This is a genomic window from Eggerthia catenaformis OT 569 = DSM 20559, from assembly GCF_000340375.1.
Taxonomy (GTDB): domain Bacteria; phylum Bacillota_I; class Bacilli_A; order Erysipelotrichales; family Coprobacillaceae; genus Eggerthia; species Eggerthia catenaformis.
The window spans coordinates 20,163-77,833 of record NZ_KB446650.1 but is presented as its reverse complement, the minus strand read 5'-3'; the positions used below and the strand labels follow the sequence as shown (position 1 = coordinate 77,833).

The following is a 57,671-nucleotide window of genomic DNA, read 5'->3' as shown; positions in this document are numbered from 1 at the left end:
ATGTGCATGGATATTGTTATTTTCTTCATCACTCTCATCATGAATGGCAAGGTCTGCTATCATTCCTTTTGATACAAAATTTTCCTGTATAAAGTCGGTAATGAGTTTCTTGTTTTCTTCAAAAGATAATTCTTTCGGTAAGGCTATAATAAAGTTTCTTGCAAGCTGTGCGTTGCTTGCTTTCTCATTTAGTTCAACGCTATTCCATAAAGTAGTTCTATCTTTTAATGCTATAGGGACATTCTCCGGCAAGAAGATTTCTGAATGTAAAAGTCCTTTTTTATTATGATAGTCATGAACTTCTCCATCCCATTCATTTTTGATTTTCTCACAAGAGATATATGCTGCACTTGCAACTGCCGATTTACTTTTCCCTCTGCTTATCATGGAAATATTAAAGTGAAATGTTTCTGCCACTTTTAAGCTCCTTTCATTTTTTTGTTTGTTTTCAGGTAAAGGAAAAAGCAGACAGGCTATTTTTTGTATCTTTTCCTATCTGCTTTATCCGTATGTTTTTATAAAGTTTTGGATTTTCAAAGACTTGCTAAAATCCCTTAGTTTACTAAGGGCGCAATTATACACCCTAAAGGGTGCTTTGCGTCCTGCGGAGCTTTTTGCCCTTGCAGGGAGCTTCTGAAAAAACTAAGTTTTTTTATTCTGTCTACTCGATGATTGTTTCATCTTCCATATCTTTCCCATTTATCATTTCTTCATAGGCTTGTCTGTATTCTTCTGTGTGAGTAACAACTTTAAGTAATTCTTCTATCTCCTCATTGGTAAATATTAGAGGATTTTTAATGACCCTTTCTACCATCAATCCCCTTTGTATGAGCCTGTGATTTCTTCTTTTTCGTTCCTTTTCATTTGCCAGCTTTTCTAATTTCTTGCCTTGATTTTGTAATTGTTTCAGCTTTACATCGCACTTTTCTCTTTCTTCCTGTAGTTCAGAAATTTGTTCCTGTACTTCCTGTAATGTGTTTTCTTTCTTCATTTTTCATTCCTCCGTTTCAATTTTTCTCAAATAAAAAACAGTAAACTGTTCCTTTCAATTTACTGTTTTTATATTAGTTGTTATTTAATTGTTAGTTATATAAGCTGTGATTTGCCTATCGCAGTGTGTACTTCTTGATGACAATCATGATGGTAACATCACACCTTCTCAAATATCAATATTTTCTGTGATAGTTTGTGAGCAATCGGCAACCAGTTAATAAGCTTAAGCACAGGAAATAAAGCAGACATCCCCCTTGTAATATCATCATCCTTTACACTACGGAAACCTCTTGCAATATCCGTAATATCATCAAAGGAATCCGCTCCAAATATGAATTTTGCTCCGGTTTTTTGTATGGACTTTTCAACATTTTCTTTCGCTACCCACCTTTTTGACAGGCACTCCATAAGAACATACGCATTGTCAAAATTCTCTCGAATAATTCGGAGCATTTGGGCGTTGTCTTCCCGTGTCAAGTACATTGACAATCCCTCAATGATAAACAGAATGTTCCCATCTGCTTTTATTTCTTTTGCCCACGCCGAATTCGTTGCTGAAATACCGATGTTTGAAACTCTGCCGGATTCTGCAAAAATCTGATTTCTTACTTCAATGGTTTCAGGCAGATCCACATTGTACCATGTGATTTGTCCGTTATCCATTCGATAAAATCTCGTGTCAAGTCCACAAGCAATATTTACGACTGTACAGGTTGGATTTTCGTCAATAAACTCTTTTACCAGTTCATCAAATACAAGCGTTCTTGCAATCACGCCATAACTCATAAGGGAATCATTTGTGGCGACAGTAAAATCGTAATCAATTTTTTCAACCAATTCCACCGCTTTGGCATCATAAAATTTATGTCTTTTGCTCTTGGAATATTGTGCTCTTGCATAAAAACTCTGAAGCATCGTTTCCGCAGCACCATTCAAAATGGGTTTTATTTTTTCTTGCATTTCTATTTCTTTCAAGTATAAACACCTCCTACTAATTTTAATTTAGTTTTTAAAATAATGTACATATCCATGCAATGACTAACGATCCGATAATCATAAATAACACTTGAATAATGTGTTCCTTTTTGTTATATCCAAAGAGTTTAGGACTAAGCTTATCTACCACTTCCGGATAATAATGTTCAAAAAAACTAAAACCTCGATTGCACAAAAGTATCCAATCAAAAAATACAATATCAAAGGCTTTCAGCAAAAGAAGTATCATCAGAAATCTAATGAAAAACTGAATGTAAGTAAAGTTATTTTGAACACCATCCACTGCACCAACGATAATTGAACTCCCCATGAATAGTATTGCAATAATAGCTAATATCCATCCAACTAAACTCTGACCACGAAAGCGTTTTTCCTTTTGCTCAATAACATCAAACACTTCTTTAGGACACGAAGAAAAGAAGTCTTTGTTTTGAATAAATCCAACTCCTGCCCACAGCAATAAGAACAATCCAATCATCATAATAACTGCAAGCAGTATCGTCATATACATAATTATCAATCACCCCACAATATCCACTTTTCTTCTGAAAGCTACCTGTAGAATATTACAAGAGAAAGCTATCATCTTTATCTCCTCGTATTACGGCATATATGTTGCTTCTTACTTCCTTTGCCTCAGGTAAAAATCCTGCCGCCGCCCAAGTATGCATCATTCTCTCTCCTATATATGTTTTCATAACCACGCCATCCATTTTAGCTTTTTCTTTTGCCTCCGGCAGCTCTGCTATCAACACTTCATAAGAACCATAAATGATATACATGTCAGGTAGCCCTTTCCATGAGTACTCAATTGGCGATTTCATATATTCCACATTATTTAAATTTATTCTTTGCATTACTTGATCTTGTTCTTTCATGTAGCAAGCCGGAATAATGCAATCAAACTTATCAAGTCTCTCCATCTCTTTCATCTGTTCTTTAGTCGGAGGAATACGAAAGGTTGGCGAGTGCATAATCAATCTTTTTGGCATTGATAATCTCATGTCGTTTTCAAGAATATGCAAACATATATTTTGTGCAAGGCTTGCTCCACTTGATAAACCAAAAAATATAATATCATCTGCATTAAACACCTTAAGTGCCTCGCTATAAACGTTTAGACCTGCTTCAATAATTTGCAAGCCGGTTGCTTTTGGAAAAAGTGGATACCATACAAGCCACACTTCAGCCTGACTTTGATTAGCCATATCTTGGGCAAACTCAAAATCACCGGAATCTCCCGGAATGGTATATCCTCCACCAAAGAAATATAACACAAGCCTATTTGCCACTTTACCTTCTGGTTTGACGGCATAATACAAAGTTCCGCTTGTACACTTTTCTTCAAAATCATAAGATTTATGAAGTTTTTCAAGAGGGAGTTTAGATTTCTGTTTCTTTTCTTGTTTAGCAAAATATTCATCCGGATTTTTTATTGCTTTTTTCATCATAGGTTTTACAGTATGACGAAATAAAAATTCCGTTAATTTATATTTAACACTCACAATGCATACCTCCTTAATTCCAAAAATGACAAATTATTTTATTTCTTAACTTCCATTAAATCTCTGAATTGATTAGCCATTTTCACAGGATAAAGACTTGCCATGCTGCCATGACCCATGTTTTCAAATTTAATAAACTCAGTATTTGGAAAATAAGTTTTCATATATTTGATATCCCATGCACGGGCTTTAGACTCTTTATCACCATACCAATATTGAATACGACCGCTATGTTCTGACACGTTCTTTGGCATAACATAGTTGTTGCAAGATTCAAATGTTCTCCATATCGTTTTATAACTAATAAAATTAAGGACTTTAGCAACATACTTCAATTCCTCTTCGCTGTATTCATCTGTAGAAAATGATTTTTCAAGAAGCTTTAGTCCTCCAATTTTACCTATAGAAATCATAAGAAAATCTCTTATGGCAATCATTCTTGTAACAATCCAAGGAAGCTGATATGGTGTTATTGCTCCATCGCAAATAATGTTCCTTATTTTAATTCCGTGATTGGAGAACATTTTTAAAGCGATAGAACCGCCCATAGAGCAACCATACAAAAGATCAACTTTCTCAATTTTATGTTCTTTCAGCCATCCTAATAAATTATCTGCAATTTCTTCTACACTTGTAAAATTTTCGTTTGGATTTTCCTCATCATATCCGGGAAGTGCAGGAACAATAATATGATACTCTTCTTTAAGTATAGATAAAATGTATTCAAAATAGTCCCACATGACTAATGAAGGATGAATCAACACAATTATTTTATTTTTATCAGCTCCAAACTCATGTATGTTCACTAACTCTCCTCCAAAATCCCAATTTTAATATTACTTTTTATAAGCAATCATAACGCCGATGGGTGCAAGCCCTCCATGTATCAAATTCATTTCAACTACTGAAAATCCATGCTTCTCAATAAAATCTTTAAATTGTTTTTTATTCCATTCTTGATACATCTTAAATCCCACAACGGACATTATCCATTTTTTGAATTTACTTTGGGTCCCTTCTTTCCATAGAAAAGTAGGAGCAGACAAAATGCCATTAGGTTTTAATACTCTGTATATTTCTCTCATTGCCTCATCCGGCTCCGGCATAATATGAAGTGCATTAGCAATTACAACGCAATTAAATTCACCATCAGAAAAAGATAATGAGGTTGCGTCAGCTACCTCAAAGGTAAGGTTTTCGTTTTCTCCACGCTTCCTTGCTTCTAAAATCATCTGTTCCGAAAAATCTGTCCCAATCCAATTTTTAGCATATTTTGAAAGATTAAATGATAACTGACCTGAACCGCAAGCAAGTTCAAGTACGTTCATATTTCTATTCAAGTAAGGACGAATATACTCACAAACATTATCATAAACTCCTTTATCCTTCTTCATAAAAGGAGCGTACAGCTTGGCGAATTTATTCCAAAACTTTTTATTGCTTTTATCATTCACTGCTAACACCCTCTTTTCAACAATATGTTTTAATCAATCTCAGCTTTTATCATTTTGCAATACCCTTCTACATTCGTTGTTATCTTTGTACAATGGTTTTGTCCCTTCCATATTCTTAACGCTGCATATGGATATTCTTTTGAAATAACTCTCTTTGCATATTTTAAATTAACTTCTTTAGATCCATAACAGAATATGCACCTCTTTTGTTCTGCTTCTGATAACTTGGGAAGATCTACAAATGCACAATCATGGCAGATATTTTTAATGCTTTGTTTATCTATTCTGATTAGATTTTCAGCCATCATTCGTCCCATTGTTTCTCCATATATGCTTATAATTTTTCTATTAGCTGAGTCACTATTTTTAATAGCTTTTTTTCGTTCATATAGAACAATATTTCTTATGATAAACTCTAAAACACTCGCATTTTGACATAAACTACAGCCCTCAAATAAGGCTTTAACTATCTTTATATCCTTGTATTTTAACAATTCTAGTAACACTACACCGCCTATTGATGCTCCAAAGGCTAAAGAAATTTCTCTAATGTCATTCTCTTTAAGATAATTATGTAAATTTTCACTTTCTTGTCTTGCAGATAAATACTTTTTATCAATCAATCTACCATGAGCAGACAAATTTGGAATAATGTATCTATACTCATTTCCAATGTTATCGGCAATTAACTTTTTCATTCCCTCAGCAGAAGCAAGCATTGGATGTATGAGCAAAACCATTCTTTTCTTGTCTTTATTTATATCAATATACTCCATTTTGGACACCTCACAAGCATGAGTTAGTCTATATTAACTAATAATATTTTATCATTTTCACACCATTTTTTCTATATCGGTTTTTTGTGTTACATAACAGTATTTTACAAAGAAAGGTTAAGCACCTTTTTTGATACTTAACCTTTCCAAATTTTTTTAGATTTTATCTTCTAAAATCTTTCTCAGTTTTTCTAAAATCCTATCCCTCCTCCCGCTGATTGCTTGATGTGTAACTTTCTCTCTTCTGCTGATTGACCTTAGACTTTCTTCTTTGTAGAAGATGGCTTCCATTAACTCTCGTTCTTCTTTTGTGAGAGTATTTAATGCTTTATGAAGTTCTTCAATTTGCATTTTTACTTCTACAATTTTTTCTAAGTCTATTTTTTCATCTATGATGTTATCTACAAAATGTCCGTCATGATCCAGTGCTGAAAATGACATAACATTATGCTTCCAATCTTTTCTTTGGAGATACTTTTCATGCTCTGTTATCTTCCAGTAGGCTTTGTAGACTTTTTCACTTACAAGTACGGATTTGCCTTTTACATAAAGGTAATATTCTTTCTTATCCATCGTGTTATCCTCCTTTTTAAGTTCTCTGTTTTGTTTTTGAGAATAAAAAAGGAGGACTTCTACACTTTGGCGTAAAAAGTCCTCCAAAAAGAAATGAATCTATCTTTTCCTTAGATATATTTAGTTGCTTGAGATAATAAGAAACTATAAAGCGAGAAGATTTTTTTGTTATTTCTTTCTTCTATATGAAAAAGATTTTTCATCTTACTCCCCCATTTCTTACATCTAACTAATATTCATATATCAAACCTTTCTAATAGTTTATTTTCACCTTTGGATAATAAGATACTTAACAATTTATCGCTTCTTCTTTTCCCATTTTTCTAATTCTGCTAAGCATAAAAAACAAGCCGAGCAAAATCATACTAAAATCTACAATAGGTTCAGCCCACCAAACTGCTAATCCTCCAAATACCTTTGGCAATAGCAATATCGCCGGAATAAATAAAATCAGTTGTCTAAGCATTACAATCATGCTCGCTTTTTTCCCATCTCCAATAGATTGGAAAAATGTAAGAGTCATAATCATAATTCCATACAAGATGAAAGTAGAGTAGAACAATTTAAAGTTCATAACTCCAGCTTCAATTATTTCACTTCTCACATTAAACAATGACAATAATTTTTCAGAGAAAAACATGGATGGTATCCAAGAAATAGCAGCAAGTATTGTTGCCCCATACATGAAAATCTTCATAGTATCTTTTACTCTTTGATATTGTTTTGCTCCAAAATTAGCTCCTATAACAGGCTGTAAACCTTGACTCATTCCCCACAATGGAATAAATGAGAACATATAAAGTCTCATTGTGGCAGACATTAGAATTCCCCAATTATCTCCACCATAAGCGAAAGCCTGTTTGAACAAAAATGTTTGTTGTACTGCAAATAAAATTTGCATCATCATAGCCGAACTTCCTATACTAAACATTTCACTGTAAATTGCCTTGCTCTTTTGAATTTTATGGATACCAACAAAAGCACTTTTCTTTGAAAAGTAGTGAAATGTTAATATCGCCTGTACAATTTGAGATATTACAGTTGCAATAGCTGCCCCCTCAATTGCATACTCTCCCATTAACTTCATAAAAATAGGATCTAAAATAATATTTAATAAAGCACCTACTCCCATAATCATCATAGATTGCTTCAATGCACCTTCACCACGCATTGTCATATTACCTGCTTGAGCAAAATTCACAAATATTGAACCAAAGAAAACTACTCTTAAATATCTAACTCCCAGTTCTTTAATATTCCCTTTTGCTCCTACCAAGTCAAGAAAATTAGGTGCAAATACCAAGCCTAATACGGTGATTACTATAGAGAATAAAATTACCCAATAACAAAAATTTCCAAATATTTTATCCGTTGTTTCTTTATCTCCCTTTCCAATAGCCCTTGATAATATTGACGCACTACCAACTCCAATAAGTGCTGATATACCACCATTTATTATTGTTAAAGACATTGATATACTAATGGCAGACATAGCATAATCCCCTATAATCCACCCAGCAAATATTCCATCCATAAATGGATAAAGTCCTATAACAACCATTCCTATAATTCCCGGAATAGCTAATTGAAACAACAAGTCTTTAGGACTTTTTGTTAAAAGTTGTGTTTTCATATCTTCTTTCATCGTATTGCTCTCCTTTACTTATATTTATTTTGTAAATTCATATATTGCACCATCGCACTGTTTTATAAATTCAAAATCATGCGTGATTATAATAATAGTTTTTCCTTGCTCTACCATTTGGTTTAAAAATCCAATCAAAATATCCATTTGCATTTTGCAAAGTCCACTCGTTGGCTCATCAAACACTATGATTGGTTTTCGACTTACCATAGACATAGCAAGCAACAATCTCTGTTTTTCTCCACCCGATAACGAACTTGGGTGCATTTCTTTTTTATTAAATAAATGTACCTTTCTTAAGGCTTCATTTTTCAAATCATCCTGTTTTGTAACTGTTCCAAGTTCCTGCCATACAGATTCTGTGAAAAGTTGATAATTAACATCTTGCATGACTGCAAAGATATTCTCGTACCGTTTTTTGAGCTTTTCTCCCTTATAAAAAACTTCTCCCTTGCCTTTCATAGTTCCCATAAGTAAATTGATAAAAGTACTTTTCCCAACACCGTTTTGTCCAATAATGAAATTTATCCCGGTATTAAAAGAAACACTAAAATCAAAAATTGTATTCTTATCATATGTTTTTTTGAAATGTAGACATGTTATTGACCTATTAGCAAAGTTTGATGGAGTATTTTTTTGTAACATATCTACTTTTTCATATTGTCTATTTAAGAAATCACTCTTGAAAATTTCATTAAAATTTCTCAAATTATGTTTTTCTGAAACTCTTTCAAAAAAATCATCACTAAAATATTCTTTCGTGTATTCTTTAAAAGTTTTGTTTTCTATTACACACAGCTTGTCTACAATGTCTTTCAAATAAAATAATCTATGCTCGACAAGGATTATGATTTTATTTCTTTTTTTTAGCTCAATAATAGCTCTTTTTAAGTTCTTAATTGATTCATAATCCAAAGATGAGGACGGTTCATCTAAAAGAATAATTTCATTTTCTGAAATTCCACTGGCAGTTATAGCAATTAGCTGCTTTTCTCCACCGGATAGTTCAAAAATATTCTTGTCCAACAAATCTTTACTACCTAAAACATCTGAATAATAGTGTATTTTATCTAAAATTAAATTTCTTTCTATACACCTATTTTCTAATTGAAAAGCTAATTCATCTGTAGAATTGATACAATAAAATTGTGTTTTAGGATTTTGAAACACTGTAGATATAAACTTGGATCGTTCTAATATACTCATCCCTAATAAAGATTTGTCCTTGTATAAAACATCTCCTTTTACATCTCCACAATCATATTCGGGAATAATGCCGTTTATTACTTTTAACAAACTACTTTTCCCCGTACCTGAGTGTCCCGTTATAACAGTTACCTCTCCGGGTTTGAAATTTAGATTTATATTTTCTAATATGCTTTCTCCATCAAACTTTAATACTAAATTTTGTAAACTAAGCATACTTACCCCTTATATATAAATAGATTGCCCATACCATTATCACAAAAAATATGCAATCAATGCCACCAATGCGAGATTCACTAATACTTGTTCGCTTTTGATTAACAGCTAACCCTTTTGTCATTGCGGATACTGTTAAATCATCTGCCGTCTTAGACAAACACATCAATAGTGGCACTAATCTATATTCAAATAATAGAATTGGATTTTTTATTAACTTTTTAAGCGTTAGTCCTCTCAAACGCATGGCTTTTTTTATCTGGCTATAATCAATCCTTGCGGCATAAAAGAAACGAACCATCACAGTCAATGGTATTGCTATTTCATCGGGACATTTCATTTTTTTCAATGAATAAATACTTTCCCCTACATTTGATGTGAGTATGGTATATTTCCCCATTAAAAATGCGGGAAGTATTTTCTTAACAACCATTACTAATATCAGTAAAATCGCTACCAAGGGACTGTATTCTAATTTCATTAAAAATCTATCAGCACCATAAACGAACACAAGAGTAGCCATCCCAATAATAGCTACTCTTGTATGTTTTGTATTTATTAAAAGCACTATCGGAATTACGGATATTATAAGGGCTTGCAAGAAATACTTTACTTGAATATTGCCCAAAACCATCACATATGAAAGAACTATTGTCATAAAAAGTTTTGTACGAAAATCAAGTTTGATTGTCATCCTTAACTCCTTATGAATCCTTATTTTTCCATACCAGCCTTTTTAAAATGTTTTTTCAGGAAAGCCATTCCTATACTACAACCAATATATGCTCCTATAATTCCACCTATTGCCATTACGACAATAATCCAATTCGGCATTACACTAAGCATCTTATCAATAAATTCTTGATTATATCCTTGCTCTAACATCTGCTTGACATATTCATTTCTTGATATAAAAATTGGCAACCAATTTCCTATTGTGCAAAGTGGAGCAATAGAAAATGCTAATCTTGCCTTATTAACATCCGTATATTCTCCTGATTTCAAAATAACTTCAGCAATAACACCTGCAATAACAGCAGTTAATAATGCCCAAGGTCCATGTCCCATAGCAACATATACTAATGCAATAAGTAATGATTGAATAAATACCATTCCTCTTTTCTTAATTTTAGTAGAATACAACATATTTACCGGTCCTACCAAAATACCTTGTGCCAATGGAACAACCGGCATTAAAACTGGAACCATTGCTAAAAATGATCCTATCATCATAAATACAAAACCTAATACGGAAAATAATCCTATATTGATTAAATCCTTTACTTCTAATCGTTTACTCATTTTAAACCTCCCTATCTCTTGTCAATATCAACAATGTAATTTACCATTGTTTCTTTTATGTATTTTTTATGTTGTGAAAAAGAATTTCTTGCACAGAGAACTTCAGAACTTAATATCAATCCATTGATATAATTCACTAAAAAACCGTCACCAAATATATCCGCCTTAATTCCAAGCTGCTTGGCGATTAAACTTAGCTCATTAGTCGTATTAAGTTTCAATTCTTGATACAATTTTTCCAAATCCTGATTATATTTTTTTGCTTGTAAAAGGAGTGTATACAATCTCATCAATTCTGTATCAGCCAGCGACTTATCAACCAAAATATCACCCATTTGCTGATATTTATCTTTTCCTCGATTGTTTTTTAAATACTCATTTATCAAGTTGTTTCTATAATCATTACCATCAAGCATTAAGTCTTTAAGCATTTCATTTGTACTTGCATAATGATGATAAACACCCCCTCTACTCATTCCTACCTCTGTGATAACATCTTCCATTGTTGTAAGTTGAAACCCTTTATTTAGAAAGCATTTCTTTGCAGCTTCTCGAATCTCTTTTTTTCTAATTTGTCCAACTTTTTGTTTTTCTTCTTTCAAAATAAAGACCTCTTTTCATATCGTAATAAAAACCGACACTACTGTCGAATTTTATTATACTCCTCTTGTTAGTTAATGTCAACTAACTTCATGATAATAACTACCGTCTTAATATGAATACTATTTCATATAATTTTTCATCGGTATTCCCACTCTTTTTAAAACCTTTAATTTTTCCTGTTTCTTCTGCTCCCTTCTTGCCTTATATTTATCTTCATACTCTTTCTGTTTTCCGCTTGCTTTTCGTTTCAGGTAATTTTGATGTAGCTTGTCTTTTCTTTCCTTGATTTTTCTTTCTTCTTCCTCAAGTTTTTGTTTTTCTTCCTCGCTTAACTCCGCCTGTGGAAGTTCGTAATTACCTATGAAATTAAAGTAAACTTCTATCTTTTGCTTTGATGTTTGACTTCCTTTTCTATCTCTTTCATGTACGATAATTTTTTCTACAAACTCATTTATCATTGTGGTTGTAAGTTCATCAAAGTTTTCATAACGACTGATAAGAGATATAAATTTTTTAGCTCTGTCTGTTTCTTTTTCATATCTTGATATTGTCTGCTCCAAATCCTTAATTTCTTTACTTAAAGTTATCTGCTCCGTTTCATATTGATTATTTAGTATCTCATATCTGCTATTTGGTATTTTGTTAAGGATCATATCTTCATAGATACGACACATCAGTCTTTCTAATTCCTGTAATCGCCCTTTGCTGTCAATAAGCCTTGTGCGTTTCTTTTCTATCTCTATTTTTTCCTTTTCTTCCATTTCATTTTGAATGGAACGGATAAAGGCTTCGTTATCTTCATCAAGATATTTTTTAATATCTTTTAATGTTTCCTGTATTAGATTTAAGACTACTTCTGCTTTTATTCTGTGTGCTGATGGGCAAAGTGTCCCACAAGGTGTTTTGGTATAGGCACTGCAAGTATAATATGGAATATTTTTATAGTTGCTTGTTCTATGAACATACATTTTGCTTCCACAATCTGCACAATACATCAGTCCTGTGAGTGGGTGATATTCTCCCCAACCGTCAGGATACCTTTTTACATTTCCTCTTATCCTTTGCACATTGTCAAAGGTTTCTTGGTCTATGATTGGTTCATGCGTGTTTTCAAAAATAAGCCAGTTATCTTCCGATACATATTTACTTTTCTTGTCCTTGAAATGCTTTCTTGTCTTGAAATTGACTGTATGCCCCAAGTATTCTTGTTTCTTTAAAATGCTTGCTATGGTTGAGCTGCACCAACGATAGGGATGTTCAAAGTTTTTGCTTTGATATAGCCCATAGCCTAATTTCTGTTGATGATAGGCGGGTATATCTACTTTTTCACTCTCCAATATCTTTGCTATTCGATACGGACCATTGCCTTGCATGGTCATATTGAATATGCGTCTTACTACTTCGGCTGCTTTTTCATCTACTATCCATTTGTTTTTATCTTTTTCATCTTTGATATAGCCATAAGGCGGTGTGCTTGCAGTATGTTTCCCACTTTCACCTTTTGACCTGAAAGTCGATTGGATTTTTCTTGATGTATCTCTTGCATACCATTCATTCATGATATTTCTAAAGGGAGTAAAATCATCTTCTCTGTAAAAACTATCTACATTATCATTGATAGCGATTAGTCTTACGCCCTTTTGTCTTAGTATCTCCATACATTGACCGACTTTGAGATAATCTCTGCCAAGTCTGCTCATATCTTTTACAATGATACAACCGATATTGCCTTGATTGACTCCGTTCATCATTGCCATAAATCCCGGTCTGTCAAACTGTGTTCCGCTGATTCCATCATCTGTAAAGTGAATGATGTTTGACAAATTATTTTTGCTTGCGTATTCTTCCAATATTTTTTTCTGATTGATGATAGAGTTACTCTCTCCTTGCAGTTCATCATCACGACTTAATCTCTCATAGAGTGCTGTTATCTTTTCAAAATTCCTCATTTTTACCCCCTTTCTCTTAATTTTTCAATAAAAAAAGAATTAAGAAGTACATATTTCACTAAAATAGTGATTAAGTGTTCTCCTTAATTCTATTACTCCAGCAGCCAATTTGTATTTTTTATATTGCTTCACTGCAAAGTGTGTAGGCTCTTTCCTTTCCAGTGCTTCAAAGAGTCTGTCTATCGGATTCATATAGGTTTCATCATCTTCTCTAACTTCTGAAGCGTCTATCATATCGAGAAGTGTTGCAAAGTTCTTTTCTTCTTTTGGAGCTTCATAGAAGATGTAGCCGATAAGGGCTGTATAGTAGAGCTTTTCAGCTTTGACCCAAAAATCTTCACCTGCTTTTTCGCCCTCTCCCTTGGTGTTTGCGATGATTGTCTGTACTAATTTGAGTATATCTTTTTCACTTCTGAGATAAGCGAATGGATTGTACTTCATGCTCTTTTTGAAGTTAATTGTATTTAAGATTTTTATCTCATATCCGTTATCTTCAAGCATCTTACCGCACTCAAGGACTATCGTTCCTTTAGGATCGGTTACACAATATGACGAGTGCATCTGCATAAGATTCGGTTTTACATAAAATCTCGTTTTTCCACTTCCTGATCCACCGATGACAAGAACATTCTTATTTCTTGCATACTTAGGATTAGATGGTCTACCATTCATTGTTAATCGCTCAGTTTGAGTAAGCAAAATATTATTTTGAAACTTTTCATCCATATATGGCTCTATATCTTTTTTCGTTCCCCATCTTGCTGAGCCATACTCTTTCCCCTGTCTAAACTTTTTAGCATTTTTCCCTTTGGTATATACGATAATTTTGATTAAAACAGCTACTACCACGCCCATTATAATATCCGTAGGATGAAGGCTTGGAAGAAAGCTCATCGTATTAATCTCTAATATCCCTTGAAAAATTTTGTCAATAATATCGCCACCTATATAGGCTCTTACATGATGTGAAAAGATATTACCTATATAGAAAAATGCAAGATAGGGAATGTTCTGCTTTAGAAACTTTACCTTATCTTGCACCTTAAATAAGCCTTTGATGTCCTTTAATATCTTATCTATCATAGGCTCTGCTCCTTCTGTTTATTCTTAACTTTATCCTTAGAAACAGAGTTCTTTGCCATTTCCTTGAACTTTTCAATATTCTTATGAATGGACTCCTTTCTTTCCGTTTTCTTTTCTGATTCGGAAAGAGCGTGCTTAAATGCTTTGTCCATTACTTTCATATCTTTGGCTTGGAAAAATACTGAGAATTTACCCGTTTCCTTATCTTTTATCACCGAAAACTTAACACCGTATCTATTTAGCTCTTTTTTCAGTTCTTTCAGCTCCGTTTCTTCAACCGGAATTTCTTCAAGCTGTCCTTTTTTTACCATATCTTTTAGCTTTACTTCATTTCCGTTGCTATTTACAAGTTTTTCAAGTCCTCCAAGCTTTTCTGCTTCTTTCATCAGTTTCTTTAATAAGTTCAGAATTAGCTTTCCTGTTACTTTAGCAGCTCTTACTTCCATATTCAGCGTTTTTCTTGCTATTTCTTCATTGATCAAGTTCTCTCACCTCCGTTCAGTAACCTCTCTTTATTACGAGCCAGCTTATCCTTTTGAATAGCCTTTCTAAAATCTTCTCCTACAACCATAACAGGAATACACATCTCTATAATTCGTGAATAAATCCTCTGATACTCCACACTTTCTGTACAATTTACAATTGTGTCGTAAGAAAGGTTTGTGGTGAAAATAGTCGGTTTTTGTTTTAAGTACCTGTTATTAACAATGTTATATACCTGCTCTTTAGCATAGCTTGTATCTCTTTCAATTCCTAAATCATCCAAGATAAGAACGGAAATATTTACAAGAGATTCAATATATGCGTTCTTGTCAAAATCAAATCCTCCCTTTTGCAGCTCATTGATAATCTGTGCAAAATTTCTTATCTTAACCCCTACCTGATATTGTTCAATTAGAGCATTGGCGATAGAACAAGCAAGGTATGTCTTTCCACTACCTACCGAACCATAAAACAAAATTCCTATATTTTCCTTTTTCATTTCCTCATAGTCTTTTACAAAGTTCTTTGCAATGATAAGGCTTTGATTTTCTTCTCCCTGATAATTTTCAAATGTGTATGACCACTGAATAATAGAGTTAAAGCAGCTACTCTTTAATCGTTCAATCTCCAGCTGCTTTTGTCTTTCTTTTTCTTTTGCTTCTCTATTTCTATCGCATTTACAAGCAGTCTTAAATATCATCTTGTTATCAAAGAACTCCATCACTTTTCCGTCTTTTCTTTCATGACAAACTTTACAAAATGCGTGTCCATTCTTGATATATTCTTTTTCAGGATCGTAAGAATACTCTACATCTTCTATCATTACTTTTTCTAATTCTTTCATCATAGGTGTTCTCCTTTATCATATTCTTCCCATGTCGGGATATTTGATGTTTTCACTTCTTTACTTCTTCCCTGATCTTTATAAAACCAAGAAAGGATTGTCGCTTTATGGTCTTTATAGGTCTTTCCGGTGCTTTTGATATATGCAGATAGCCTTTCAATGTAATTATCAAGCTGTGAGTTCATTATGATTTGTAAATCGGATATATCTTCAGCAGCTAAAAATACATTTTGAAATGTTCCAAGTCCGTTTACACCAAAACTATATTCTCTCTTACTATACTTACTCTTATTATTCTCTATATAGTTACGGTCAACATTTTTAACCTCTTGAAGTTCATTTTCTTTACTTCTGAGGTCAACATCTTTTACTTCTGAAGTAAAGTTTTTTAACTTCTGAAAGTCATTTTCTTTTACCTGAAATACACTCATGAAATCTTTGACATATATGATATTCGGTTTACCAAGTCCAAGCCTTACTCTTTCAATCAGTCCTATCCCTTTTTTGCTATCTAACTCATCTAATGTTTTTATGGCAGTAGGCTTTGAAATATTTCTTCTTTTCATAATTTCCTCGACTGTGAAATAGATAAATACTCTACCTTCCTTGTCTATCCAGTTATTCTTAAAGGACATTCCTGTTCGTTTCAAAAGCATGGAATAAAGGATAATTGCTTCGGCAGATAATCCCTTAAATTCTTCTCCATCAACCAATATCTCCGGAACTTTTAAGAAATTAAATCTTTCCGCTTCTCTGTTATAGAAATAGTCAAAGTCCATCGCTTCACCTCCTTTCCTTAAAATTTTACAAAGAAAAAGACGATAGTTTTTTTCTCTATCGTCTTTGGTAACCATTTTTATGAAATTTTTCAAATTGATTTTATTACTTCGTTTATACCTTTAAGAAAGGCTATAACGGTTGCTCCGACCATGGGTATTCCATATGGACTTAACAAAAATCCTAATACCAACGCCTCAATTCCAAGTGATATATCTTTTTGTATAAATGATCCTATTGCAGCAACGATACACATCAGCATCAAGAAATATAGAATAGTTGTTCCTATGCCGAGCAGGAATGTCAGAAATGCAGTGAGGATACTTAACAGCAATCTAATTGGAAATAAGATTATTTTTAATATCCATCTCATAAATACCCTCCATTTCTATTAAATCATCTTAAAATGCCTTAACGCATCCATGATAGCTTCCTCTTTTTCCGGTGTGCATTGTGGAATAACCTGTTTCTCTTTTTTTGATTTATTATAATGCTCCCTCAGTACAATTCCACATTTCTTTTTAATCTGTGCAATATAGAGTGTCGAAACCTTTAAATCAAACTTTTCCAATATATATTTCTTGATTTGTGCATAAGTCGCTTTACTTTCAGCACTTGTCAAATCAAGCTCATCAAGCTTAATTTCAACATCTATATGTTTATCGACATCAAGTTTGGACAATAACGCTACCGTCTCATTTTGATATGCCTGATGCATTAGATCAAAGAGGATCATGGTCAAATAGAGAATCAGTAGATTGGTTTGTAAACTTTGCAAAAGTTATGTTTGAAAATTTTGGCGATAGAGTTAAATACTGGCTGACTATTAATGAACAGAATATGCTGACATTAGTAGGACCGTTGATTGGAACCTTAAGAATACCGGAAGGAACGACTAATATTCTTAAGGAGACATATCAGCAGAATCATCATATGCTTCTTGCTCAGGCAAAAGCTATGGTAATGCTTCATGAAATGTATCCGGAGTCAAAAATTGGACCGGCTCCAAATATTTCTCTCGTTTATCCGGCAAGCTGTAAGCCGGAAGATCAGCTGGCAGCACAGGAATATAATGCGATTAGAAACTGGTTCTATTTAGATATGGCAGTCTATGGTGTTTATAATAATCTGGTATGGAGATATTTAGAAGAACATGATGCAACACCTGATATCTTAGAAGGAGATATGGATATCATGAAAGCCGCTCATCCTGATTTTATTGGTTTCAATTATTATAGTACTGCCACAGTACAGGCATCAGCTCCTAGTGATGATGTCGATCCGGGTGCAGATCAGCAGACTGCCAGAGGAGAAGCCGGTTACTATAAAGGATATGATAATCCAAACTTAGTGAAAACAGAATTTGGCTGGGAAATTGATCCATTAGGATTTAGAGCTACTATGAGAGAAATGTATTCTAGATATAGATTACCGATGATAGTCACTGAAAATGGATTAGGCGCTTATGATACACTAACAGAAGATGGAAAGATTCATGATGATTATAGAATAGCTTATTTAAAAACTCATATTGAACAATTAAAGCTTGCTGTCAGTGATGGTGTAGAAATGATGGGATATTGTCCTTGGTCAGCTATTGACTTAGTATCAACACATGAAGGTATTAGAAAGAGATATGGCTTTATTTATGTTGATACTACAGACGAAAAAACAGGAACACTTAACAGATATAGAAAAGATTCATTCTATTGGTATAAGAAAGTTATAAAAACAAATGGCGAAGATTTAGATTAAACTAAAAGAGCTTCTCAAATTGAGAAGTTCTTTTTACTATTTAACTAATGTGCTGCTTTTAAGATGATTTTTGTAAAATTTATTCTTTGTATTACAAAATATTGAAAATAATAATTTATATGATATGTATTACTTTTATTATTAGGGATAAGAAATGGGAATTTATTAATCAATAACATAAATTATTCATAAAGAGGGTACATATCATATATATTCCTCTTTAAATTTGATTGAATAAATAAATATACAAGTAAAATAATAAATAGAATACTCATAGTGCATTGTTCCATGATATTTATCAACAATATTTTTAATAGTTTTTATACCATAGCCATGGCTATCTTTATCTTGTTTTGTAGATTGTAATGAAATGTTGCTAATTAGAGGATCCGTAATACAAGTATTTTTAATCATAATATGTAATAGACAATCTTCTTATAATAGCTTCTCATGATTACTTGGAAGATATTCATTTTACAAGTCAATATACATTAAGTGATGGACATTTAATCAAAGATGAAATGGTATAAGAGTATTCTGTTTTTTTATAATAGGGTTATTTATCTGCTTGTTTGTTTTTGAGATTAATTATGAAGATGCCATTAAAATACTCTATACATTTCCTAAAAGAGTAATATATATATTTATAAGTTTATTTTTAAATTATTTAAACCTAAAAGTAAGTTATCTGATGATTAGTCAGTATTTTGAAATACAGGAACAAGTTATTTTAAGAAAAGACTATTCATATTTTTATAAACTTATATTTATGAAATCAATAATATTTATATGTATCTTTACACTAATACATATTCTATTATTCTTATTATTATTTTCATAAGATATATTTGCTAGGTTTAATAATTCTATCATGTATAGAATTATTATCAGGATATATTTTTGTGTTTTTAGAAAAGTATTTACAAAACTATACTCTGATAAGTTTATTTATATTTCAAATCATATTAAGAATATTCCTTTCATGTTTTAGTGTATACTAAGATTAAAGAGAGGTATATACAATGGGATTATTTAGTTTATTTAAAAGATATGATATTAATCAAGGGGTAGAAGAGTATCAGCATACTCAAGATGCTTTACTCATTGATGTCAGAGAAAAGGATGAACATCAAGAAGGACATATACCTGATAGTATTAATATACCGTTATCTGTATTTAATCAAATGATTTTTAAGGAAGTAAAAGATAAAGATAAGCCTTTATATATTTATTGCTTAGGTGGAGGAAGAAGTCAAAGAGCCTGTTTTTATTTAAAAAAGAATGGCTATAGTCATGTTAAAAACATAGGAGGTATTTCTAAATATAAAGGAAAAATAATCTAAACATATTGTAAGTACATATTAAGTGAAAAAGCAGTGATTTTTTATCAGAAATTTATGATAGCCTTATTAAAGGCTATCATTTTGTTTTATAGAGCTGAATGAAAAATCATAGAAAGTTAGTTATAACTTTCTTATTAAAAAGAATAAGTATATAATAAACTATATAGATTTAAGCCTGTTAATATATTAAGGAGTATTAATGAATATAGAGAAAAAAAGAAAAAGAGAGATTAGGGTTGTTGAAGAAATGATCAAACTCTATTGTCGGAGACATGATGATTATTGTTATGGAGTAATGTCTGAGGAATATCGTTTACTATTTGAATATGCAAAAGAACGTATTGAACATTGTCCTTTTATGGAAACCAAAACATTTTGCAGTCAATGTCAGGTACATTGTTATCAAATGAAACAAAAAGAAATGATCAGAAAGGTAATGAGATATTCAGGACCAAGACTGTTGTTTTATCATCCGTTGATGACAATAAATCATGGATTTGTCACGATATTAGGAAAGAGGAGGAGAAAATGATTAAGATAAGACTGATTAGATTATTGAGTGATTCTAAAAAATATATTATTTATCAGATAGCGGAGCAATGGCTGTCTTTATTATGTCAGATAGTTATCATTTATAGTGCCTCTGTCTTAATCTCTCAGGCAGTTATAAAGACACTTACATTATCAGATACTTTATTATATGGATTACTTGTTTTAGGCGGTATTTTATTAAGATATGGATTGGATATTTTATATGCTAAATCAAGCTTTAAAGCAAGCAGTGATGTTAAAAGAGTATTAAGAAATAAAATTTATAGTAAATTGTTAAGACTGGGAACATCGTATAGAGAAAAAATAAAGTCTTCAGAAGTTATGCAGATGGCAGGAGAAGGGGTAGAACAGTTAGAAGTTTATTTTGGTAGATATCTCAGTCAGTTCTTTTATGCATTATTGGCTCCGTTAACTCTATTTATTTGTTTATTGAGAGTAGATTTTAAAGCAAGCCTTATTTTACTGGCGGCTGTTCCATTAATTCCTATTGTGATTATGATTGTTATGAAAGTAGCTAAAAAACTGCTGGATAAGTATTTTACTATTTATTATGGATTAGGAGACACTTTTTTAGAAAAACTTCATGGTATGACAACATTAAAGATTTATGGAGCAGATGAGCAGGCAGCATTAGAAATGGATCAGGAATCTGAACAATTTAGAAAGATTACAATGAAAGTTCTTATGATGCAGTTAAATAGTACAGCTGTTATGGATATTGTTGCTTATGGAGGAGCTGCTGTGGGAATGGCAGTAGCTTTAATGGAGTATTATCATGGAGCTGTTAGTCTTAAAGGAACGATTCTTATTATTCTTTTAGCGGCAGAATTCTTCCTGCCAATGCGTTTATTAGGTTCATTCTTCCATATTGGTATGAATGGGATAAAAGCCAGTGATCGTATTTTTGCCTTTTTGGATCTGCCGGAAGCAAATCGTGGAGATTTAGAGTTAGATGATCAGGAATTATCCATTGATATTAGTCATATGTCTTTCTCTTATAATAAGAAAACAGAGGTATTAAAAAATATTTCTATGAATATTAAGCCTCAAACATTTGTTTCTATTGTCGGAGTCAGTGGCAGTGGTAAAAGTACGATTGCTAAGATATTAATAGGACAAAATAAAACATATCAGGGGGATATTAAAATTAATGATATTTCTTTATTAAATATTAAAGAAGAATCATTATTAAAACATATAACGATGGTTTCTTTTGCAAGTTATTTATTTAAAGGCACTATTAGAGATAATCTTTTAATGGGAAATCCTGAGGCTACTGATTCACAGATGATGGAAGCTTTAAAGCAAGTAAATCTTTATGATTTTATCTGTTCTCAGGATTCTCTTGATACTAAGCTTCTTGCTGATGCAAGTAATTTATCAGGAGGTCAAAGACAAAGACTTGCCCTTGCAAGAGCTTTATTACATGATTCGGAGATTTATTTGTTTGATGAAGCTACATCAAATATAGATATGGAATCTGAAGAGATGATTATGCATGTTATTAGAGAACTTGCTAAAAAGAAAACAGTGATTCTGATATCACATAGATTAGCTAATGTAGTTAATAGTGATTATATTTATATGTTAAAAGATGGCGTTATTTATGAAGAAGGAACACATGAACAGCTGATGAATCATAAGAGTGCCTACTATGCATTATATAGTGAGCAGAAAGAATTAGAAAGCTATAGTAAGAAAGGAGAAAATCATGGAGAATAGACGCTCAGGATTAACCATCATGAAACAATTGATCGGATTAATCAAGCCATTGGTACCTATCATGCTTTTAGCTATATTTTTTGGAGTTATTGGTTTTCTCTGTGCTATCTTTTTAACTATTCTGGCCGGAAAGTCAATTGTCATGATATTATCACACCAAACATCCGGTTTGACTATGATGATAACTATGATGATTGTGATAGCTTTATCTAGAGGGATACTTCATTATTTTGAACAGTATTGTAATCATTATATTGCTTTTAGATTATTAGCAATGATTAGACATAAAGTATTTGCAGCTTTAAGAAAATTATGTCCGGCTAAATTAGAAGGCAAGGATAAAGGTAATCTTATTTCTATTATTACCAGCGATATAGAACTATTAGAAGTGTTTTATGCTCATACTATTTCACCAATTGCGATTGCTGTTATTGTATCATTGATTATGATTATTTATATTGCTTCATTAAATATAATTGCCGGAATTATTGCTTTTATTGCTTATTTATGTATTGGTGTTATGATTCCTTTATGGAATGGAAAACGTACCGGTAAAGCAGGTATGGAGTTTAGAAATGAGTTGGGGAATCTCAACAGCTTTATTTTAGATTCTATGTATGGTCTAGATGAGATTATGCAATATGATAAAGGAATAGAAAGAGCAAAGCAGATAAACAGACACTCATTGGATTTATCAAAGCTTCAGCTTAATCTTTATTACTATGAAGGGACTCAGAGAGCAGCTACAAATCTTGCGATTCAGTTCTTTTCATGGTTAATGATATTTGTTATGTTAATGCAATATAGTATGCATACTATATTATTTGAAAATATGATTTTATGTATTATTGCTATGATGGGATCATTTGGTCCGGTTGTGGCGTTATCTTCATTATCTAATAATCTTCATCAGACACTGGCAAGTGGTGAAAGAGTTTTATCTATCTTAGAAGAAAGACCTGTAGTAGATGAAATAGAAGAAGGGAAACAGGTAAAGTTTGATGATGTACTATTGAATGATGTGACATTCTCTTATGATCATCAGAATATTCTTGAAGATTTTTCTATGTCTTTTTCTAAAGGAAAAACAATTGGTATTCATGGACCTAGCGGTTCCGGGAAATCAACAATCTTAAAATTATTAATGAGATTCTGGGATGTTAATAGTGGGAGTATTACTATATCAGATACCGATATCAAAGAGATTCAGACTAGAAATCTAAGAGCAATGGAAGCTTATGTTACTCAAGAAACATGGCTTTTCCATGATACAATTGCTAAAAATATTCAGGTTGGAAATCTAAAAGCAACTCAGGAAGAAATAGAAGAAGCTGCCAAGAAAGCGAATATTCATGATTTTATTATGTCTCTTCCACAAGGATATTCAACCAATGTTGGTGAACTAGGAGATACTCTTTCAGGCGGAGAAAGACAGAGAATAGGAATAGCTCGTGCTTTCTTACATCAATCAGATTTACTTCTTCTAGATGAACCGACATCTAATCTTGATTCATTAAATGAAGGTATTATTTTAAAAACATTAAAAGAAGAAACAGTTTCTCGTACTGTAATTTTAGTATCACATAGAAATTCTACTATGAGTATTGCTGATAAAGTAGTAAAAATGAATACTGACCGTGTTTCTTGATTAATAGATTGCTTTTTAAAGAAATGCATGTTATTATGTTTGAGCAAGTTTACTTGCCTGTCCTTAATAGGACCGTATAGACCAAAGGAGGTAAAAAGAATGAATAAGTATGAAATTATGATGATTTTCAAACCTGATTTAGAAGAAAACACTAGAAATGAAGTCTTAGAAGGCTTAAAAGGTATTTTAACTTCTAATGGCGGCATCATTGATAACGTTTCTGAAGAAATGGGTATGAGAGATTTAGCTTATGAAATCAAAGATTATACTAAAGGTTATTATGTAGTGCTTGATGTTCATGTAAACCCTGATGAAATTGCTGAATTTGAACGTTTATCAAGAATTAATGCTAATGTATTACGTCATTTAACTCTTCGTAGAGATTAAGAGGCAGATACAATGATTAATCGTGTCGTTTTAGTGGGTCGTATGACAAGAGACCCGGAATTAAGAAGAACCGGTTCAGGGAAAGCAGTAACCAGTTTTTCATTAGCACTTGATCGTGGCTTTACTACACAGGATGGTCAGTCAGCTGATTTTATTCCTGTTGTTGTATGGAATAAAGCTGCTGAATCAGTTGCTCAATACTGTCAGAAAGGTTCACTTGTAGGAGTGGATGGAAGCCTTCGTTCTAGAAGCTATGACAACAATCAAGGACAAAGAGTTTTCGTGGTTGAAGTATTAGCCGATAGAGTCAGATTTTTAGAAAGCAAAAATGCAAGACTCGGAAGTGCTCCATCACAGCCACAGATGCAGCCTGGACAGCAAGATAATTTCTATGATATGAAATCGGTAGATTTAGAAAATGATTTTGATGAATCTGTTAATACATTTGATATCATGGAAGATGATCTTCAATTCTAATTTAGGAGGAAATTATTATGGCATTCAGAAAACAGAGAATGGGCAGAAAGAAAGTCTGCTATTTTACAAAGAACCATATTGACTATATCGATTATAAGGATATAGAGTTATTAAAGAGATTTGTTTCAGCTAATGGTAAGATTATTCCAAGACGTGTTACCGGCACTTCAGCAAAATACCAGAGACAGCTTGCCAGAGCTATCAAGAGAGCTAGACAAATGGCTTTATTACCATATGTCGGTGAATAGTAGATGATGAAAACCTTGATTATTCAGGGTTTTTTCTTTTTGATTATTAGATAATTTATTTATGATATTAAAGGATTTATTAAATGAATAAATAGCGATAAAGTATCGGCTATAATAAGAAAAAATATTAGATTAAAAGTCTGATTACAGTATAAAAGATTAATATTTAGAAAATGGATTATTAAATTCGCTTTTTAATATCTTGTTGACTTTTAATAATGTTTCTCAAATAATGAATAATATGGAGTAAGAATATGAATACAAAAAAACTGGTCCAGGGAGCAATGATTGTAGCTTTATTTGGGGTTATGGGAATACTCAATGTAATGACAGGAACTTTCTTTGATTCATTAATAGGCTATGTTATGGTTATACCGCTAACATGGTATGGTTATCAGTATGGCCTTAAGAATAATATGATAGTTTCTTTTGCATCGGCAGCTATTACTCTTATGCAGGGAATGCCTTATTTTTTTACTATTGTAGTCTATTCATGTATCTTAGGATGTTTTATTGGAGAAGCATTAAAGGAAGAATCGGCTAAAACAAAAATAATATTGGGATCTTTTATTATCTCTATTATTTATAATATTTTATTATTTGAATTATTAGGTGTTTTATTAGGAATATCATGGAATCAGGATATAACTGAATTATTAAAATTAAAATCTTTATTAGTAAATATTCCTTATGCAGGTATGATATATCAATCAATAGATTTATTATCTTTCTTTGTAGTTTTTATATCTTTTTTTGAAAGTTATCTTATCTTATTAATGATTCAGTTTATCTTTACGAGATTAAAGATTCCATTTCATAAGAATTATCATATAAGTACATTTTATTTGGATAAAAAGATCGGATATATAACCATTGGAATATTCATAATATCTTTTATCTTAGAGCATTATTTTAATTACCGGATTATTCACTATATCTTATCATTAAGTATCTTTATATTAATGATTAATGGTATATCCTTAATATCTTTATACTTTATTTATATTTCTAAGCCTCATCTTAATAGTACGGGGCTTGTATTAATGGCAGTACCTGTTATCAATATTGGACTTATAGGATTAGGGATAATAGACATTATCAGTGATTTAAGAAGAAAAATAATGTATAATAAATACCGAGGTACAAGTTATGACTAGAAAACTGACACAATTAAGAAATCTTGTAATATTATTATTAATATTAGAACCTATTATTATTGCGGTTATATATTTATTTTTTCCTTTAGTAAGGATATTTTCCGTTCTTATCTATGCATCTATTAAGAATATTATATTAGTGGTTGCTTTAATATATCTTTCTTACATCTTGGATAATAATGCTTTAAGTGTCGCAGATGCATTAGATGAAGATGCGAAGAACTCACTTATATATGGCGGAATAGCCTTATTACAATATGATGATAATAGAAATATTACCTGGGTGTCAGATTTATTTATTGCGAATAAGGTTAAGATTATTGGCTTAAAGGTATTGGACTGGCAACCGACATTAGCGGGATTATTTGAAAATGAAGAGGTTAAACTGATTGATATAAAAGGAAAGAAGTTTGAAGCATATAATAACGAAGATACGCATATGCTCTATTTAAAAGATGTCAGTGAATATATATCATTACAACAGGATTATGAAGATCAGCAGATATGTGTAGCTTATATTACGGTAGATAACTTTGATGAAACATTAGAAAACTTAAATGAATCAACAGCTGCTAAGGTTCAGTCAATAGCCAGACAGACTATTATAGACTGGGCAGTAGAAAATGGCATGATTATTAGACGATATAAAACCGGCGGATATGTAGCTGTTTTTAATGAACGTATTTATCGCAAACAGGTGGAAAATAAGTTTGGAATTCTTGATTCATTTAAAAAGAAATGCTTAGAATTAGATGAAGTTCTGACTTTAAGCATAGGTATTGGAAGGGGAACAAGAGTCTTAAGAGAATTAGAAGAATTGGCTGCTTCCGCTTTACAGCTTACTTATTCTCGAGGAGGAGATCAGGTTGTTATTAAGAGCGGTAAAGATAATGTCAGGTTTTTTGGCGGAACAACGGATGTCTTTGAGAAATCATCTAAGGTTAGAGCACGTGTTATTGCTCAAAGTATGGCAGGTATTATTAAGAGAAGCTCAAATGTTTTTATCATGGGACATAAGTTTTCAGATTTAGATTCTCTGGGTGCTTCAGTAGCTATGGCACGTATTGTTCAGGCTTATAATGTGCGATGTAATATTATTCTTGATTTTAATTCCTTAGAAGAAAAAACTGCCAATGTAGCTCAGATAATGGTTAAGGATAAACGATATGACGGTCTTATCTGTAGTGCCGTTGAAGCTATGGAAAGGGTCGGTAGAGATACATTGTTAATTGTGGTTGATAATCATAAGCCTTCATTAGCAATTTCTAATGGATTATTAGAAACAGTGAAGAATAAGATTATCATTGATCACCATAGACGAGGTGAAGAATTTATTGATACGCCAATATTAACTTATTTGGAACCATCCGCTTCTTCTACAGTAGAATTAATAGTAGAACTTTATAATTATCAGAATGTAGATGTTGAATATAATGATTTAGATGCGACTATTATGTATGCGGGTATTCTTGTAGATACTAATTCATTTAAGCAAAGAGTTGGAGTAAGAACATTCCAGAGTGCAGCTACATTAAAAGAATTGAATGCGGATGTTGTTAAGGCCTATGAATTATTAGAAGATTCCTATGAAAAAACAATTGAAATTACCAACATTACTAAAACAGCGCAGCCTTATCGTGAACATATACTTATTGCTGTATGTGATAATAGTTATGAAGTATCATCAACATCACTGGCTAAATCATCAAATAAATTGCTGGAAGTATCAGATGTTATGGCAAGTTTTTCAATAGGAAAAATATCTAAAAATCTGACCGCTATCAGTGCTAGAAGTTCAAGAGATATTAATGTACAGATGATTATGGAAAAGATGGGTGGTGGCGGTCATTTTACAATGGCTGCCTGTCAGATAGAAAATAAAGAACCGGAAGAAGTTTCTGTATTATTAAAAGAAGCTATTGATCAGTATTTCTTAGAAAGAGGAGATTAATATGAAAGTTATATTATTAGAAGATGTTAAAAAAGTAGGTAAAAAAGGAGAAATAGTTACTGTTGCAGATGGCTATGGACAGAATTTCTTAATTAAGAATCAGAAAGCTGTTATGGCGAATGCTCATGAAAGAAAAATATTAGCCAAGCAGAATGAAGAAAAAGCGAAAGAGCTTGAACTGGAAAAACAGAATGCTATAGAATTGTCTAAAAGACTGGAAACGATAATCTTAAAATTTGTTTCACCGGTAGGAAAAGATGGGTTGGCAACATCACAGGTTTCTACTAAACAGATTGTTAAAGAATTAAGAGAGAAATATGATATTAGGGTGGATAAAAGGAAGTTTGTGAATCCGCATTCTATTGGAGCCTTTGGTGATACAAAAATGGAAATAGAATTATTTAAAGGAGTTATGGCTTCAATTAATATACATTTATCACCAAAACAAGGATAATTATGGATAATGTAAGAGAACTTCCTCATGATTTAGGAGCTGAAAGAGCATTGCTGGGGGCAATGCTGATAGATAAAGATGCTTGTAGTGAAGTTATCAACATAGCAATTCCTCAGGATTTTTATTATGATAATCATAAGATGATCTTTGAAGGTATGGTATTTCTTCATAAATCAAGAAAGCCGGTGGATGTAACAACACTTACAACCTATTTATTAGATAAGAAATTGTTAGATAAAGCCGGTGGAGTAGAATATCTATTAACGCTTAGTGAATCAGTACCGACAACGGCACATACACAATATTATCTTTCTATATTAAATGAAAAGTCATTATTAAGAAGACTGATTCAGCAGTCTACAGAAATTGTTAGAAAATCCTATGATGAAATAGGAGATATGAATGATTTTATCAATAATATAGAAAAAGACTTTTTAAATGTGACTAGAGATAGGAATGCCGGCGAATTTAAAACAATAGAAGATGTTGTTGCCAGTGTTACAAATAGATTATCAATACTGCAAAAAAATGGCGGATTAGTATCAGGTGTTAAAACAGGATACAGAGATCTGGATAGACTGACATCAGGATTTCAAAAAGGAGATCTTGTTATTCTTGCTGCCAGACCATCAGTTGGTAAAACAGCCTTTGCCTTAAATGTAGCATATAATTCTTCTCTTAATAGTGAAAAAGAAGCTGTTGCTGTCTTTTCTTTAGAAATGCCGGCAGAACAGCTTGTTACAAGACTCATATGTTGTGCAGGATCTATTAATAATGATGCATTAAAAACAGGCTTCATCTTAAAAGAAAATAGTAATAAGTATTATGCTGCTGCTGATCGTGTCTCACAATGTAATCTTTACATTGATGATACACCGGGTATAAAAATAGGAGAAATAGCTGCTAAGTGCAGACGCTTAAAACAAGAAGCCGGATTAAAACTTGTGATTATTGACTATTTACAGCTTATTAGCGGACCCACAAATTCTAGAGAATCAAGACAACAGGAAGTATCAGATATCTCAAGACAGTTAAAAGCGATGGCAAGAGAATTAGAATGTCCTGTTATTGCATTATCTCAGCTTTCAAGACAAGTTGAACAAAGAAAAGGTAAGCCGATGCTTTCCGATTTAAGAGAATCAGGAGCGATTGAACAGGATGCTGATATTGTTGCATTCTTACATCGAGAAGATTATCAGAACAAAGAAAAAGAAGCTGAAATTAACGGATTAACAGAAATCATAGTAGCTAAGCATAGAAATGGTGCAACAGCTGATTTACAGGTAGTCTTTGAGAAACAGTATTCACGTTTCTCTGACTATACAACAGAAGAAATGCCAACACCGGGTATGGGAATAAGAGATATTAGAGTATAAAGTTTATATTCATTAGATGTTATTTTTCTATTTATGTTTTCTTGATTGATTTATATATTACCCTAAAGGAGAATAAATTTGGGATGGGAAACCATCCTATTTTCATGTATAATAAAGAATGCATGAAAGGTGGTTAACTATGTATAATCAATATAATGAGGGATGGCTGGAAGTTATTTGTGGGTGCATGTTTGCCGGTAAGACTGAAGAATTAATCAGAAGAATAAATGTTTTAACATTCGCAAAAAAGAATATTATTGTCTTTAAACCTAAGGTAGATGATCGTTATTCAACTACAGAAATTGTATCTCATGCAGGAGCTAAAGTTTCCTGTGTTGTGGTTGAAAAATCATCAGATATCTTAAATAGAATAAAAGTAGATACAGATGTTGTTGCGATTGATGAAGTACAATTTTTTGATAAAGATATTGTAGATGTCTGTGAATATCTTGCCGATAGCGGCTTAAGAGTCATGGTTGCAGGATTAGATAAAGATTTCCGAGGAGAACCGTTTGGCGTTCTTCCGGATCTTCTAACAAGAGCAGAATTTGTAACTAAGCTAACAGCAGTATGTGCTAAATGTGGTGCACCTGCAACACGTACACAAAGAATGGTTAATGGAAAACCGGCTTCATTTACAGATCCTGTAGTCTTAGTAGGAGCAAAAGAAGCTTATGAACCAAGATGCAGACACTGCCATGAAGTAGGAGATAAACCAAATAAATTTAAAAAAATAAAAATAAGTTAATGTAGAGTTCACATAACTCTATTATAGTAACTATTGTCGTAAGACAAATATCATAAATGAAGAGATCCCCCCAAACAGTCTCTTCAATATTCCCCTTCTTAAAAAGAGATTCTCCCCAAGAATCTCTTTTGCTTTCTATAAATTTTTAAAAACATAAATAGTTAATATTGAATTCATAAAACACAGTTATATTAATGATGTAGACTTAAAATAATATATTTCATAATTTCCCTTCCCTTTAAAATATGAAAAAAATCTACAAGAAAAGAACCGTAACCCGGTTCTTTTACTTTGTATTATAATAATCGATATTTTTTTGAAAATATAAATAAGATTTTATATTTTTGATAGAAAACATAGTATTTTTTCTTATAACCATAAAAATAATTATGTTATTAAGTAATTCATATTGTTTTTTATTGTTGCAAAGGCTATAATATATATAAATAGAACATTTTGTAATACGAATAATTTATAGTATTTGCTTTATTATCATAATTATAGGAAATAATAATATAATTAAAATTAAATAGGTGATGATACCCATGTACATTTTTTAGTGTATTATGCAAAGAGTAATAGAAATTATGTATTTTACATTCGGACTGTTTCAGATGTCTAATAGTTTTGCATATGGAATGTTGTTTGTTTTAGCTTACTTGACTTTGTTTTTAAGCTCTTTCATAGCTGAATTTATGATGGACAGGAGGAAACAATTATGAAGAGATTAAAAAATATTAGCATATTATTAATGCTTATTTCTATCTGGTTTAATACTATGGCATATCAAGAGAAAACAGTTGCTGTTACTTTATTTTCAGATTTATGTTTCTTAGTGGGGAGTATTGGTCTTTTTCTTGTGATTATAAAAGATAAATAAATTTATTAATTGCACATATTATTAAATATGATAACGAATAGGAGAATAATGAGAAATAACCTTAAATATATCGGTGTATTACTGGTATTGATTTCATTATGGATTAATACAACGAAATGGGATAAATTAAATGAAGCTAATTTATCAGCAGCATTTTTGCTAATAGGTATTATTATTTTTGTAATAGGATTAAAGAAAGACAAGAAATAGTATTAAAATATTTTATTTGTTAATATTGAATTCATAAAATATGGTTATATTATTAGCGTAGACTTAAGATAATATATTTCATAATTTTCCTTCCCTTTAAAATATGAAAAAATCTACAAGAAAAGAACTGGGTTATCCGGTTCTTTTACTTTGTATTAAGATCTTTAATAATAGGTATAACATTTTCTAAATTATCTAGAATTTTATAAGTCATTTGCTGATATTGTTTTTCCGGATATTTCATATCCGGTATACAGATAACTTTAATATGAGCATTATAAGAAGCAGTAATACCTGATTCACTATCTTCTAAGACAATAGCCTGATCGGGAGAAACATTGAGCTTCTGACATGATTTTAAGAATACTTCAGGATCCGGTTTGCCATGAGAGACTTCATCACCACAAATTGAATCATCAAAATATTGAGTGATCCCGGCCTGTTTTAAAATAATATCTACTCTATCTCGATTAGAGCTGGTTGCAACAATAGTTTTATAATTATTCTTTTTTAAATAATATAAGAGTTCTTTTAATCCTTTTTTGATGGGAACGCCATATGTTTCAAATCTTTTAGCCATAACATTATGACATTCCCTAATAACATCTTCAATAGGAAAATCTTTTCCATAGACATCATAAAATCTTTCAAATATACCTTTAACAGGTTTGCCAAGAAGAGTTACATAGAATTCTTCACTCATTGTGAGTCCCATAGGTTTTAAGACTTCCTGATAACTTTCAAAGGTTACTCTTTCACTATCAATCATTAATCCATCCATATCAAATATAACTGCTTTAATCATTTTATATGCCTCCCGGATAAAAGTAGTATATCATATATTAAAAATAAATAAGAAAAAACAATGTAAAAAGCATAATCTTTTTGCCTTAAACAATGTTCTATATTATAATAGAGGCGGTTTGGAGGACAAATATGAATAGTTTATTACAAAGATTAGAAACAGTAGAAAAAAGATATGATGAATTAACTCAGATTCTTATGGATCCATCTATTGCGAATGATATAAAGAAAATGACAGAAGCATCTAAAGAGCAGGCTTCTTTAGAAAAGGCTTATCGCTTATATCAGGAGTATAGAAATTTACTTGAAGGTATTAAAGAAGCGGAAGAATTAATGAAAGAAGATGATCCTGAAATAAAAGAGATGGCAAAATTAGAATATGAAGAATTAACTAAAAAACAGCCTCTTATGGAAAGAGATATACAGCTTGAATTAATTCCAAAAGATCCTAATGATGACAAGAATGTTATTATGGAAATTAGAGGTGCTGCCGGCGGTGATGAAGGAAATATCTTTGCGGGTGATTTATTTAGAATGTATTCTAAGTATGCTGAAAGTCAAGGATGGAAGATTGATATTGAAGAAGCACAGGATAGTGAAGCCGGTGGCTATTCTCTTATTTCTTTTATGGTTAAAGGAGATGGCGTTTATTCTAAATTAAAATATGAATCGGGATCACATCGTGTACAAAGAGTACCAAAGACTGAATCTCAGGGACGTGTTCAGACTTCAACCGCAACAGTATTAGTTATGCCGGAAGCAGAAGAAGTAGATATTCAGATAGATCCAAAAGATTTAAGAATAGATACTTATCGTTCTAGTGGAGCCGGAGGACAGCATATTAATAAAACTGATTCAGCTGTTCGTATTACTCATATTCCAACCGGTATTGTTGCAACCAGTCAGGATGGACGTTCTCAGCATGATAATAGAGATAAAGCTATGCAATCATTAAGAGCACGCATTTATAAGCATTTTTTAGATGAACAGGAAGAAAAGCTGGGAAATGAAAGAAAGAATAAAGTAGGAAGCGGAGATCGTTCTGAAAAGATCAGAACATATAATTATCCTCAAAATAGAGTGACTGATCATAGGATAGGACTTTCTATTCAGCAATTAGACAAAATTATGGATGGCAAACTAGATGATATTATTACAGCTTTAATCAATGAAGATCAGAGACTTAAGTTATTAGGTGAAGAGAATGACAATTAGAGAGCTTATTCATTCATCTGAACTATTAATGGATGAGAAACAGAAAGATTCCAATGTTCCTAAAGTCTTATTCTATCATGTATCAAATATGGAACCTCATGAGCTTTATTTAAAGATGGATGAAGAAGTCGATAGAGATACATTGGAAATCTATAATAATTATCTTGATAGATATTTAAAAGGTGAACCTGTTCAATATATTAAAGGTAAAGAATACTTTTTTGCTTATGAATTTAAAGTCAATGAAGATGTTCTCATTCCTCGTTATGAAACAGAAGAATTAGTAGAAAATATCTTATATCATGTTGATGATTACTTTAAGGATTATAAGACAGTTAAATTATGTGATGTCGGAACAGGGAGCGGTGCAATTGCCATCACACTCGCATTAGAAGAAGAAAAATTAGATGTTTATGCTACTGATATTAGTGAAAAAGCCTTAGCTGTTGCGAAAGAGAATGCTAAAGACTTAAATGCTCATATTACTTTTTATCAGGGTGATATGCTTCAGCCACTTATTGATCATCATTTAAAATTTGATTTCTTTGTCTCTAATCCTCCTTATATACCGGTACATCAGGATATTGATCCGGTAGTTAAAAATAATGAGCCTCATGTTGCATTATTTGGTGGAGAAGATGGACTTTATTTTTATAGAAAGATCTTTGAAAGAGTAAAAGAGGTTTTAAATGATAAAGCAATATTAGCTTTTGAAATGGGCTTTGATCAAAAAGAACTTATGGAAGAAGCACTGGATTATTATTTTAAAGATAGTCGGTATCAATTTATAAAGGATATTAATGGAAAGAATAGAATGCTTTTCATTTATTATAATATAGAACATGTACATACAGACAGATAGATTGATTATAAGAGATATTGAAGAAGATGATGCATATGCTTTTGCATCTTATCGAGATAAGGAAGAAGTTGCAAAATATCAGTCATGGAAACATTTTACTTTAAAGGATGCACAAAAAAGAATTAAATACTGTATTGTTCATTCTTTTAAAGGGGAAATTAAAGATAATACTCAATTATCTATTATTTATCATGATATGATGATAGGAGATTTAAGAATAGAAGTGTTATCAAAGACGACCATTACTATTGGTTATACTATTGATAGTGCTTATTGGCATCAGGGATTTGCCAGAGAAGCAGTTTTGGGATTACTTAAATATATTAAATCACATTATGAATATACTAAGGTTATTGCTTATATCTACAAGGCTAATAAAAGATCAAGAGATCTTTTATTATATTTAGGATTTAAAAAATTTGATGAATCGTTTTTTTATAAAGATGAAGGTTATATGCTTGAGTTAAAGGACTTATAAGGAGTCTGCTATGATAGAAAGATTAGATAAGAATAAAACTTATATTATTGGTGTATCAGGAGGCTGTGATTCAATGGCTCTTTTAGATATGTGCAGAAATAATAAGATGAATATTGTGATTGCACATATTAATTATAATCTAAGAGAAGATACTTCTTTAGATTATCAAACTGTTTTAGGATATGCTTTAAAATATAATATTCCCTTTGAATATAAAGAATTTAATAAAAAAGATTATAATCAAGGTAATTTTCAGACTCAGGCAAGAATAATGAGATATAGTTTCTTTCAAGAGGTTTATTTAAAATACCATGCAGCCGGACTTCTTCTAGCACATCATCAGGATGATGTGCTAGAAACTATTTATATGCATCTGGAAAGAAAATCACAATGTGATTATTTAGGTATTCAAGAAGAAACTGTTATTCAGGGCATGAAAGTTTATCGGCCTTTATTAAATAAAAATAAAAAAGCTTTAAGAGAATATTGTTTATTTCATCAAATTATTTTTCATGATGATTATACAAACTTTCAGACATATTTTACGAGAGATCGTATTAGAAATACAATATTGAATACCTATACTGATAAACAAAAAGAAGAGCTGTTAAAGAAAGCCGAATCTATTAATGATAAGAAACAGAAAGATCTCAAAGACATACAGGAATATCTTTCTTTCTATCGTCAAAATGGTTTTATTTCTTATACTTCTATTAAAAGAGAATTATTATCAGTTTTTCTTTATGAATTATTAGCAGAATATATAGGAAAGAAAAAAATCAGTAATCATTTAATTCATGAGATTATTCATCAGATAGATTCAAAACCACAAATAAAAATGCACCTTCCTGTTAATTATCTGTTCATAAAAGAGTATGATAATATAACTGTTCGCTTGAATAGAATAATAAAGGATTATAGTTTTACTTTTAATAAGGATGAATGGTATGAATGTGAGTTTTTTAAACTATCTGAGCAGGGTCCATTGAATAATGGAGTATATCTAAAGGATGAAGATTATCCTATTACTGTTAGAAATATAAGAGCAGGGGATAGAATTAAGACCAGCGGTGGAACAAAGAAGATTTCAAGACTCTTTATTAATAAAAAGATCCCTTATTATTTAAGGAAAACATGGCCTATCTTGTTAAATAGTAAGAATGAGATTATTTTGGTGCCCGGACTTGCAAAACAATTAGATTATTTGTATTTTAAACCTACATTATTTGTGATAAAATAGGAACATTATAGGAGGATTATCTATGCATAAGGATGTTAAGGAGATATTATTTACTGATAATCAGATTATTGAGAGATGCAAAGAGCTTGGTGCACAAATCAGTAAAGATTATAAAAGTAAAGATAAACTTGTATTTATTGGATTATTGAAAGGGTCTATTCCTTTTCTTGCTGAATTATCTAAATATATTGATTTAGAAGTAGAATTTGATTATATGGATGTTTCCAGTTATGAAGGTACTGAATCTACGGGCAATGTTCTTGTAAAGAAAGATCTTGAAGGTGATATTAAAGGAAAGAATTTGCTTCTTATAGAAGATATTTTAGATACAGGAAAAACTCTTTATACTGTTAAGGCAATGCTTTTAGAAAAGGGAGCTGCCAGCGTGACGATTGTAACGATGTTAAATAAACAGGAGAGAAGAGAATATCCTATTAATGCAGAGTATATCGGTTTTGAAATTCCTAATGTGTTTGTGATTGGATATGGTTTAGATTATGATGAAAAATATAGAAATCTTCCCTATGTAGGAATATTAAAAGAAGAAGTATATATGTAAGGAGTGCTTATGAAAAATAAAAGTTTAATTAAAACAATACTTCCATGGCTACTGATACTGGTATTGGTCGGGACATTAATTCCTTTGGTCGGTAATAGAGCAGGAGCGTCTACTTCATTGACTTACAATGAGTTTAAAAAAGTAGTGGAAGAAGGTAGTGTAACTGAAATTGTAGTATCACCTGATAATTATGTTGTTGATGTGTCAGGAAGTTATACTAAGACTGTAAAAGGTGAGAAGAAAACTTATAATTTTAAGACTCTTGTTCCTAAGACTGATGAAGAGATTGATTCTTTGATGCAGTTATTAAAGGAAAAGAAGATTAAAACAACAGTAAAAAACAGTGCCGATAACAATATTATATTTAATATAGTGATTACGTTATTGCCTTATGTATTCTTATTTGGCGGTATGTATGTCTTATTTAGATATATGAATGCCAGCGGTGCCGGCAATAATAAGGCTTTTGAGTTTGGTAATTCAAGAGCAAAATTAAATAAGAATGAAAATACTAAGTTTACTGATGTTGCCGGTGCAGATGAAGAAAAAGAGGAATTAACTGAATTAGTAGATTTCTTAAAGAATCCAAAGAAATTTGTTGATATGGGAGCTAAAATACCAAGAGGTGTTTTATTAGTAGGTCCTCCGGGTACAGGTAAGACTTTGCTTGCCAGAGCTGTTGCCGGTGAAGCTAAGGTTCCATTCTATTCTATTTCAGGTTCTGAATTTGTAGAGATGTTTGTTGGTGTAGGTGCCGGGCGTGTCAGAGATATGTTTAAGGAAGCAAAAAAGAATGCACCATGTATTATCTTTATTGATGAGATAGATGCAGTCGGTAGACAGAGAGGATCCGGTATTGGCGGCGGTCATGATGAACGTGAACAGACATTAAATCAGTTATTAGTAGAAATGGATGGTTTTGAAGGCAGTGAAGGAGTTATTATTCTGGCTGCTACAAATAGGGCTGATGTTCTGGATCCGGCACTTTTAAGACCCGGACGTTTTGATAGATCTATTCAGGTTACTAATCCTGATAGAAAAGCAAGAGCTGAAATTTTAGCTGTTCATGCCAGAAACAAGAAACTTGCAGCAGATGTTAATTTTGATAATGTTGCTCAAAGAACACCCGGCTTTTCCGGAGCAGAGCTTGCTAATGTCTTAAATGAAGCAGCTTTGCTGGCGGTAAGAGGGAACCATACAGCCATTACATTAGATGATGTGGATGAAGCTATTGACAGGGTTATTGGCGGACCTGCTAAACATTCTAGAAAATATACTGAACATGAGAGAAAATTGGTAGCTTATCATGAATCAGGACATGCTATTATTGGCTTAACTTTAGAAGATGCCAATCAGGTACAGAAGGTAACAATTGTTCCTAGAGGACAGGCCGGCGGGTATAATCTCATGACACCTAAAGATGAAACATATTTCCAGACAAAATCACAACTGTTAGCTACGATTGCCGGCTATATGGGTGGTCGTGTAGCTGAAGAAATCTTCTTTGGTGATATTTCTTCAGGTGCTGCTAATGATATTGAGCAGGCAACAAGAATCGCCAGATTAATGGTTACTGAATTAGGTATGTCTGATTTAGGACCTATTAAATATGATAGCGGACAGAATGCTGTATTCTTAGGGCGTGATTATTCACAGTTATCTAATACACATTCCGGTCAGATTGCTTTTGAAATTGATCAGCAGGTAAGAAAGATTATTGATGATGCACATAATCAGGCGACTGAGATTATTAAAGCCAATAAGGATAAGTTAGAAACTATTGCCCATGCATTATTAGATAATGAAACATTAAATGCTGAACAGATACAATCATTATATGAAACAGGTAAAATGCCTGATCCGGCTGTAGAAGAGGATCATATTATTGAAACTGAACCTGTTCAGTCGGTCATAGATAGTGATGATGATTTATTAGATGAGATGAAATAAGGCTTTGCCTTATTTCATTTTCAATTGAGGCTATTATGAGAAATAGACGTTTAGTAATTAAAATTATAGTAACAATTATTATATTAAGCATGATTATTCCATTAATCAGCTATTTTGCATTCTAGGAGATTATATGAAAGATTATTTAGTAAGGGGACTTATTGATAAAAGAAATGCCAGAGTTTTTGCTTGCAGAACTACAAATTTAGTCAATGATGCCAGAACACATCATCATCTCTGGCCATGTGCAAGTGCAGCATTAGGACGTTTGATGTCTGTAACATTAATGATGGGAGCAATGAACAAAAACAATGAGAAAATGACTGTTACAATGAATGGCGGCGGTCCGATGGGCACATTATTGGTAACTTCTAACAGTGATGGAAAAATTAAAGGATTTGTCTCTAATCCGGAAGTACATTATACCTACAACAAAACAAATAAACTTGCAGTAGGATTATGTGTGGGAACACAGGGAGATCTTCAGGTTATTAGAGATATGGGATTAAAGCAGCCTATTACCTCATCAGTTCCTATACAGACAGGTGAGATAGGAGATGATTTTGCTTATTATTTTATGGTTAGTGAGCAGATTCCATCAGTTGTATCATTAGGTGTATTAGTCAATGAAGATAGTATTGTAGAAGCAGCCGGAGGCTTTATTATTCAGCTTCTTCCCGAAGCAACAGAAGAAGATATTACTTTTATAGAAAATAAGATAAAAGATTTTCCTCCGGTTTCAGCATTAATAAAAGAAGGAAAATCTCCGGAAGATATTATTGAAATGCTTTTTGGAAATGAAGCAGAAATTCTTGATCATCAAGATTTATCATTTTATTGTGACTGCTCAAAAGAAAAAATGACAGCAGCATTGGCAACTGTTCCTAATGATGAATTAGAAGCTATGATAAAAGAAGACCATGGGGCAGAGATTACTTGTCAGTTCTGTAATAGACATTATCATTTTGATGAACAGGAGCTTCTTGATATAAAAAATAAGAATAGGCAACAGAGATAGAGTCGAAAATAAAATTCTTATAAAGGATTAATTTCTGGATAATACAGAGATTAATCCTTTTAATTTTAAAGAAATATTGGTTAAGAGAAGATTAAAAGATTTGTTATAGAAAGCGTTTACTTAGTTTGCTATAATAAAAGAAAGGAGGCTATTATTATGTTTTTTAAGACAAATGATCATGTCAGTATTTATTATGAAGTAATTGGCGAAGGTAAGCCTTTATTTATGCTGCCGGGATGGACATGTACGACAAAATTCTGGAAAAATAATATCCAAGAATTATCTAAGCATTATCAACTGATTCTTATGGATATGAGAGGGCATGGACAGTCTGAAGCAGTGATGCATGGACATCGTATTTCCAGATATGCGGCTGATGTCAGAGATTTATTAGTTTACTTGGATGTTGAAAATGTAACAGCTATGGGCTGGTCTATGGGAGCTTCTATTTTATGGAGTTATCTGGAGTTATTTGGTAATCATCGTATAGACAGTCTCATTTGCATTGATCAGTCGCCTGCACAGTATATCAAGTCAGACTGGCAATGGGGTCAGAAAGCCTGTTATGATGTTGAGACATTCATAGAAACATGTGCGGCAGCAAAATATGATCCTCATGGAGCAGCACAGGGACTTATTGGAGCTTGCTTAAAGCATGAACCATCTGCTGAAGATAAGAATATGCTTGTAGGTGAGATAGATAAGTGTGATCCATATGTAAGAATTGAAATCATGAGAGATCATACAAATCTTGATTGGCGTGATTTTATTCCTCATATTACAATTCCTACGCTTATTCTCTGTGCCAAAGAAAGCCGAGTATTTGACTATCAAAGCAGTTTATGGATAGGCGAACATATTAAAAATGCAAAGACAGTTGTTTTTGAAGATTGTAGTCATATGCTGTTCTTTGAAAAGCCGGAACAGTTTAATAAAGAGGTTATTGAATTTATAGATACATTATAAAAGGCTCATTATGAGCCTTTTATTAACTTATAATTTTTGTTTGTTTTAATACTTCACTGACAAGACTGACCGGAATAATTGTTAATTTATCTTTGACTTCTTTAGGGACATCCTTAAGATCATTTACATTGTCTTTAGGAATAAAGACAGTTTTAACACCGGATCTTTGTGCCGCCATCAGCTTTTCAGGAAGACCTCCTATAGGCATAACGACTCCTCTTAAAGAGACTTCACCGGTCATTGCGAATGATGAGTCAACCGCTTTTTCTGTGATTAATGAAGCAATAGCGGTAGTCAGTGTAATACCTGCTGATGGGCCATCTTTAGGAGTTGCTCCGGCCGGAACATGAATATGAATATCATGCTCTTTAAAGACTTCTGCTTCTTTAGGGAACATGCTTTTTACTAAAGATAAAGCGATGGATACAGATTCTTTCATAACATCACCTAACTGACCGGTTATAATAACTTTATTATTACCGGGAACTAATAATGTCTCAATAAACAATATTTCTCCTCCGGCAGTTGTCCATGCTAAACCGGAAACAATACCGGGTTTTTTATTTTCATTAATATGTTCATGTTTTAATGGTGACATATCCAGTATATCCGGAAGTTTTTTAGCAGTTACTTTAAAATCTTTTTTTCCTTTTACTAAATTAACAGCTGCTACTCTACAGATAGTATCAAGACGCTTTTTTAGTCCCCTAACCCCTGCTTCTATTGTATAATCAGCAATAATAGTTTTTAAAAGCTGATCAGGAAGTTTCATCTGAGAAGATGAAATACCCATCTTCTCCATAGACTGAGGAAGCAAATGTCTTTTAGCAATCTGCAGTTTCTCTTGTTGAGTATAACCATTAAAGCTGATTACTTCCATTCTGTTTAATAGAGGTTCAGGAATAGAATCAAGACTATTAGCAGTACAGATAAATAAAATATCACTTAAATCATAAGGGACATTCATATAATGATCAGTAAAGGTATTATTTTGCTCAGGATCGAGAACTTCTAATAAGGCAGCTGCCGGATCACCATTATAAGATTGAGAAAGCTTATCTATTTCATCTAATACCATTACGCTATTAGAAGCCCCGCTTTTAGAAAGACCATCCATAATACGTCCCGGCATCGCACCAATATAAGTACGGCGATGACCTCTAATATCAGCTTCATCTCTTACTCCGCCTAAAGCAATGCGAATATATTTTCTTTTTAAGGCATCAGCAATAGATCGGGCAATACTTGTTTTACCGGTACCCGGTGCCCCGACAAATAATAATATTGAACCGGACTGTTTTTTATTAAGTTCCATAACCGCAATCTGCTGTAGTATTCTTTTCTTTACTTTATCTAAACCATAATGATCACTATTCAAAATTTTTTCAGCTTCATTTAAATCAATCTTCTTATTGCGTGCTTTCTTCCAAGGAAGAGAAGTCATAAAATCAAGATAATTATAAAGCATACCATATTCAGGAGAATTGCTTCCTTCCTGTTTCATACGATTTAAAGCCTTATCAGCTTCTTTTTGTGCTTCCTGACTCATTCCTGCTTTTTTAATCTTAATTTCTAAACTACGTACATCAGAGACTTCATCCGGATGCATCTGATCTAATTCATTCTGTAAATATTCAATCTGCTTCTTAATTGCCTGTTCACGATAAATTTTCTGATGATCTTCTTCCTGAGCACTCTCTGCTTCATTAGATACTTTAGAAAGCTCTAAGAATTCATAAAGGTCGGTTTCAATCATCTGAATTCTTTGAGATATACTATCTGTTTCAAGCAAGGCATATTTCTCCTCATGAGTCATATTAAGCCAGTAATTCACAGCACAAATAATCTCACTCATAGACTTCCATCCATTAATATACTGCCTTGCAATAATACCCCATCTAAATTGAGAAAAGTAAGAAATCATAGCTTTTTTCATCTGTTTTAATTTCTCAGTATTGTCTTCCTCGCTTAAATCATTCAGATCAGCTCTATCAGTATAAATAACTTCAATACGCTGATCTTCAAGAGTATTTAATTCCTTAATATTTACACGATCATGAGTCTTGATTAAAACATAGTTATTATTTGTTTCTTCAATAGTTCCAATAACACCTATCGGATAAAAGTCATTTAATGATAAATGCTCATTTTCCCTATTTTCTCTAAGAACCAGGAATATAACTTCTTCTTTTATTTTCGGTTCCTCATTGGATAGAGTCATTAAATTTTCTCTTTGGAAATAAATCTTACTATCAGGAAGAATAACCTGATTATAAACCGGTACAATTGTCATATCATTACCTCCTTAGCACTATATATAAAAGAGTGCTAACCTATGAGTATAAAATAAAGGCTTAAAAGCCTTTCACTCTATTACTATTATATAAGTATCAGAAAATAATGCAATAATTATGAAAAAAAATATTATTCATAATATTTTCTGATCTTCTATAAAGGCTCAATTATTAATGATTGAGTATTATGATTAATTTTTAAAATAAATTTGGATTTATTGTATTCCTGTTTGCTAAATGCTAAAATCTAAGTACAAATACAATAAATGGGGAATGTTGTGGATTATGTAAATAAAGAGATATAGGAAAGTTTTGAGTTTTATTAAATCGGTTTATAGGAGAAAGATACAAAAGATATAATATATCTGTTTGTTTTGTTTACCTTATTGTTTATAGAGTTATTTTGTATTGTTAGTGGTCTGTGATATTTCATATTCCATACATGTCCTCATTAATATCGGAGGGAGGATGCGTATGTTTATAGGTAATAGGAAAACAAAGGAACTTCATACACTTGCTTGTACTCAGGGAAAACGAATGTATGAAAAGAACAAGAGAATATTTCATTCGATTTCAGATGCTTTAAATTGCGGATATAATGGCTGTGCATATTGCTTGCCTGATTATGATGAATCTCGTCTGAAGAAAGGGGATACCGTTACTCAGAATGAAATATCTGAAATGGAACATATACCGGGGGTAACAAGTACTTATCAAATTAAGTATAAGAAATTTAAAAAGAAGCAAAAACTTGAGATTGTACCTAAAAAACTTTATTTTTCAGAGAAAAAAATGCAGGAGCAAATAGAACGAGGAATTTTTTTTGCGGATGCTGTTGAATGTGTAGATAAATTGGGAGAAGCAAAGAATCTTCTTGCATTAAAAGATCCGAATGCGAAGCTTGACATTCCACTTTCAGATAATATCTATCCGGAATTTACGGCAACTATAAGATTTAAGATATCATCAGCTAATGATCAGAATAGGCAGATGTCTTTAATGCAGGGAGCTGCCGGAATTCCGATAGATCTCTTTTTGTCAATCGAAAGAACTCGAATCTTTCCAGTAATTCAGTTTGATTTATGTGCAGGAAGCATTGTACGCGAGTTGGAAGAAGTATCACTAAAAACTGATGTCTGGTATACTCTTTCCGTGATTTATACAGGCAGTGAGCTGGATGTTATCATGAATAACTCTACACACATAATGCGATATATTTTGCCAAAAAACGATGCAATGCATATGCGAAAAACAAGGAATGTGATAATTGGAAATGGAGGAAAAGAACAAATTGCTCCATTTGAAGGATATTTAGAAGATGTTGAATTTAATAGTACGATTTCAAAGGAGCATATAAATATTATTAAGTCTGCTATTGATAATGGAACTGATGAAATAGAAAAGAAATATAGAGATATTTATGATAGAAGTTTCTCAAAAGAATTAATATCATCTGGAGAAATAAAACCCAATGGACGATATTCTCATTATAAAGAAGTATCTATATACTGGACAAGGAGAATTGGAGCGTTTGCTGTTGTCAGTAAGCCTATTTTGAAGAGATATCAAGAGCTTGGTGGACCGGCAGGAAAACTCGGGTATCCTATTAAAGATGGCTCACTTAATAAACAGATTTTTGAGTATGGTGCGATTTACTATGACGAACAAACTGGTGCTCATGAATTATCAGGCGATGTTCTCAGGAAATATATATCTGTTGAAGAAACAGCTATTGGATACCCTTTGTACGATAAAGAGGAATTAAATAATGGTTTCTATCGTGCTCGTTTTCTTACGCATTCTCAAAATGGATCAGAATATTCAGATATGTATTATTCCGAGGAAACGAATGTAGTTTTGATTAGAGGTGGTACATTTAAAGATAATATTGATAGAAATCTTAGTATATATGGATATCCGGTATCTGAGCTAAGATTTCTTGGAAAGGAGAATTGTACGGATTCATCCCAATCTATAGATTATTGTATTCACTATGTAATGTCCTTTCAAAACGGAGACCTATATTGTACATTTTCCTGTGAACAGAATACTAACATTGTTACTTATACACCTCTTTCAGCACTTTATAAAGCTATTTTCCTGCCAGCAGAATTTGCACGGGAATACAATGTAAAAGGCGGATATAAAAAATGTGGCATGCCAACAAACTTTTCAGCAGATAAACAGTATTGTGACTGCAAGAATGGAACATTATTAAAATATAATGGAACATATTATTTTTTAAGCAGAATATCACTTCATTTAGTTGATGCAATATCATATAAAATTGATGATGGCTGGGAATTTTTCCCTTTCAAAAAAGATTACAATGCAGAATTATCATTTAGGCTGACACTTTCAACTAGCGGATATCGTCAAAGGTTTGGAAGTGAGGACTGTGAAAATAAATATTTTAGAGGAAAAAGAAAAACAAAAGATATTAGAAAAGAAGTAACTTTGGATATTACCGGAGAAACTAAAATTTATTTTCTGATAAAGTATTCCGATTATGATAGGATAAATGATGGAGAATATCTTGGAACTTTAGAAAGGACATATAGTATTGAAAATCTGTGGGGGCTGACTTTTGATAGTACTGTGAATAAGCTGGATGGGGTGTATGCCAGAACACCACTGGATCATTACGGGAAGGATGCATATCTGTGTAAGTATGATACAGTATTGACTAACTATGCCATACATGATTTAACAGAGGGTGAATATATAATAAATAAGAATACATTTCGATCAGAATGCTGGTGGAGATTTGATAATTTTAAAACCAATAAGCCACTTTCTTATCAATATGTTGCATCCGTATTCCGGGACATGGATTATGTCTGCAATTGGTGGGATGAGGTTATGAATCCGATTGACTCGATTTTTTATTACGCAGTAAGAAAATGTGCAAAACAAGGAAATTGTTTTGGAATGTGCCTTGCAGCACTATCTATAGCAAAACGTGATAATAAAACTTATACACTTCCGCTAAAAGAATATAAGGCTAATGATGAAGATTCTGAATTCTTACAATCTGATACAGAATTTACAAAGCCGATTAAGGATGTTATAAAAAGTTGCCATCTTTATGAATGGGGAGCATATTCCTTAAAAAATATGGTTAATGCAATTACAAGAGGAGACATTCGTCATCCGGCAAGAATCTTTAGAAGTGTTGAAAGACATGTGGAGAAGGATGGCTTTTCTATTATCACCTTTATGAATATTGCAAGCGGTTTTTCAGGTCATGCTGTTTTAGCATATAAGACAGAAAGAGTAAGTAATGATGATTGGCGAATTTATGTAGCGGATCCGAATTTTAGCAGTCGCAGGTCTGTGGATATAAATGGAGAAAAAGAGAAAGAATTTATAAATTGGATCAGCGTTAATCCTCGAAAAGACACTTTTCATTACTTCAAGCCAAATAAGGATGAGAATGGTTATAAAAAAGATTCAGATTATAGATCAACAGACCATCTATTTATAGATAACCCAATGGGTCTCGGTAATTGGGATGGTTTTATGTTTGAAACTCCCTACAATGTTGTTAAAGAAAGACCTCTTACACCAAGCCTATACTTTTTAAGATCATTATTTAATGGTAAACTTATATTGGCTCTTTTCAGTCTGTTTGAACCTAGAGGTGTGACTTTTCTTTTTGAATGCATTCAATCAGGTGTATCCATTATACCACTGTCATTTGTTAGCGGTAATATGGATAATAGCAGTATGTACTTAATTCTAGGCGATGAAAGATCTTATGAACTGAAATTAAAAGGAGAGGAATCAGGAAGCTTTATACAGCAAATTGAAACCTTGAATTCGTTCATTGAAATTCAATCTACTCTTCAGGCTAATGGTATATGTACCATCATATTAAATGATATTGATACTGATTATCCGGAAATTCGTATCAAATCTACAGAAAGAGAGGCTGATGTTAAAATTAAAAGAACTGAAAAAAGATATAAAAATAATTTAAGAGTGATAGATGAGGTGACTATGAAAGTAGATTGTGATTCCTTTGCGAAGTATCAGATTGACAGGGTTACCGGAAAAACCGTATTATTCCAAGGAATCAGTCAAAATATTATAGGTTTAAACAGAACTTATATAAGCAATCATATTTCAAATAACGTTTATATGCCAATTAAACCTACACATAAAAATGAAGAAATAACGTTGAAATATACAGGGGAGCATTTAAAGTCAGATATAGTAATCGAAAAGAAAGATGCACTATCAGGCAAATTATATTCAAGAATAGTAGGAGAGTTTCTAGTAAAATAAGCTTAATCCATATGTACAATATGCATAAGAAATATACTATATAATATTGATATCCTATTTCAGAGGCAGAGGATAACTAGATGAAAACTTAGTTATCCTCTTTTTATCTATTCAAATTTGAATTTTCAATAAGTAAGATTTTTAAGGACTAATGAAATACTTATACTTATATGTATTTCATTTAACGAATTTTATTATATTATTTATGGGGTTTATAAATTTATCATTAATTGCCACACTTTAATTATTCCTTATATAAACATGGAATTTATGCAATGATAATTACTGCACTTAAGAACAAAAAGGTATTGACTATCTAATAAGACTTTTAAAAGCTTCTAAAGCAATAATAAAAGCTATGACTTTATCTGAATCGGTTTGAATACATACAAAATTATGTTTAATAGAATAATCTCCTATAACATGTCCTTGATACATAATGGAATAATGATTGCTTAAAAAATCTCCTTTAATATAATATCCTAAATAATTAAAATCATATTGTGTTTTACCAAAGGAAAATATCTGACTGACGCTCCCTAGAACCTTATCATCTTCTTTAATAGTGAATTTAGGAAGATATGAAGACAAGTTATCTGATAAAGTATAAAGAAGTCGATCATTCTGTCTTATTTCAATGAAATGCCCCCAAGAAAGCTTAGTCTCAATAGTATAGCACTCTTCTTCTTTTTCATTATAGATAATGAAATGATCAGGATAATGTATTGTATGATTATGATAATAGTAGTTCATAATGACCTCCCGGTCTTATTATAACATAATATTTGCATTCATTAAGATTAACTGATAAAGTAGAACGGGTGAAAAAAATGTGGAAGATAGGGAACGTTAAAATAGAAAATCAGGTAGTGATGGCACCAATGGCCGGTATCACTAATATAGCTTTTAGAAAGTTAATTAAAGAATTTGGTGTAGGATTAACGGTTTCTGAAATGATTAGTGATAAGGCGATTATTTATAGAAATCAGAAGACTTTAGATATGCTTGAAATTGATGAAGGAGAACATCCTATAAGTCTTCAGTTATTTGGCGGAGAAGCAGCATCTATGGCAAAGGCGGCCAAATATATAGAAGAATATACATCAGCAGATATTATAGATATTAATGCTGGGTGTCCTGTTAATAAAGTATTAAAATCGGGAGCAGGAAGTGATTATTTAAGAGATCCTAAAAGAGCTTATGAGATTGTAAAAGCAGTAACTGATACAGTCAGTATACCAGTAACAGTTAAAATGAGAATAGGATTTGATACTCATTCTATTAATTGCATAGAAATGGCTAAGCTTTTTGAATCAGCTGGTGTTTCTGCACTTGCAATACATGGACGTACGAAAAGTCAGTTTTATGAAGGACAGGCAGATTGGTCTTATATTAAGCAGGTAAAAGAAAATATTTCTATACCGGTTATAGGTAATGGAGATATCAGAACACCGGAGGATGCTAAAAGAATGATTGATGAAACAGGTTGTGATGCAGTAATGATAGGAAGAGGAGCCATGGGAAATCCATGGCTGATTAAACGGACTGTAGACTATCTTCAAACAGGTATACTAGAACAAGAGCCATCGTTTGATCAAAAAATTATGATGTGTTTAGAACATACACAAAGACTTATTATAAAAGATGGTGAAAAGAATGCGATTAGACAAATGAGGGGACAGGCACCATGGTATATTAAAGGAATGCATGGTGCAGCTAAAATAAAGAATAAAATGACTCAAATGAGTACATATAAAGAATTGGAAGAAATCTTATTTTCTTATCTTCAAGAAATACATGACTATTTAGATGCACAATAATGCATCTTTTTTTAATAATAGAACTGACTTATGACAGCTTGGTATTTATAGAAATATTTGTTATAATTAATGTAATTTAATTAATCATAATCAATATATCATTATGCTGTTTATCGGAGTAAAGAATAATAATCGTTTTATTCCTATTATGATATAATATACAAATAAGAAAGAAATTTAGGAGGATAATAAATGAAGTATACCATAAAAATGCAGTTGAAAGAAGCTGTTTTTAAGAGTGATTATCGAAGGACGATTATCAGTTTTTTTAAAAAATCTATTTCATTATATCAAAATGGAATATTTTATAGTGAATTGTATAGTAATGGAGCTATTAAAAAATCTTTAGTGTGGTCAATTGGATTTAAAAATCCTCAATTTAATAAAGATATTATTAAGCTTGATGATACTACTTTTGTTATAACATTAAAAATATCAGATCCTGAAACTGCACTCATTTACTATTCTAGTTTATTAGAGATGAAGAATATCGAATTTCCTTTAAGCCTCGGAAATTCAATGCAACTTAAAAGCATCAAAATGAGTAGAGAAACAATTATAAAGGATAATTTTGCGATTTTTAAGGTTTTGTCACCAATCTGTTTAAAAAAGCATATAAATAATAGTAAAGATTGGTATGTAAGCATTGGTGATGATGATTTTGCTTGTGAATTAGAGCGGAAATTGATAGAAGATCTACCTTATCACGAAGAAAAAATTAAAAGTTTAATGTTTCATTTTGATGACTTAAGAAAAATTGTAGTGAGAGCTTATGGATTAAAAATTCCGGCAACTATAGGAACTTTTGCAGTAAAGGGTGATGCAGAAATACTTAACCATATTTTGAAAAACGGAATAGGATCAAAGAAAAATTCCGGGTTTGGATTGGTTGAAATTATTACTCAAAATGAGGTGACCTTAAATGATTTATGAAGATGATTTTGAGATAAATGGTCAGTCCTATAATCATTGTATAGAACTAACCGATTGGCGATTCTCTGCAACAGCATTAGGCATGATTAGATTTTTGATTTTTATGGTACAGAATATCATAAAGAGAAAAGAAAATTATTTTATAACTTTAAAGATATAGATTTAACGAATGATGAAATAAAAGAAAAATATTTATTGTTTGTGGAAAATTGGTTTGTTCATTTGATGCATCATTGTAAATTAGTTGATTTATATAATAAATCTCAAATATCTGAAGAAGATAAAAAAAGTATTAATGAAAAATTTACAGCTAATGGTATAATGAAGAAAGTTTTTAAAAGTGTAAAATATGGTAATCTTACTTTAGAAGACATAAAAAGAAGAATAGAGAGTAATCGTTTTGAAATAATATTAAATACTTTTATCAATTCTAAGAATGGTTATAGTAAGTTTGAACAAATTTCTTACTTCGCTAAAGAACATCAAAAAAGATGTAGACTGCTAGGATTTTATGTAGATAAAGGAAGAAAAACGAGATCTCTCGGTTTTAATTTTAATGAGCATGCAGCAGTGTCGGTAGATTATATAGAATTTGATTTTATTCCATTTGCTTTTTCCAAAGGAAAAGAAGCGATATTTGTAAATAATAATAGTTCTATAAAAAATCTTATTGAAACTAACGATAAAGTTAAAGAGTATTATGATAATATTGCTGATAAAAGTGCTTCTTGGAATACGATATTTTATACTTACTTAAAAAGCAGTAAGTTTATTAGACAAGATGTTGAGATAATATTAAAAAGAATTGACAATGATTATTATGAAACAGTGATGATAAGAAAGAAAGCAATAGAAATATTCATGAAACTTACCGATGGCAGAATTATGACTGAATGGTTAAGCAATCTAGAAAAATTGCTTAAAATTAGGATAAGGATAACTGACAATTATTATATGGATATGACAAAAATTGTAACAAAGTCAATTTTAAATGATATATTATTGGACGACACAATAGAAAGTATTTTTAAGCAGGAAAGCACAAACCGGGAAGGTAAAAGATGGGCATTTTGCATAAGTCAGCTGATCAGAATAAATATTATCTTATATAAGTATATTATGAATTTGGAGGAAAACATGGTAAATGAAAAAGGCTTAAGAGGTGCATATGCATCAGCAAAAGAAGTAACAAGTTATTTCAAGTCAAAAAAATTGACTAATAAAACAAACAGTTATAGACAGAAATTAGCGAGCTGTATTGTTGCAAAGGATTATGATCGCTTTATTGAGATTATGCTACAGCTATCATCTTACACGCAAATGAGTTTTGGTTTTTTACATGACCTAATAAAAGATTTTGAAGGGAATAAAAACCTTGCGTATGAATTTATCAACTCATTAGGTGATTATAATCAAGAAAATTCTAAAAAAAATCAGGAGGAAGAGTAGTATGAATAATAAGGCACTAACATTGACAGTAGTTGCGAATATGACTTCTAATTACGGAGAAGGATTAGGAAATATTGGGAGTATACAGAAAGTTTATCGTAATGGAAAATCTTACGCTATTAGGTCAAGAGAAAGCTTAAAAAATGCGATTATGGTTCAAAGTGGATTATATGATGATTTAAAGGTTCAAGTAGATAAATCAGTAAATCAAAAAGCAGTATCTCAGGATATAAATGCAAGCACTAATCGTGCTCTTGAAGGCGGATATATGAATACTTCTGATAATACAAAAATCAGAAAGAGTTCTTTCTATTTAACGGATGCTGTTTCCTTTCATTCATTTATTAATGAAACACGCTTTCATAATAACCTGTATCTTGCACAGGCATATGCAAAAGAAAATAAAATAAATTTACAGGATAAAGCAAAAGAGGCAGGACTTATGCCATATCAATATGAATATGATAAATCATTAAAACGATATAGTATTACTATAGACTTGGATAAGATTGGCGTTGATGAGAATTATGAACAGCAAGCTGATAAAGAGGAAAAAATATTTAGAGTACAGGCATTGCTAGACGCAGTTAAATCATTATCATTGATAGTTAAAGGTAATATGGATAATGCAGAACCAGTATTTATTGTGGGTGGTATCGGAAAGCGAAAAACACATTATTTTGAAAATGTCGTACAAATGGATAATTTAAGTCTTAAAATAGGTAATGATTTAAAGAAGAAGATTAATGAAGGCTATCATGTAGGACTGTTAGATGGATATAATTTTGAAAATGAAGAAGAGATAAAAGCTGAATTAAATCCTGTATCTATAGAGCAGTTTTTTGAAGATTTAAATAAAGAAGTGAGAGCTTATTATGAAAGCTCTGCGAATTAAATTAACACAAAATAAGGCTTCATATAGTTGTGAGGGAACGGTAAATAATAGAATGACATACCCTCTTCCTAACTATTCTACAGTTATTGGAGCTTTACATAATGCCTGTGGTTATACTGAATATCATCCTATGGAAATATCGATTCAGGGGAAATATAGTGCATTACAAAAGGAAATATATGTAAATCATGGGTTACTGAATCGAACAGAAGATGATAGGGGAATTCTTATTTGGCTGAAAGACCCTAATAGACTAAATACAGGATATATAGAAGTTGCAAAGAGTTTAAATGCGACAGGTAATAGCTTTTCTGAAGAACGAACGATAGAAGTTAAAAGCAGGGAACTGTTAGATTTATATAAACTGCTTAAAAAGAAGGGTAAAGAGTTAGAGGATTTTAACAAGAATACAATTAAATCTGCTGAAGAAAAATGGAAATTAGAGAAGAAAGAGTTAAAGAACAAACAAAAGGCATTTGAAAAGAATAGTGAGCAGTGGAATGATGTAAAAGCAATAGTTGATGAAGGAGAAAAGAAAATCAAAAAGCTTAAATCTGACTTTGAAGATAAGAAAAAGAAGGAATATGACGATCCGTATAATCATTTCAAAATTTTAGTTAAAGGCCCCCAATATCAAGAAGTATTATATGATGTAGAACTTGTGATTCATATTAAGTCAGATGAAAAAGTTCTTAATGATATAATGTATCACAAATATGATTTTGTCTCTTTAGGAAGAAGTGAAGATTTTATTGAACTAATAGAAATGGAATATTGTGAAGTAGTAGATAGCGTGAAAGAAGAGCATATGCTCCCCAATAACTATTCAATGTTTATTAATGCTGACAGAGTTAATGAGACTCAGTTTTACCAGCATTTAGAAATAGATAGGAGAGAAATAAATGCTGATGGAAGTAATGTGGATGGAACTATTTATTACATTGCAAAAGATTATTCTATAAAAGATGATGCACGTGTATTTAATAGAATTCCTTGTTTATATTCTTCAAGTTTTATGATTGATAGTGATAGTATAAATATTGGTTTTGATCAAGATGGTGGATATCTTGTGGATTTTAATTAGGTACAAATATGAAAAAAGAATTAATTCCAGATTATTATAATGATTTTTTAGCAAAGCCAGATGAATCATTATATGAGCATACATATCAATTGCTTTGTTGTTTGGATGATTTACGGTGTTATTTAAGTGATGATGAATTTGAGCTTCTTGAGTATTGTTGTGTGTATCATGATATTGGTAAAATGAATAAAAACTTTCAGCAAAGAGTTATTAGTGATGGTAGAATCAAGTTTGATAATACGAAAGAAGTTGGGCATAATATTTTGTCTTTTTTATATGTGTTCAATAACATCGATAGGATTCCTGATAGGCTTGATCATAATCTGATATTTAATATTGTTCTTAATCATCATCATTATGTTAATAACTTTCTTGAACTGACAAGAAAAGATCTGCTACAAATACAGTATACTGATACTTTTATAAATAATTCTGATTTAAATTGTAAATTGCCAAATACTCGAAAGCGAGAGAATCTAGAAAAATTATGTAATACGCCTGAGTTAAGAGAAGCTATTCTTAAAGGCTTTTTTCATAAATGTGATTATGCTGCAAGTGCTCATTTGCCCGTAGAGATTCCTAATAATAATTTATTAAAACGTCTTGATAAAAAAGGTTATATATGGAATGATATGCAATATTTTGCTAGAAAGCATACAAATAGTAATCTGATCTTAGTTGGATCAACAGGTCTTGGAAAAACAGAAGCATCATTATTGTGGCAAGGAGATAACAAAGGCTTTTATGTATTACCTGTTAGAACTGCAATAAATGCTATGTATGATAGAATCAGATGCGATTTTTATTGTGATGACTATAGAGATTATGTTGGGTTGTTACATGGTGAAACACAAAGTATTTATATTGGAGATAAAAATTTAGATGATATGACTTCATTCTGGGATTACTATGAGAAAACAAGGAATAAAGCATATCCTTTAACAATTTGTACACCGGATCAAATATTTAGGTTTGTATTTAAATTCCCCGGATATGAAACAGATTTGGCAACATTTAGTTATTCTAAGATTATAATGGATGAAATACAAGCATATTCTCCGGATATACTTGCCGCAATTATTTATGGTTTGCAAGTGATAAATGATGCTGGAGGAAAATTTGCAATTACTACTGCAACTTTAGCACCAATAATTAGAGATTGGCTAAATATAGGGCTTGATAATGAAGGGAATAAAATTAAGAAAGAAATCACAATAGAGGAAAAACAATTTCTTAATGAAAGAATTCGACATAAAGTAAAAGTGTGTGATAATTATTTAAATGCAGAGGATATAATTGGTTTTTATTACAAAAATGAATTTGCTGATAGCCTTAAAATATTAATTGTTGTGAATACAGTAACTAAGGCTCAAAAAATATATTCACAGATTATATCTGAAATAGATAAGGATCAGGTAAAAATGCTTCATTCAAAGTTTACGGTTAAAGATCGTAAAAAACTTGAAAAAGAAATTTCAAAAGATGGAGATAGTGGATTAAAAAAGCATATTATATGGATTGCAACTCAGGTAGTGGAAGCCAGTTTGGATATAGATTTTGATTTTTTATTTACTGAATTTTCTGACTTGAGCGGATTGTTTCAAAGAATGGGTAGATGCAATAGAAAAGGGTTAAAATACGCAAAAGACTACAATATTTATGTCTATGAAAAGATTGAGCCAAGTCTTTTATGTAAAAAGAAAGCTTGCTTAGGAACAAGAAGAAATGGTTTTATTTATAATTCATTATATAGCCTAGGAATAGAAGCATTACATAATTGGAAAGAAAACAGCAAAGACTTCGATATGAGTGAAAATGATAAAGTATTTATGATAAATGAATTTTATACTACAGAAAGAATTAGAGATATAGAAAAAGGGATATTATATGCTTCATATATAAATGATTATAATGAGCGATACAAACGTCTTGCAAATATAACACCAATGGACTTAGAAAATAGTGAATTCCAGGAAAAGTTTAGAAATATATTGTCAGTTAGTGCAATACCTAATGAAATGTATTGCGAAAAATATGAATTTTTTAAGGAGATAATTGATGAAATCAAAGCGATTCATAGTAAGTTAAGATTATCTGATAGTAAAAAGGAGAAATCTATGTTAAGACTTAAACTCATAGAATTAAAGGATCAAATTATAGATTTTACTTTACCTGTTGAAGCCTATAAAGTAGATGGAAACTTATTTATTTTAAACGGTAAAGAAAAAATCAAAGTAACAAAAAATGATTATGGGTACAATAGTGATATTGGTTTTTATTGTAAGAAAGGTATGGAGGAAGAAGCAATATTTTGGTAGAAGATAAGATTACTGGATTAATGATTTATTATTATTTTGTTTGTAAGAAGAAACTATGGCTTTCTATTAATGGAATATCAATGGAATCAGAAAATGAAAATGTTCAGATAGGAAAGACTTTAGACGAGATGACATATTCTCATGAGCGTAAACATATTTCTATTAATAATGAAATAAATTTGGATTTCGTAAAGAGGTCAGGGATTATACATGAAATAAAAAAGAGTAGAAAGATAGAAGATGCATCCATATGGCAAGTAAAATACTATCTCTATTATTTAAAGAAAAAAGGTGTTAATGGAATAACTGCTAAGATAGATTATCCTCTATTGAAAAAGAATATAGAAATTATTCTTTCTGAGGAGGATGAAATGAAACTTGATGATGTTATTGGAAATATAAAAAAGATCTTAAATGAAGAACTGTCTCCTAGTATTAAGAAAAGCAAAAAATGCTTAATTTGTGCATATTATGATCTTTGCTTTATTTAAAGGATGGAAAAGTGTATGAAGAATAGTTTATATATTTACCAGAGTGGTGAGTTAAAAAGAAATGATAATACTTTGCTATTCATAAATGATGAAGGAGTAAAGAGAGCAATTCCCATTAATAATATTTCAGAGATTTATTTGTTTGGGGAGAATATTATTAATTCAAAGCTTGTAAATTTTCTTTCCCAAAATGATGTTTTATTACATTTTTTCAATTATTATAGCTATTATACTGCAAGCTTAATTCCAAGAAAATCAAAAATTTCAGGAAAATTATTGGTAAAGCAAGTTTCTTATTACTCGAACAATACAAAACGTATGAAAATAGCAAAGCAATTTGTTAGTTCGGCAGCTAACAATATTTATAGAAATTTAAGGTATTATAATGGACGTGGTAAAGATGTTTCTGTAGAAATGAAAGAAGTACAGAAATTAATTAAACAAATTGATGCATGTAAAGAAATACATCAACTAATGGGTGTTGAAGGTAATATACATAAAATTTATTATAAAGCGTGGAATGTGCTTATTGATCAGGAAATAGATTTTATTAAAAGGGTAAAACGACCTCCTGATAATATGATTAATACATTAATATCATTTATAAATAGTTTGGTTTATACTACTGTATTAAGTGAGATATATAAAACTCAGTTAGATCCAACGATTAGTTATCTGCATGAACCTGGTACTAGCAGGTTTTCATTAAGTCTTGATATTTCTGAGATATTCAAACCTTTAATAGCTGATCGTTTGATTTTTTCTCTATTGAATAGAAATCAAATTCAAGAAAAACATTTTACACAAGGTTTAGAATACTTACATTTAGAAGAAAAAGGCTCAAAAATAGTTCTTTCTGAATTTGATAAGAAACTTAAACAAACAATACATCATCGTGATTTAGATAAGGATGTTAGTTACAGATATTTAATAAGATTAGAGTGTTATAAACTGATAAAACATTTATATGGAGAAAAGGAATACGAGTCATTCGTTATATGGTGGTAATATGTATGCTATTTTAGTTTATGATATTGCTAAGGAAGATATGGGAAGAAAACGTTGGAATAATGTTTTTAAATTATGTAAGCAGTATCTTGTACATGTACAAAATTCTGTTTTTGAAGGAGAGATAACGAAGGCAAACCTATTTAAGTTGGAAAAAGAGATTGAAAATGAGATTGACAACGAATTAGATTCTGTTATTATCTTTAAGAGCAGACATGAAAGGTGGCTAGATAAGGAAATATTGGGGAAAGAGATTGATGATCCGTTATTTATATAATTGTCGACTATAGATGTCATATAAAAGATGGAGATTAGACAAATGTTGAAATTAAAGGCAAAAAATGAGATTATAATTGTATAAAAGAATATTTTTCAAAGTAAAATAGTGCTAAAATTTGATATCGACAAAACAAGGTGATAAAAGTATTGAAATTGTTGAGTTATAGAGGTAACGCATATAGAATATAACCAAAGTGGAATGTAAATTCCTTCAGTTAAGAGCATAGAATTGCATAAGACATTATATAGAATATAACCAAAGTGGAATGTAAATTAATTCTCTTGACATTCTCTAACTCTAGAGAATTGAATATAGAATATAACCAAAGTGGAATGTAAATAATTCCTTTATCAGGAAATACAAGATAATGAAACTCATATAGAATATAACCAAAGTGGAATGTA

Annotated in this window: 59 protein-coding genes (1 of these 59 only partly in view); 34 read left to right on the top strand and 25 right to left on the bottom strand. The window is 31.4% G+C overall.

The features are described from left to right. The 21 genes from mobQ to HMPREF9943_RS09100 all read right to left on the bottom strand — a co-directional run. On the bottom strand, window positions 1–417 hold the 5' portion of the coding sequence (gene mobQ, locus HMPREF9943_RS09200; protein ID WP_004804284.1) for a MobQ family relaxase. 1,218 nt of this gene lie to the left of the window's left edge; the window shows 417 of its 1,635 coding nt (coding positions 1–417); its start codon is at window positions 415–417; its stop codon lies off the left edge, out of view. 244 nt (window positions 418–661) lie between these two features. Next, on the bottom strand, window positions 662–991 hold the full coding sequence (locus HMPREF9943_RS09195; protein ID WP_004804282.1) for a DUF3847 domain-containing protein: 330 nt from the start codon (window positions 989–991) through the stop codon (window positions 662–664). A gap of 158 nt (window positions 992–1,149) precedes the next feature. Next, a complete protein-coding gene (locus HMPREF9943_RS09190; protein WP_004804280.1) occupies window positions 1,150–1,968 on the bottom strand; it encodes a class I SAM-dependent methyltransferase in 819 nt (272 codons plus the stop codon). A gap of 34 nt (window positions 1,969–2,002) precedes the next feature. Then, complete coding sequence (locus HMPREF9943_RS09185) at window positions 2,003–2,500, bottom strand: hypothetical protein (protein WP_004804278.1); 498 nt, start codon at window positions 2,498–2,500, stop codon at window positions 2,003–2,005. Between the two features lie 55 nt (window positions 2,501–2,555). Next, entirely contained in the window at window positions 2,556–3,494 is a 939-nt protein-coding gene (locus HMPREF9943_RS09180; protein ID WP_004804276.1) for an alpha/beta hydrolase, read from the bottom strand. 38 nt (window positions 3,495–3,532) lie between these two features. Beyond that, the gene (locus tag HMPREF9943_RS09175; protein WP_004804273.1) at window positions 3,533–4,300 is read right to left on the bottom strand and encodes an alpha/beta fold hydrolase; all 768 of its coding nucleotides are present in this window, start codon (window positions 4,298–4,300) and stop codon (window positions 3,533–3,535) included. Window positions 4,301–4,330: 30 nt separating this feature from the next. After that, a complete protein-coding gene (locus HMPREF9943_RS09170) occupies window positions 4,331–4,948 on the bottom strand; it encodes a class I SAM-dependent methyltransferase (protein WP_004804271.1) in 618 nt (205 codons plus the stop codon). A gap of 29 nt (window positions 4,949–4,977) precedes the next feature. Beyond that, window positions 4,978–5,724 (bottom strand): hypothetical protein, encoded by a 747-nt coding sequence (locus HMPREF9943_RS09165; RefSeq protein WP_004804269.1) that lies wholly within the window; start codon window positions 5,722–5,724, stop codon window positions 4,978–4,980. Between the two features lie 156 nt (window positions 5,725–5,880). Further along, the gene (locus HMPREF9943_RS09160; RefSeq protein ID WP_004804268.1) at window positions 5,881–6,297 is read right to left on the bottom strand and encodes a sigma-70 RNA polymerase sigma factor region 4 domain-containing protein; all 417 of its coding nucleotides are present in this window, start codon (window positions 6,295–6,297) and stop codon (window positions 5,881–5,883) included. Between the two features lie 289 nt (window positions 6,298–6,586). Beyond that, window positions 6,587–7,942, bottom strand: coding sequence for an MATE family efflux transporter (locus HMPREF9943_RS09155; protein ID WP_004804265.1), 1,356 nt, complete (start codon window positions 7,940–7,942; stop codon window positions 6,587–6,589). 24 nt (window positions 7,943–7,966) lie between these two features. Next, window positions 7,967–9,364 (bottom strand): ATP-binding cassette domain-containing protein, encoded by a 1,398-nt coding sequence (locus HMPREF9943_RS09150; protein ID WP_004804263.1) that lies wholly within the window; start codon window positions 9,362–9,364, stop codon window positions 7,967–7,969. Continuing rightward, window positions 9,357–10,058, bottom strand: coding sequence for an energy-coupling factor transporter transmembrane component T (locus HMPREF9943_RS09145; RefSeq protein ID WP_002989377.1), 702 nt, complete (start codon window positions 10,056–10,058; stop codon window positions 9,357–9,359). The genes HMPREF9943_RS09150 and HMPREF9943_RS09145 overlap by 8 nt, the downstream gene beginning before the upstream one ends. A gap of 20 nt (window positions 10,059–10,078) precedes the next feature. Further along, complete coding sequence (locus tag HMPREF9943_RS09140) at window positions 10,079–10,666, bottom strand: MptD family putative ECF transporter S component (RefSeq protein ID WP_004804259.1); 588 nt, start codon at window positions 10,664–10,666, stop codon at window positions 10,079–10,081. Between the two features lie 11 nt (window positions 10,667–10,677). Then, window positions 10,678–11,268, bottom strand: coding sequence for a TetR/AcrR family transcriptional regulator (locus HMPREF9943_RS09135; protein WP_004804257.1), 591 nt, complete (start codon window positions 11,266–11,268; stop codon window positions 10,678–10,680). 120 nt (window positions 11,269–11,388) lie between these two features. Further along, complete coding sequence (locus HMPREF9943_RS09130; RefSeq protein WP_004804254.1) at window positions 11,389–13,218, bottom strand: recombinase family protein; 1,830 nt, start codon at window positions 13,216–13,218, stop codon at window positions 11,389–11,391. Window positions 13,219–13,257: 39 nt separating this feature from the next. Beyond that, a complete protein-coding gene (locus HMPREF9943_RS09125; protein ID WP_004804253.1) occupies window positions 13,258–14,301 on the bottom strand; it encodes a type IV secretory system conjugative DNA transfer family protein in 1,044 nt (347 codons plus the stop codon). Then, window positions 14,298–14,783, bottom strand: a complete 486-nt coding sequence (locus tag HMPREF9943_RS09120; protein ID WP_004804250.1) for a PcfB family protein — start codon at window positions 14,781–14,783, stop codon at window positions 14,298–14,300. The genes HMPREF9943_RS09125 and HMPREF9943_RS09120 overlap by 4 nt, the downstream gene beginning before the upstream one ends. Further along, window positions 14,780–15,631 carry an ATP-binding protein gene (locus HMPREF9943_RS09115; protein WP_040402872.1) on the bottom strand — a complete coding sequence of 284 codons (852 nt, stop codon included), beginning with the start codon at window positions 15,629–15,631 and terminating at the stop codon, window positions 14,780–14,782. Before HMPREF9943_RS09115 ends, HMPREF9943_RS09120 begins: the two co-directional genes overlap by 4 nt. Continuing rightward, on the bottom strand, window positions 15,628–16,407 hold the full coding sequence (locus HMPREF9943_RS09110) for a replication initiator protein A (RefSeq protein ID WP_004804247.1): 780 nt from the start codon (window positions 16,405–16,407) through the stop codon (window positions 15,628–15,630). Before HMPREF9943_RS09110 ends, HMPREF9943_RS09115 begins: the two co-directional genes overlap by 4 nt. An 89-nt stretch (window positions 16,408–16,496) precedes the next feature. Then, window positions 16,497–16,778, bottom strand: coding sequence for a CD1845 family protein (locus tag HMPREF9943_RS09105; RefSeq protein ID WP_004804245.1), 282 nt, complete (start codon window positions 16,776–16,778; stop codon window positions 16,497–16,499). Window positions 16,779–16,796: 18 nt separating this feature from the next. After that, complete coding sequence (locus HMPREF9943_RS09100) at window positions 16,797–17,087, bottom strand: hypothetical protein (protein WP_004804242.1); 291 nt, start codon at window positions 17,085–17,087, stop codon at window positions 16,797–16,799. Window positions 17,088–17,110: 23 nt separating this feature from the next. Between HMPREF9943_RS09100 and HMPREF9943_RS09095 the strand changes: the two genes are divergently transcribed. After that, window positions 17,111–18,160: a glycoside hydrolase family 1 protein gene (locus HMPREF9943_RS09095; protein WP_004804240.1), complete on the top strand. Its 1,050-nt coding sequence runs from the start codon at window positions 17,111–17,113 to the stop codon at window positions 18,158–18,160. Between the two features lie 204 nt (window positions 18,161–18,364). Here HMPREF9943_RS09095 and HMPREF9943_RS09090 read toward each other — a convergent pair whose 3' ends face one another. Continuing rightward, window positions 18,365–18,574, bottom strand: a complete 210-nt coding sequence (locus HMPREF9943_RS09090) for a GHKL domain-containing protein (RefSeq protein WP_004804239.1) — start codon at window positions 18,572–18,574, stop codon at window positions 18,365–18,367. Window positions 18,575–19,182: 608 nt separating this feature from the next. Here HMPREF9943_RS09090 and HMPREF9943_RS09085 point away from each other — a divergent pair. The 14 genes from HMPREF9943_RS09085 to HMPREF9943_RS10115 all read left to right on the top strand — a co-directional run bounded on the left by HMPREF9943_RS09085 (window position 19,183) and on the right by HMPREF9943_RS10115 (window position 31,313). Then, window positions 19,183–19,503 (top strand): rhodanese-like domain-containing protein, encoded by a 321-nt coding sequence (locus HMPREF9943_RS09085; RefSeq protein WP_004804237.1) that lies wholly within the window; start codon window positions 19,183–19,185, stop codon window positions 19,501–19,503. 199 nt (window positions 19,504–19,702) lie between these two features. Beyond that, window positions 19,703–20,035 (top strand): nitrous oxide-stimulated promoter family protein, encoded by a 333-nt coding sequence (locus HMPREF9943_RS09080; protein ID WP_004804234.1) that lies wholly within the window; start codon window positions 19,703–19,705, stop codon window positions 20,033–20,035. Next, window positions 20,032–21,777 carry an ABC transporter ATP-binding protein/permease gene (locus HMPREF9943_RS09075; protein ID WP_004804233.1) on the top strand — a complete coding sequence of 582 codons (1,746 nt, stop codon included), beginning with the start codon at window positions 20,032–20,034 and terminating at the stop codon, window positions 21,775–21,777. Before HMPREF9943_RS09080 ends, HMPREF9943_RS09075 begins: the two co-directional genes overlap by 4 nt. Continuing rightward, entirely contained in the window at window positions 21,767–23,425 is a 1,659-nt protein-coding gene (locus tag HMPREF9943_RS09070) for an amino acid ABC transporter ATP-binding/permease protein (protein WP_004804231.1), read from the top strand. Before HMPREF9943_RS09075 ends, HMPREF9943_RS09070 begins: the two co-directional genes overlap by 11 nt. 99 nt (window positions 23,426–23,524) lie before the next feature. Beyond that, complete coding sequence (rpsF, locus tag HMPREF9943_RS09065; protein WP_004804228.1) at window positions 23,525–23,812, top strand: 30S ribosomal protein S6; 288 nt, start codon at window positions 23,525–23,527, stop codon at window positions 23,810–23,812. 12 nt (window positions 23,813–23,824) lie between these two features. Further along, window positions 23,825–24,289, top strand: a complete 465-nt coding sequence (locus HMPREF9943_RS09060; RefSeq protein ID WP_004804227.1) for a single-stranded DNA-binding protein — start codon at window positions 23,825–23,827, stop codon at window positions 24,287–24,289. A gap of 17 nt (window positions 24,290–24,306) precedes the next feature. Further along, entirely contained in the window at window positions 24,307–24,537 is a 231-nt protein-coding gene (rpsR, locus tag HMPREF9943_RS09055) for a 30S ribosomal protein S18 (protein ID WP_004804225.1), read from the top strand. Window positions 24,538–24,791: 254 nt separating this feature from the next. Beyond that, window positions 24,792–25,694: a DUF2232 domain-containing protein gene (locus tag HMPREF9943_RS09050; RefSeq protein WP_004804223.1), complete on the top strand. Its 903-nt coding sequence runs from the start codon at window positions 24,792–24,794 to the stop codon at window positions 25,692–25,694. Continuing rightward, entirely contained in the window at window positions 25,687–27,645 is a 1,959-nt protein-coding gene (locus tag HMPREF9943_RS09045) for a GGDEF domain-containing protein (protein WP_004804221.1), read from the top strand. The genes HMPREF9943_RS09050 and HMPREF9943_RS09045 overlap by 8 nt, the downstream gene beginning before the upstream one ends. Window position 27,646: 1 nt before the next feature. Further along, on the top strand, window positions 27,647–28,099 hold the full coding sequence (gene rplI, locus HMPREF9943_RS09040) for a 50S ribosomal protein L9 (protein ID WP_004804219.1): 453 nt from the start codon (window positions 27,647–27,649) through the stop codon (window positions 28,097–28,099). 2 nt (window positions 28,100–28,101) lie between these two features. Beyond that, entirely contained in the window at window positions 28,102–29,475 is a 1,374-nt protein-coding gene (gene dnaB, locus HMPREF9943_RS09035) for a replicative DNA helicase (RefSeq protein ID WP_004804217.1), read from the top strand. Between the two features lie 139 nt (window positions 29,476–29,614). Further along, complete coding sequence (locus HMPREF9943_RS09030; protein WP_004804215.1) at window positions 29,615–30,223, top strand: thymidine kinase; 609 nt, start codon at window positions 29,615–29,617, stop codon at window positions 30,221–30,223. A gap of 718 nt (window positions 30,224–30,941) precedes the next feature. Beyond that, the gene (locus HMPREF9943_RS10120; RefSeq protein ID WP_004804213.1) at window positions 30,942–31,103 is read left to right on the top strand and encodes a hypothetical protein; all 162 of its coding nucleotides are present in this window, start codon (window positions 30,942–30,944) and stop codon (window positions 31,101–31,103) included. Window positions 31,104–31,151: 48 nt separating this feature from the next. Then, a complete protein-coding gene (locus HMPREF9943_RS10115) occupies window positions 31,152–31,313 on the top strand; it encodes a hypothetical protein (RefSeq protein ID WP_004804211.1) in 162 nt (53 codons plus the stop codon). A gap of 145 nt (window positions 31,314–31,458) precedes the next feature. Here the strand turns inward: HMPREF9943_RS10115 and HMPREF9943_RS09025 are convergent, their stop codons facing one another. Next, window positions 31,459–32,118, bottom strand: coding sequence for an HAD family hydrolase (locus HMPREF9943_RS09025; RefSeq protein WP_004804209.1), 660 nt, complete (start codon window positions 32,116–32,118; stop codon window positions 31,459–31,461). Between the two features lie 131 nt (window positions 32,119–32,249). On the opposite strand from HMPREF9943_RS09025, the gene prfA reads away from it, so the two are divergent. The 8 genes from prfA to HMPREF9943_RS08985 all read left to right on the top strand — a co-directional run bounded on the left by prfA (window position 32,250) and on the right by HMPREF9943_RS08985 (window position 40,405). Beyond that, complete coding sequence (gene prfA / locus HMPREF9943_RS09020) at window positions 32,250–33,332, top strand: peptide chain release factor 1 (RefSeq protein ID WP_004804207.1); 1,083 nt, start codon at window positions 32,250–32,252, stop codon at window positions 33,330–33,332. Next, entirely contained in the window at window positions 33,322–34,194 is an 873-nt protein-coding gene (gene prmC, locus HMPREF9943_RS09015) for a peptide chain release factor N(5)-glutamine methyltransferase (protein WP_004804205.1), read from the top strand. Before prfA ends, prmC begins: the two co-directional genes overlap by 11 nt. Next, window positions 34,175–34,672 carry a GNAT family N-acetyltransferase gene (locus tag HMPREF9943_RS09010; RefSeq protein ID WP_004804203.1) on the top strand — a complete coding sequence of 166 codons (498 nt, stop codon included), beginning with the start codon at window positions 34,175–34,177 and terminating at the stop codon, window positions 34,670–34,672. Before prmC ends, HMPREF9943_RS09010 begins: the two co-directional genes overlap by 20 nt. Before the next feature lie 10 nt (window positions 34,673–34,682). After that, the gene (gene tilS, locus HMPREF9943_RS09005; RefSeq protein WP_004804202.1) at window positions 34,683–35,912 is read left to right on the top strand and encodes a tRNA lysidine(34) synthetase TilS; all 1,230 of its coding nucleotides are present in this window, start codon (window positions 34,683–34,685) and stop codon (window positions 35,910–35,912) included. Between the two features lie 22 nt (window positions 35,913–35,934). Then, window positions 35,935–36,471: a hypoxanthine phosphoribosyltransferase gene (hpt, locus tag HMPREF9943_RS09000; RefSeq protein ID WP_004804199.1), complete on the top strand. Its 537-nt coding sequence runs from the start codon at window positions 35,935–35,937 to the stop codon at window positions 36,469–36,471. Window positions 36,472–36,480: 9 nt separating this feature from the next. Beyond that, window positions 36,481–38,421: an ATP-dependent zinc metalloprotease FtsH gene (gene ftsH / locus HMPREF9943_RS08995; RefSeq protein ID WP_004804198.1), complete on the top strand. Its 1,941-nt coding sequence runs from the start codon at window positions 36,481–36,483 to the stop codon at window positions 38,419–38,421. Between the two features lie 133 nt (window positions 38,422–38,554). Next, a complete protein-coding gene (gene hslO, locus HMPREF9943_RS08990; protein ID WP_004804195.1) occupies window positions 38,555–39,439 on the top strand; it encodes an Hsp33 family molecular chaperone HslO in 885 nt (294 codons plus the stop codon). A gap of 156 nt (window positions 39,440–39,595) precedes the next feature. Continuing rightward, the gene (locus HMPREF9943_RS08985) at window positions 39,596–40,405 is read left to right on the top strand and encodes an alpha/beta fold hydrolase (RefSeq protein ID WP_004804193.1); all 810 of its coding nucleotides are present in this window, start codon (window positions 39,596–39,598) and stop codon (window positions 40,403–40,405) included. A gap of 22 nt (window positions 40,406–40,427) precedes the next feature. Here the strand turns inward: HMPREF9943_RS08985 and lon are convergent, their stop codons facing one another. Continuing rightward, window positions 40,428–42,698: an endopeptidase La gene (lon, locus tag HMPREF9943_RS08980; RefSeq protein ID WP_004804192.1), complete on the bottom strand. Its 2,271-nt coding sequence runs from the start codon at window positions 42,696–42,698 to the stop codon at window positions 40,428–40,430. A 475-nt stretch (window positions 42,699–43,173) separates the two neighbouring features. Between lon and HMPREF9943_RS08975 the strand changes: the two genes are divergently transcribed. Next, the gene (locus HMPREF9943_RS08975) at window positions 43,174–46,989 is read left to right on the top strand and encodes an LGFP repeat-containing protein (RefSeq protein WP_004804189.1); all 3,816 of its coding nucleotides are present in this window, start codon (window positions 43,174–43,176) and stop codon (window positions 46,987–46,989) included. 312 nt (window positions 46,990–47,301) lie between these two features. Here the strand turns inward: HMPREF9943_RS08975 and HMPREF9943_RS08970 are convergent, their stop codons facing one another. Further along, window positions 47,302–47,742 (bottom strand): LURP-one-related family protein, encoded by a 441-nt coding sequence (locus tag HMPREF9943_RS08970; protein ID WP_004804188.1) that lies wholly within the window; start codon window positions 47,740–47,742, stop codon window positions 47,302–47,304. A 77-nt stretch (window positions 47,743–47,819) separates the two neighbouring features. Here HMPREF9943_RS08970 and dusB point away from each other — a divergent pair, with 77 nt between their 5' ends. From dusB to cas2, 10 genes are all read left to right on the top strand, one after another. Then, window positions 47,820–48,809 carry a tRNA dihydrouridine synthase DusB gene (gene dusB, locus HMPREF9943_RS08965; protein ID WP_040402867.1) on the top strand — a complete coding sequence of 330 codons (990 nt, stop codon included), beginning with the start codon at window positions 47,820–47,822 and terminating at the stop codon, window positions 48,807–48,809. A gap of 192 nt (window positions 48,810–49,001) precedes the next feature. Further along, window positions 49,002–49,742: a CRISPR-associated endoribonuclease Cas6 gene (gene cas6, locus HMPREF9943_RS08960; protein WP_004804184.1), complete on the top strand. Its 741-nt coding sequence runs from the start codon at window positions 49,002–49,004 to the stop codon at window positions 49,740–49,742. After that, window positions 49,732–49,902, top strand: a complete 171-nt coding sequence (locus HMPREF9943_RS10110; protein ID WP_004804183.1) for a hypothetical protein — start codon at window positions 49,732–49,734, stop codon at window positions 49,900–49,902. The genes cas6 and HMPREF9943_RS10110 overlap by 11 nt, the downstream gene beginning before the upstream one ends. After that, window positions 49,833–51,191: a type I CRISPR-associated protein Cas8a1/Csx8 gene (cas8a1, locus tag HMPREF9943_RS08955; RefSeq protein WP_081602253.1), complete on the top strand. Its 1,359-nt coding sequence runs from the start codon at window positions 49,833–49,835 to the stop codon at window positions 51,189–51,191. Before HMPREF9943_RS10110 ends, cas8a1 begins: the two co-directional genes overlap by 70 nt. A gap of 1 nt (window position 51,192) precedes the next feature. Then, window positions 51,193–52,086: a type I-B CRISPR-associated protein Cas7/Cst2/DevR gene (gene cas7i / locus HMPREF9943_RS08950; RefSeq protein ID WP_004804179.1), complete on the top strand. Its 894-nt coding sequence runs from the start codon at window positions 51,193–51,195 to the stop codon at window positions 52,084–52,086. Continuing rightward, complete coding sequence (gene cas5 / locus HMPREF9943_RS08945; protein ID WP_004804177.1) at window positions 52,067–53,170, top strand: CRISPR-associated protein Cas5; 1,104 nt, start codon at window positions 52,067–52,069, stop codon at window positions 53,168–53,170. Before cas7i ends, cas5 begins: the two co-directional genes overlap by 20 nt. An 8-nt stretch (window positions 53,171–53,178) precedes the next feature. Then, a complete protein-coding gene (locus HMPREF9943_RS08940; RefSeq protein ID WP_004804175.1) occupies window positions 53,179–55,488 on the top strand; it encodes a CRISPR-associated helicase/endonuclease Cas3 in 2,310 nt (769 codons plus the stop codon). Then, window positions 55,482–55,979 (top strand): CRISPR-associated protein Cas4, encoded by a 498-nt coding sequence (gene cas4, locus HMPREF9943_RS08935; RefSeq protein WP_004804172.1) that lies wholly within the window; start codon window positions 55,482–55,484, stop codon window positions 55,977–55,979. Before HMPREF9943_RS08940 ends, cas4 begins: the two co-directional genes overlap by 7 nt. A 15-nt stretch (window positions 55,980–55,994) precedes the next feature. Beyond that, the gene (cas1b, locus tag HMPREF9943_RS08930) at window positions 55,995–56,987 is read left to right on the top strand and encodes a type I-B CRISPR-associated endonuclease Cas1b (RefSeq protein WP_004804170.1); all 993 of its coding nucleotides are present in this window, start codon (window positions 55,995–55,997) and stop codon (window positions 56,985–56,987) included. A 1-nt stretch (window position 56,988) separates the two neighbouring features. Further along, complete coding sequence (gene cas2, locus HMPREF9943_RS08925; RefSeq protein WP_026624967.1) at window positions 56,989–57,264, top strand: CRISPR-associated endonuclease Cas2; 276 nt, start codon at window positions 56,989–56,991, stop codon at window positions 57,262–57,264. The last annotated feature ends 407 nt before the right edge of the window (window positions 57,265–57,671 follow it).

What these genes read in the sequence shown, in the direction of transcription:
- HMPREF9943_RS09195 (WP_004804282.1), bottom strand. Translation starts at nt 991, where the DNA reads ATGAAGAAAGAAAACACATTACAGGAAGTACAGGAACAAATTTCTGAA.
- HMPREF9943_RS09185 (WP_004804278.1), bottom strand. Translation starts at nt 2,500, where the DNA reads ATGTATATGACGATACTGCTTGCAGTTATTATGATGATTGGATTGTTC.
- HMPREF9943_RS09165 (WP_004804269.1), bottom strand. Translation starts at nt 5,724, where the DNA reads ATGGAGTATATTGATATAAATAAAGACAAGAAAAGAATGGTTTTGCTC.
- HMPREF9943_RS09160 (WP_004804268.1), bottom strand. Translation starts at nt 6,297, where the DNA reads ATGGATAAGAAAGAATATTACCTTTATGTAAAAGGCAAATCCGTACTT.
- HMPREF9943_RS09155 (WP_004804265.1), bottom strand. Translation starts at nt 7,942, where the DNA reads ATGAAAGAAGATATGAAAACACAACTTTTAACAAAAAGTCCTAAAGAC.
- HMPREF9943_RS09150 (WP_004804263.1), bottom strand. Translation starts at nt 9,364, where the DNA reads ATGCTTAGTTTACAAAATTTAGTATTAAAGTTTGATGGAGAAAGCATA.
- HMPREF9943_RS09145 (WP_002989377.1), bottom strand. Translation starts at nt 10,058, where the DNA reads ATGACAATCAAACTTGATTTTCGTACAAAACTTTTTATGACAATAGTT.
- HMPREF9943_RS09140 (WP_004804259.1), bottom strand. Translation starts at nt 10,666, where the DNA reads ATGAGTAAACGATTAGAAGTAAAGGATTTAATCAATATAGGATTATTT.
- HMPREF9943_RS09130 (WP_004804254.1), bottom strand. Translation starts at nt 13,218, where the DNA reads ATGAGGAATTTTGAAAAGATAACAGCACTCTATGAGAGATTAAGTCGT.
- HMPREF9943_RS09125 (WP_004804253.1), bottom strand. Translation starts at nt 14,301, where the DNA reads ATGATAGATAAGATATTAAAGGACATCAAAGGCTTATTTAAGGTGCAA.
- HMPREF9943_RS09115 (WP_040402872.1), bottom strand. Translation starts at nt 15,631, where the DNA reads ATGATGAAAGAATTAGAAAAAGTAATGATAGAAGATGTAGAGTATTCT.
- HMPREF9943_RS09110 (WP_004804247.1), bottom strand. Translation starts at nt 16,407, where the DNA reads ATGGACTTTGACTATTTCTATAACAGAGAAGCGGAAAGATTTAATTTC.
- HMPREF9943_RS09105 (WP_004804245.1), bottom strand. Translation starts at nt 16,778, where the DNA reads ATGAGATGGATATTAAAAATAATCTTATTTCCAATTAGATTGCTGTTA.
- HMPREF9943_RS09095 (WP_004804240.1), top strand. Translation starts at nt 17,111, where the DNA reads ATGCCTGATGCATTAGATCAAAGAGGATCATGGTCAAATAGAGAATCA.
- HMPREF9943_RS09090 (WP_004804239.1), bottom strand. Translation starts at nt 18,574, where the DNA reads ATGATTAAAAATACTTGTATTACGGATCCTCTAATTAGCAACATTTCA.
- HMPREF9943_RS09085 (WP_004804237.1), top strand. Translation starts at nt 19,183, where the DNA reads ATGGGATTATTTAGTTTATTTAAAAGATATGATATTAATCAAGGGGTA.
- HMPREF9943_RS09080 (WP_004804234.1), top strand. Translation starts at nt 19,703, where the DNA reads ATGAATATAGAGAAAAAAAGAAAAAGAGAGATTAGGGTTGTTGAAGAA.
- HMPREF9943_RS09075 (WP_004804233.1), top strand. Translation starts at nt 20,032, where the DNA reads ATGATTAAGATAAGACTGATTAGATTATTGAGTGATTCTAAAAAATAT.
- HMPREF9943_RS09070 (WP_004804231.1), top strand. Translation starts at nt 21,767, where the DNA reads ATGGAGAATAGACGCTCAGGATTAACCATCATGAAACAATTGATCGGA.
- rpsF (WP_004804228.1), top strand. Translation starts at nt 23,525, where the DNA reads ATGAATAAGTATGAAATTATGATGATTTTCAAACCTGATTTAGAAGAA.
- HMPREF9943_RS09060 (WP_004804227.1), top strand. Translation starts at nt 23,825, where the DNA reads ATGATTAATCGTGTCGTTTTAGTGGGTCGTATGACAAGAGACCCGGAA.
- rpsR (WP_004804225.1), top strand. Translation starts at nt 24,307, where the DNA reads ATGGCATTCAGAAAACAGAGAATGGGCAGAAAGAAAGTCTGCTATTTT.
- HMPREF9943_RS09050 (WP_004804223.1), top strand. Translation starts at nt 24,792, where the DNA reads ATGAATACAAAAAAACTGGTCCAGGGAGCAATGATTGTAGCTTTATTT.
- HMPREF9943_RS09045 (WP_004804221.1), top strand. Translation starts at nt 25,687, where the DNA reads ATGACTAGAAAACTGACACAATTAAGAAATCTTGTAATATTATTATTA.
- rplI (WP_004804219.1), top strand. Translation starts at nt 27,647, where the DNA reads ATGAAAGTTATATTATTAGAAGATGTTAAAAAAGTAGGTAAAAAAGGA.
- dnaB (WP_004804217.1), top strand. Translation starts at nt 28,102, where the DNA reads ATGGATAATGTAAGAGAACTTCCTCATGATTTAGGAGCTGAAAGAGCA.
- HMPREF9943_RS09030 (WP_004804215.1), top strand. Translation starts at nt 29,615, where the DNA reads ATGTATAATCAATATAATGAGGGATGGCTGGAAGTTATTTGTGGGTGC.
- HMPREF9943_RS10120 (WP_004804213.1), top strand. Translation starts at nt 30,942, where the DNA reads ATGAAGAGATTAAAAAATATTAGCATATTATTAATGCTTATTTCTATC.
- HMPREF9943_RS10115 (WP_004804211.1), top strand. Translation starts at nt 31,152, where the DNA reads ATGAGAAATAACCTTAAATATATCGGTGTATTACTGGTATTGATTTCA.
- HMPREF9943_RS09025 (WP_004804209.1), bottom strand. Translation starts at nt 32,118, where the DNA reads ATGATTAAAGCAGTTATATTTGATATGGATGGATTAATGATTGATAGT.
- prfA (WP_004804207.1), top strand. Translation starts at nt 32,250, where the DNA reads ATGAATAGTTTATTACAAAGATTAGAAACAGTAGAAAAAAGATATGAT.
- prmC (WP_004804205.1), top strand. Translation starts at nt 33,322, where the DNA reads ATGACAATTAGAGAGCTTATTCATTCATCTGAACTATTAATGGATGAG.
- HMPREF9943_RS09010 (WP_004804203.1), top strand. Translation starts at nt 34,175, where the DNA reads ATGTACATACAGACAGATAGATTGATTATAAGAGATATTGAAGAAGAT.
- tilS (WP_004804202.1), top strand. Translation starts at nt 34,683, where the DNA reads ATGATAGAAAGATTAGATAAGAATAAAACTTATATTATTGGTGTATCA.
- hpt (WP_004804199.1), top strand. Translation starts at nt 35,935, where the DNA reads ATGCATAAGGATGTTAAGGAGATATTATTTACTGATAATCAGATTATT.
- ftsH (WP_004804198.1), top strand. Translation starts at nt 36,481, where the DNA reads ATGAAAAATAAAAGTTTAATTAAAACAATACTTCCATGGCTACTGATA.
- hslO (WP_004804195.1), top strand. Translation starts at nt 38,555, where the DNA reads ATGAAAGATTATTTAGTAAGGGGACTTATTGATAAAAGAAATGCCAGA.
- HMPREF9943_RS08985 (WP_004804193.1), top strand. Translation starts at nt 39,596, where the DNA reads ATGTTTTTTAAGACAAATGATCATGTCAGTATTTATTATGAAGTAATT.
- lon (WP_004804192.1), bottom strand. Translation starts at nt 42,698, where the DNA reads ATGACAATTGTACCGGTTTATAATCAGGTTATTCTTCCTGATAGTAAG.
- HMPREF9943_RS08975 (WP_004804189.1), top strand. Translation starts at nt 43,174, where the DNA reads ATGTTTATAGGTAATAGGAAAACAAAGGAACTTCATACACTTGCTTGT.
- HMPREF9943_RS08970 (WP_004804188.1), bottom strand. Translation starts at nt 47,742, where the DNA reads ATGAACTACTATTATCATAATCATACAATACATTATCCTGATCATTTC.
- dusB (WP_040402867.1), top strand. Translation starts at nt 47,820, where the DNA reads ATGTGGAAGATAGGGAACGTTAAAATAGAAAATCAGGTAGTGATGGCA.
- cas6 (WP_004804184.1), top strand. Translation starts at nt 49,002, where the DNA reads ATGAAGTATACCATAAAAATGCAGTTGAAAGAAGCTGTTTTTAAGAGT.
- HMPREF9943_RS10110 (WP_004804183.1), top strand. Translation starts at nt 49,732, where the DNA reads ATGATTTATGAAGATGATTTTGAGATAAATGGTCAGTCCTATAATCAT.
- cas7i (WP_004804179.1), top strand. Translation starts at nt 51,193, where the DNA reads ATGAATAATAAGGCACTAACATTGACAGTAGTTGCGAATATGACTTCT.
- cas5 (WP_004804177.1), top strand. Translation starts at nt 52,067, where the DNA reads ATGAAAGCTCTGCGAATTAAATTAACACAAAATAAGGCTTCATATAGT.
- HMPREF9943_RS08940 (WP_004804175.1), top strand. Translation starts at nt 53,179, where the DNA reads ATGAAAAAAGAATTAATTCCAGATTATTATAATGATTTTTTAGCAAAG.
- cas1b (WP_004804170.1), top strand. Translation starts at nt 55,995, where the DNA reads ATGAAGAATAGTTTATATATTTACCAGAGTGGTGAGTTAAAAAGAAAT.
- cas2 (WP_026624967.1), top strand. Translation starts at nt 56,989, where the DNA reads ATGTATGCTATTTTAGTTTATGATATTGCTAAGGAAGATATGGGAAGA.